Genomic DNA, 57,671 nt, shown 5'->3' on the forward strand with positions numbered 1-57,671 from the left:
TCGCTTCGTTTCGTTTCCGGCGACGCCAGGGGAGACCGTTTCCGGGCCCGCTACTACCGCGATGCGGAGAAACACCTGCACGCCCGCTTCTGGCTAGGCCCCGAAGCGGAGGGACCGCCGGGACACGCCCACGGCGGTGCGGTCGCCGCCATCATGGACGAGGCACTGGGGCTTGCCGCATGGGCGGCCGGGTACCCGATCGTCGTTGGGAACCTGAACGTGAGTTTCCGCAACATGCTCCCGCTGAAAAAGGTGGTGACCGTGGAGAGCCGCGTCGTATCCGTGGAAGGGAGAAAGATCATGGTGCACGGCCGCATCTTTCGCGGCGACACCACCTACGCCGAGGCCCAGTGCCTGTGCATCACCATCCCCGGGAAGTAGCCATCTAAGCGGCGGCGCGAACGCGCCGCCGTCCCTCGTTGCACCGCTGAATCACTCTCAGCGTTTCTTTGTCTGCCACTACTCCTATACCTGCCGCGCAACGGATGCTCACAGCTTCTACCCTCCTCCGTCACAACCGCACAGAACGATCATTCTACCTTCCTTTTCGCAGATCTCCATATTGTTTCTCCTATTCAATTCCCCCACAGATAACCGATGAATTGTCCATGGATGTCCCGTCTATGACAATGCGTGTTCCACAGCCAGTTTCACCGTTAGGCTTTTAAGGGAGAGATGACATGAAGATCAAAAGTTTCAAAGATTGGAGTATCGCGGCCAAGGTTCTGAGCATATCGCTCGCCACCGTCGTGATAATAGCTGCGGTCAACTTCTTCTACCTGTTACCCGCACTGGACCAAAGGATCCTGGCCGAAAGGGAGGATACGTTGCGGTCGGTTGTGGACATCCCGGTCGAAATCATAGCGGAGTACGACCAGAGGGTGCAAAAGGGCGAATTCACACTGGAGGAAGGGCAAAAGCGGGCGAAGGACCGCATCAGGCAGATGCGCTATGCTGACAACGAGTACTTCTGGATCAACGATCTGAACGCGGCCATGATCATGCACCCGATCAAGCCGGAGCTCGACGGCAAGGACCAAAGCGGCTCGAAGGATTCGAGCGGGAAGGCGATCTTCGTAGAGATGGCGAACGTAGCTAAGAGCAAGGGGGCCGGCATCGTCGAGTACCTCTGGCCCAAACCCGGCTCGACGATCCCGGTGCAGAAGCTCTCCTACGTGAAACTTTACAAGCCCTGGGGATGGGTCGTCGGCAGCGGCCTCTACATGGACGACCTGCAACAGGTGATCAACGACATGCGCTGGAAAATGACGATCATCACCCTGGCGATCGCGGCCGCGGTGCTGCTCCTCGGTTACCTGGTCGCTTCGAGGATCAGCAAGAACATCAGACAGGTGATCGCGGCAGCAAACGACCTCGCCCAAGGGGACGTGGAAGCGTCCATAGCGGTCAACAGCAAGGACGAAACCGGCGAGCTTGCCGAAGCGTTTAAAAAGATGGTCGGCAACATAGCCGAGGCGGCCAGGGCTGCCGAGAGCATCGCCGCAGGTGATCTTTCCATTCAGTTACAGGCCAAGTCCGAAAAGGACATTCTGGCGAAAAACCTTAACGTCACCATCGCAGCGGTCCAGGCGATGGCCGTCGACGCGAACATGCTCGCAAAAGCGGCCGTCGACGGCAGGCTCCTCGAGCGCGCCGACGCAAGCAAACACCGCGGTGAGTATCGCAGGATCATCGAAGGTGTGAACGCCACCATAGCACGTCTCGTCGGTCTTCTGGACACCATGCCCGCCCCGGCCATGATCATCGATCGTGACTTCACCGTCATGTACATGAACGAGGTGGGTGCGAAGGTCGGCGGTAAGACCCAGGCACAGGTGGTCGGCACCAAATGTCACGACCACTTCAAGACCGGTGACTGCAAGACGGACCAATGCGCGTGCGGACGTGCGATGCAGGGTGGCAATGCGGCGAGCAGCGAGACCGACGCACACCCGTCTGCCGGTCTCGATCTCGACATCGCGTACACCGGGCTGCCGCTGCACGGCGAGGACGGCAAGATCATCGGCGCCTTCGAGGTGGTGACCGACCAGACCGCCGTGAAGCAGGCTGCGCGTCTGGCTAAGAAGATCAGCGATTACCAGGAGGAGGAAACGAGGAAACTGGTGCACGGCCTGGAGAAGCTCTCGAAGGGTGAGGTCGACTTCACCATCGCGACCGCACAGGGCGACGCGGATACCGGCGGAGCCAAAGAGATCTTCGATGCGCTGGCCGGTGCGGTGAACCACTGTGCCGAAGTCATCAAGACCCTTAACGGCGACACGGTCGATCTGGCACAGGCCGCGACCGAGGGGAGGCTCACCGCCCGCGCCGATGCCGGTAAGCATCAGGGTGCCTACCGCGAGATCATCCAGGGGGTGAACGATTCCCTGACCACAATGGTCGGCTTTATGGACAACATGCCGGCTCCCGCCATGATCATCGACAAGGACTTCAACGTACTTTACATGAACCAGCTGGGCGCCAAGGTAGGAGGGAAAACCCAGGAGCAGGTACTAGGCACCAAGTGCTACGACCACTTCAAAACCTCTGACTGTAAGAGCGCTAACTGTGCCTGCGCGCAGGCCATGACTACCGCGCTCGATGCGACCCGCGAGACCGACGCCCACCCCGGCGGGTTAGATCTCGACATAAGCTACACAGGCGTTCCGATCAAGGACAAGGAAGGGAAGGTGATCGGGGCGTTCGAGGTGGTGACCGACCTCACCTCGGTGAAACAGGCGGCGCGCCAGGCGAAAAAGATCGCCGATTACCAGGACAAGGAGACGCAGAAACTAGTCGACGGGCTGGCAAAACTCGCCAAGGGTGACGTGAACGTCGCCCTCACCACCGAGCCCGCCGACAGCGACACCTCAGAGGTAAAGCACACCTTCGATACCATCGCGGCCGCGGTGAACAGCTCGGCCAAGGCGAACCGCGACATCGCCGAGGTGGCGCAAAAAATCGCCGCCGGCGACCTCACGCTGAAGCTCACCGAGCGCTCGCCCGAGGACGAACTGCTGATCGCCCTGAAGGCGATGTTGGACAAGCTGAACCTCGTGGTTACCGACGTGAAGGGAGCCGCCGACAACGTCGCATCCGGCAGCCAGGAACTCTCCTCCAGCTCGGAACAGATGTCACAGGGGGCGAGCGAGCAGGCCGCCGCCGCGGAGGAGGTCTCCTCCTCCATGGAAGAGATGACCTCCAACATAAGACAGAACGCGGACAACGCGCTGCAGACCGAGAAGATAGCCTCCAAGTCGGCCAAAGACGCCAAGGAGGGGGGCGAAGCGGTAACCCATACCGTGAGCGCCATGAAGGAGATCGCAGGGAAGATCTCCATCATCGAGGAGATCGCGCGGCAGACGAACCTTCTCGCGCTGAATGCCGCCATCGAGGCGGCGCGCGCCGGCGAGCACGGCAAAGGGTTCGCCGTTGTGGCGAGCGAGGTGAGAAAACTCGCCGAACGGAGTCAGAAGGCGGCGGCGGAGATCTCCGACCTCTCCTCGAGCAGCGTTGAGATCGCGGAGCGCGCAGGAGACATGTTGAACCGGATGGTGCCCGACATCCAGAAGACCGCGGAGCTGGTCATGGAGATCTCGGCGGCATGCCGTGAGCAGGACACCGGCGCAGAACAGATCAACAAGGCGATCCAGCAGCTCGACCAGGTCATCCAGCAAAACGCCTCGGCCGCCGAAGAGATGTCCTCCACCGCGGAGGAACTTTCCAGCCAGGCCGAGCAGTTGCAGGACGTCATCGGCTTCTTCAAGGTGGAAGGTGGTGAGCATGCAGCACCCAAGGCGCCCAAGCCGAAGGTGAAGCAGGTGCAAACGAAGAAATCGCTTACCCAGTCGGCCAAGATCCTCCCCGCCGCAGCAAGGCGCAAGGCAGCCGGCGCCGGGCTCTCCCTCGAGATGGAACATGAGGACCCGGACTTCGAAAGGTTCTAGGTGAAGCTCAGCTTCGCCCAACAAGGGCAGCACCGGGAACTATTCCGATGCTGCCCTTATTTTTTGCTTTAGAAGCCCCCCCCTGTGCCGATACAAATCAAACCGGCCAGACACTTCCGAAAGGAGCCCTGCAGCAGGGGCATTGAGAGTTCAATGGAAAAGACCCCCTTCTTGCTCTTCCTCTGTATCGCAATAATCGCCCTATTTGCAGCAAACCCAGGCTTCAGAAAGGATAAAGAAGCAAACAGCTGTGAGATCTCCTGTTACCAGTATGGTCAACTGCACTCGGCGTTGAGCCTCTTCCCGGAGATTGCAGACACAGCCAGACGCGATCTGACTGGGGAGTACGTCAGCATCTCGCAATACAACGAGATCATGCGCAAGGTGGACCTCGCCAAACTGAAGCAGGCAAGAAGGATGTCTGCTCAGACAGAGTTGGCATTGACTGAGAAACGCCTCGCAAAAAATTGATAGTTTTTTATTGAATATTTTTAACTATACGTTATTATTTTGTCTGAGTGCGTCCCCCAAAGACCGTACTTCATGCAGTGCCGCTTACTTCGACCTTCGAGGTCCTAAATCCACACACCCAAAGGAGACGTCATGAGCATCAAGATCCGCAGCATCATCCTCGCAGCAACGGCGATAGCCGCGTTCGCAGCCCCGGTACTGGCAGAAAGCACCAACTGCACGGTGACCGCGCCCGAAATCCGCCTGCGCAAGAGCCCCAGCAAGAAGGCAAAAGTGGTGGCGGTCCTCAAGAAGGAAACCAAGGTAAGCGCAGAGAAGTGCTCAGGAGGCTGGGTAAAGGTTTCCTCCGAGGACGGCAAGTTGGCAGGCTACGTCGGAGGCTGGGCCCTTGCCGCGGCTCCCGTCATGGTGGCGTCCCTCGAACCGGTCGCGGTCTCCGCACCCGCCCCGGCCGCCGAACCGGTAAAGGAAGTCCCTTCCAACGAAAAGCTCGCCATGCAGATCACCGACCTGCGCCTGAAGATGCTCACCGTTGAGAGGGACGTGGCGATGATGCGCAAGGACATCAAAAAGATCAAGGTAGCCATGAAGCACAAAAAGTAAGGCAGCGGGGGACCGGGTACGGTCCCCCTTCCTCCCCCGGCTCCATCCCTTTCTCCCCCTCACTTTCCCCGACTGAATAACTAAAGATTGATCTCCCGCGGCCGATAAGGTGGCAATCGACCACTCAAGGCACAGGAGATAGCATGAAACGTTTCACCTCGAAGCGGTTATCCACCAAGTTTTTCGGCGCCATGATCGTCCTCAATCTCCTCACCACGACGGCCTTCACGGTACACACCTATTATGCGGAGAAGAAGGAGATCCTGGGGGACATCGACCGGGAACTGCGCACCTGCGTCGAAGGCGTGCGCATGGTCGCGGATGGATACCACGCCAGGATGGCAACCACCCCACCTACCCCCGCCGAGTTCCAGGCACTGAGCGACCGTCTCACCACCTACGCAAACGGGGCCGGCCTCAACTACATCTACACGATGGTGAAAAAGGACGGCAAGATCGTGTTCTCCTCCTCCAGTTACACGCGCGAGGAAAAGGAAAAGGGAGAACAGAGCAAGCTCTTTGATACCTATGAGGACGCAAGCGCGGGACTAAAGGCGGCATTTGACGACGGCAAGCCGCACTACGACCAGTATTCCGACAAGTGGGGCGTCTTCCGTTCCCTGTTCGTCCCGGCGCGCGGTGCGGACGGCACCGAGTACGTGATGGGGGCGGACATCTCGATGAAGCGCATCGATTCGGCCCTGCGCGGTGTGCTGGTGAACTGCCTGGTGATCGCGCTCATCGTGTTCGTGATAGGCGGGGCGGTCATGCTGGTATTGGTGCGGTCGGTGCAGCGGACCGTCGGCGAGTTGGCCCGCGGCGTCAACCTGATCGCGAAGGGAAACCTCGGGACGTACATCGACCACGAAGGTGACGACGAGCTCGGCATGCTGGCCCACGACATGAACCGCATGGCAGCCCAACTAAAGGACGTGGTAGCCGAGGTGAGAAATTCGGCCGAGGAGGTGGCGATGGCCTCGAGCCGGCTATCGGACACCGCGGCGGTGATGGCGGACGGCGCGGACAAGGTGCATGGACAGATCGGCTCGGTCGCCACGGCAGGCGAGGAGATGGCAACGACCTCCGGCGAGATCGCGTACAACTGCGCCGGGGCCGCGGAGCTCGCACGCCGGGCGAACACGACCGCCTCGTCGGGTGCGGGGGTTGTCGCCGGCGCCATCGAGGCGATGCAGCATATCGCGGAGCGTGTAAAGGAATCTGCGCAGACGGTTGGCGGGCTCGGGGTGCGCTCGGAGCAGATCGGCGAGATCCTCGGAACCATCGAGGACATCGCCGACCAGACGAACCTCCTGGCGCTGAACGCCGCCATCGAGGCGGCGCGTGCCGGCGAACAGGGACGCGGCTTCGCAGTGGTTGCCGACGAGGTGCGCGCTCTTGCCGAGCGCACCACCCGCGCCACGAAGGAAATCGCGGAGATGATCAAGGTGATCCAGCAGGAAACGAGGACCGCGGTGAGCTCGATGGAGGCCGGGGTGGCCGAGGTGGAGAAAGGAAGCGCCGAGGCCGGGAAGTCGCAGCAGGCCTTGCGCGAGATCATGGAGTGCATCGGTGAGGTGACCCAGCAGATCAACCAGGTGGCCACCGCGGCGGAAGAGCAAACTGCGACCACGCGCGAGATATCCGGCAACATGCAGCAGATCACCTACGTGGTGCAGCAGACGACCCAGGCAGCCCACGACTCGGCGGAAGCGGCGGAACAACTGAGCCAGAATGCCACGCAACTGCAGTCGAGGGTCCGGCAGTTCCAGACCGACTGACCCCTAATCTCACCCTATCCGCCCCATCTGCCGACCTTCTTTCCCGGCCGGCGTTCAGCGCCGCGTCGGGCGGAGGTCGGCAGCAGCGCGAGGTAGATGGTCACGCAGGCGGCGACGGATAGGAGCACGATTCTCAGCCAGATTCGGTCCACGAACAGGAAGGTGGTAACGGGAAACGAGATCCAGATCGCGCCGATGGCGAGGCACTTGGCGCGCAGCGGGATCGAGCCGTGCAGCAGGTACTCCTTTAGCATCGGCCCGAAGTGCTTGTGTTCCACAAGCCAGGTATGGAATCGTTCGGAACTGCGTGAAAAGCATATGACCGCGACCAGCAGGAAGGGGATACTCGGGACCAGTGGAAGAAAAAGCCCGACAACGCCACCGGCGAGGGAGAGAAGCCCGGTGCCGATGAGCAGGTAACGCAGCCACTCGCTCTTGACCAGCCTGATCTTCAGATGACGGTGTTTCATCCGACGTGCGTGCCCCCCGCTCCAAGCTTTGCATTTCATCCAGACTAATTGTAAGCGATCCCATCTCGTTTTAACATCCGGAATCCCCGATCGGCGGCCGCAACTTATCCTGGAGCCCCAGCCGTACCGCCGCAGGGGGCGCAGCGCGCAGGTCTCCCCCACCATTTCCGCCAAAGCTACCCGCCGCATCCACCTTCCGCCCGCCATAATGAAAACTGCGGAGTTGACTCCTCATGGGACGTTCTGCGAGAATCACCAGATGGACGTTTTCGCGATCATAGCAGAGAGAAGGATCAGGGAAGCCATGGAGCGCGGCGAGTTCAACAACCTCGCGGGGCACGGTAAGCCTTTGGTGATGGAGGACCTCTCCGCCGTCCCGGAGGAGCTGCGCATGGCTTACAAGGTGCTGAAGAACGCCGGTTGCGTCCCTCCGGAAGTCGAACTCAGCAACGAGGTCGCTTCACTTAGAAGACTCGTCCTGGAAATGGAGGAGAGCGAGGAACGGATGAAGAAGGTGCGGGAGCTGAACTTCAAGCTCATGAAGCTCGAGATGACCCGTAAGCGTCCGCTTTCGCTCGATCTCTTGCCGGAGTACCAGGGTAAGCTCCTCGACCGGCTCGGGGATGGCTGAACCATCGAAGTATCCATATAATCCTTGAAATGATGCATCCCATCCGGTATGGTGCCCGTGACCAACCAACCACAACCGATACGCAAAGGAAATTGCATGGAAAAACTTGACGAGGCGCTGGTCAACCTGCGCCAGAACTTAAGGGACGGCAAGAAGCAGTCCGAGTTTTACGACCTCTTCCTGAACTCTGCTTTTTTCGTCCCCATCCTCAAAGATAATGAACAGGCGGAAAAGGCCGGCGGGGTACTGCCGCTTATCACCGAGGCGGACGGCAAGGACTACCTGATGCTTTTCAGCACCCTGGAGCGCCTCCAGGCCTGGGACGCCGAGACGCCGCACATAGAGGTCCCCGGCCACCTGCTCGCACTGAGCACCACCCCTCCACTGCACTGGGCCCTGAACGTCGGCACCGAATATTCCAAGGAGTTCCACCCCGAGGAGATCGCCTGGCTCAGGGACTCCGTCGAACGCTGCAACACCGAGGCCGCCGAGGCTGCCGGGGTACGCCAATCCTGATGAAAGTTAAGGGCGGGGTCCCGTCCTTAGAAGAAGATCACATGAACCAGACCATCCATCTCATATATTTCTCCCCGACCGGGACCACGCGCAAAACGGTGACCTCAATCGCGCAAGGGCTCGGTACGGGGAAGGTCGTCCATCACGATCTCACCCGGGTACGGGAAGGGATCGAACTCGCCCTGGACGAAGGAATCGCCGTCATCGGCTTCCCGGTCTACGCCGGGAGGGTGCCCGAGCTCTTCCTGCAGCGCATCGAGCGGCTGCAGGGCGCGGGCGTGCCCGTCATCATCGCCGCCGTTTACGGCAACCGGGCCTTCGAGGATGCCCTCCTCGAGATGGCCGACGTCTGCCGCGCCAAGGGCTTCAGCGTATCAGCCGCAGGAGCATTCATCGGCGAACACTCCTATGCAACCAACTCCCAACCGGTCGCCTTGGGGCGCCCGGACCGCGACGACCTTGACCGGGCCGTCGAGTTCGGCACCCTTGCCTCACGCGCCGCGGCCGATCCCTCACGGCATGAACCGCAAGTCCCCGGAGCTTTTCCGTACAAGGAAAGACCGCCGCTAGGCGGTGCTGCTCCCGATACCGATGAAGGTCTCTGCACCCTCTGCGGCGCCTGCGCCGAGGTTTGCCCGACCTTCGTCATAGAGGTAGGCGATGCCGTCAGGACCAACGCGGCCGCCTGCATCAAGTGCTGCGCCTGCACAAGGGTCTGTCCCGCCGGTGCACGGACCATGAACCACCCGTCGGTTGCGGAGAGGCGACAGATGCTTGTCGACAATTGTTCGCGCCGCAAGGAACCGGAATTTTTCCTGTAACCACAAGCAAGGGGACAGGCACTTCGGAGCCAGTCCCCTTATGATCCCATCCCTTACGCCTTCCACCTCGCCCGCTTTGCTCATCACCCGCCCATCTGTTTGATTTACTCCCAACTGGTGCGATAATCATCCCTTGCTGCCCACTCTGCACCAGAGCCAGATACAGAGACACCGGCATCCAGGCCGCACTGTCTCGACACATCTGCGGCGGGGATTTCTTTGAAACAGCGCGGATACTCATACAGCATTCCTCTCGCGTTGATCGTTGCCATTGCAGCGGTGTGGCTATTGGTAAACGTATCAAGTGATGACTCACTCGCTCGACTGCGCCATGCCGGGACCATCCGGATCGGTTATGCAGTGGAAGCTCCCTACGCCTTCGTCACCCAAGACGGCACGGTGACCGGGGAATCACCAGAAATTGCGAGACACATCGCCAAGGCCATCGGTATTGACCAGATTACCTGGCGCCAGGCCGAGTTCGGGTCCCTTATTGCCGAGTTGGAAGCCGGCCGCATCGACGTCGTGGCAGCAGGCATGTTCATCACGCCGGAAAGAAAAATGCAGGTTGCCTTTTCCACGCCAACCTTCCAGGTAAGGCCGGGGCTTTTGGTTCCTGCCGGCAATCCCCTCCGACTCCACTCCTACAAGGAGCTTGCAACACATGACGTAACCGTCGCCGTCCTCAGCGGTTCGGTTGAAGAAAACACCTTGCGCCGCCTTGGCGTTTCCGCAGGAAGGCTCCTTGCCGTTCCCGATACACGCACCGGTCTTGCCGCAGTTACGTCGGGCCTCGCCGCAGGGATGGCAATTTCATCTCCTACGGCACGGTGGCTCGCCATGCACTCCAAGGAGCAGGTCGAAGCGGCAGAGGCGCCCGCAACGGTGGATAGCGAATCGCTTGGCCTTGGCGCCTTCGCCTTCAGGAAAGAGGACCGGGAGTTGCTGGAGGCCTGGAACAGGGCGCTTGACGGTTATATCGGCACCAAAGAACATCTCGCCCTGGTCTCACGCTTTGGTTTCACCGCGGATGAACTCCCCACCACGACAAAGGGAAAATCGGAGCCGAGGCCATGACGGCCGCACCTCTGCATCAGCGCATCCGCTCCCATTCTTGGCTGTCGGTCGGGAGCGCCGTCCTCCTCTCCATCCTCGTCTGCACCACCGTGTACTGGCTCGACCTTCAACAACGACACACCCTGCGCGCCGCCCTGACCGAGGTGGAAGACCTGCGCGAGGCCCGCATCGACCTCTGCAAGGGGTTTCTGCACCTGACGCTCGCCGGTCAGCCCGGTTCCTCCTTCGGTCAAGCAGAGGGGCTTGCCCTGCTGCGCCAGTCCATCTCGTCCCTCGACCGCGCCGCCATGCGGCTCGGCGCCGACCAGAATGATGCCGCCGCTTCTTTCAACGACAGCGTCAGCAGGTTTGAGACCCTCCTGGCAAGGTGGCAAAAAGGAGGAACGGCACGTGCCGCCGATGAGGTGGCGCTGCGGGTCTCGTTCCAGCAACTGGAGCTGCAGGCAAACGAAATAGATACCCTTTCGCAGAAAAGGCTTAGGAGGATATCGCAGCAACTGGACCGCCGCTTCGGCTGGACGATTTTTGCCGCGGCGCTTTTTTTGTCCGCCCTTTGCGGCGTGGTGTACCAAGCTGGACGGGCGCGGGATCGTCTCTACGCCTCCTCGCGCGAGAGCGAGAACCGCTTCCGCACGATCTTCGAGAGGACGACGTCGGGTTACTCGTTGTCGACGACTGACGAGGTGCTGCTGATGGTGAATGACGCGTTCGCCCAGATGCTCGGCTACGAGCCGGAGGAACTGCCGGGACACCCGCTGTCGAGCTTCATGCATGCGGACGACTTCGCACAGTTCCTGGAACAGAGACGGCTGACCGTGAACGGTAAACAGGAGTCATTCCGGTTTGAAGCCCGCTACCTGCATCGAGACGGTGCGGTCGTCTGGGGCATCGGAAGTTCCAGCTTGCTCAGGGACGCCGCCGGTGCGCCGCTCTATTTCATCACAAGCGTCATGGACATGACTGAACGCAGAAAAGCCGAGCTCGCCCTCAGGGAAAGCGAGAGCAGACTGCGCTTCGCCTTGGAGGGGACCAACGACGGGCTGTGGGACATCGATATGGTGACCGGCGCAACGTACCTGAGCCCCAGAGGGTGGGAGATCCTGGGTTACGCCCCCGGAGAGGGAGAGCTTTTACGACCGGTGTGGACCGACCTGCTGCACCCCGACGATCTCCCACGCACCCGTGAGCTCTTGCAGGCGCATATGGAAGGCGAAACCGAGATCTTCGAAATGGAGCAGCGCCTTCTCACGAAGTCAGGCGACTGGAAATGGGTGCTCACCAGGGGGAAGGTGGTGTTGCGTAACGAGATGAACGCCGCGCTGCGGATGACCGGAACCCACACCGACCTTACCATCCAGAAGAAGCTGGAAGAGCAAATCCTGCAGGCACAGAAAATGGAGGCAATCGGCCGGCTGGCGGGCGGCATCGCCCATGATTTCAACAATATGCTGCTTGTCATCATGGGGTTTGCAGAAATGTCGTTGCACGAACTGGGCGACGACAAGCATACGGTATCGGGCATGCTGAACGAGATAGTCAAGGCAGCCGAGCGTTCGGCGAACCTGACCCAGCAACTCCTGGCGTTTGCCCGGCGGCAGAAAGTTTCCCCGAAGGTGGTCGACCTCAACGATCAGATAGGCGACACCATCGCGATGCTAAAGCGCCTGATCGGCGAAGAGACCGAACTGGTGTGGCTCCCGCAAAAAGAAGTATGGCCGGTGCTCATGGACCCGTCGCAGTTGAACCAGCTCCTTGCCAACCTCTGTGTCAACGCGAGGGATGCTATAGCGGGCTCGGGCAAAGTGGTCATAGAAACCGCCAACATCTCCCTCGACCGGACCTACTGCCAGGAACACCCTGACTTTCATCCCGGCGATTACGTGAGTCTCACGGTTACCGACAACGGGTGTGGAATGGAAAAGGAGACGGTCGAGAAGATCTTTGAACCGTTCTTCACGACGAAGGGGCCGGGTATGGGAACGGGGCTTGGGCTCTCCACCGTCTACGGCATAGTCAAGCAGAACCAGGGGACCATCCACGTGTACAGCGAACCGGGCCAAGGTACAAGTTTCGCCATTTATCTGCCGCGCCATGGCGGAGAAAATATGCCGGTCGAAGCAGAAGCAAGCGAGGAGCCCCAGCAGGGGAACGAGGAGACGATTCTCGTAGTGGAAGATGAGCCAGAGATCCTGCGGATGACAACCGACATGCTCAAACTGCAGGGATACCGCACTCTCGCAGCTTCATCCCCTGAGGAGGCGCTCAAGGCCGCCGAGCAGCACCCGGGAGAGATCGACCTTCTGTTAACCGACGTCATCATGCCAGGTATGAACGGCCGGGCCCTTGCCGACCGGTTGCTCACCGCGCGGCCCGGTTTGAAATGCCTTTACATGTCCGGATACACCGCCGATGCGATCTCTCAGCACGGCGTTCTCGACCCCGATGTGAAGTACATCCAGAAACCGTTCAATATGAAGGCGCTGGCCCGCAAGGTAAGAGAAGTCCTGAGCCAACCGTAGCCTTACCAACGAAAAAAGGCAGCCTCATCGGCTGCCTCTCCTCGATCCTAACTCAAGTCGCACTTATCGCGGCCGCGGCACCACGACCGCTTTAACCCCTGCCCTCTCCAGTTCACCTGCACTTCTCGCAGCGGCTTCCTCGCTTTCGAAAGAACCGGCGCTAAGTTGCAAGGTCGGGACCTGAACCGACAGCTGCCTCAGCTCCGTGGTGATGCCGAAGCGGGCCAGGCGCACCTGTTCCTCGATGGCGCTCGACTTGTCGAAGTAAGAGCCCGCGTAGAGGTTGAATTTCCCCCGGCGATCCTGAAGGATGAAACAGTCCCCCTTCGCCTTGCGCAGCTTCTGTATCATATGGTCCGCCGCCTTCTTCTCGGTGTACTCGGCGACGTGGATCCGGCTCATGTGTTCTTTTTTCTTGGGACCAGGCACTACAACCGGCACCATCCCTGCTTTCCTGATCTTCTTCTTTATCTCGATCATGTCCCTTTTGAGGACGAAAGAGCCGAAATCGAGGGTGTATGCCGCAACAGCCGACTCGGGCCCAGCAACAGCCACAGGTGCGGCCACGGCAACAGGAGGTGCTGTAGGAGGCTCGGGAATTGCTGCCAAGACAGGGTCCTCCATGGGAACTGCAGGGGGTGCAGCCTTTGCTGCTTCCGCCTGAGCCATGGCCTCAGCCTTCGCCTTCTCAGCTTTTGCCTGCTCTATCCTTGCCTGCTCTGCCTTTGCTACCGCCTCGGCTTTTGCTGCCGCTTCGGCTTTCTCTTTTTCGATTCTCGCCTGTTCAGCCTTAGCAGCCGCTTCAGCCTTGGCAGCCGCTTCAGCCTTGGCAGCCGCTTCAGCCTTGGCAGCCGCTTCAGCCTTGGCAGCCGCTTCAGCCTTGGCCGTCGCTTCAGCCTTAGCCTTCTCGGCTTTTTCCTGCTCGATTCTTGCCTGTTCAGCTTTTGCGGCTGACTCAGCCTTCGCTGCAGCTTCGGCTTTCTCTTTCTCGATTCTCGCCTGTTCAGCCTTGGCCGCTGCTTCAGCCTTAGTCGCAGCCTCAGCCTTAGCTTTCTCCGCTTTGGCCTGTTCGATCCTTGCCTGCTCTGCCTTTGCAGTCGCCTCAGCTTTTGCTGCAGCTTCGGTTTTCTCTTTCTCTACTCTCGCCTGTTCAGCCTTGGCCGCTGCGTCAGCCTTAGCGGCAGCCTCGGCCTTAGCCATCTCAGCTTTAGCCTGCTCGATCCTTGCATGTTCTGCCTTTGCAGTCGCCTCAGCTTTAGCCGCCGCTTCGGCTTTCTCTTTCTCTACTCTCGCCTGTTCAGCCTTGGCCGCTGCGTCAGCCTTAGCGGCAGCCTCGGCCTTAGCCATCTCAGCTTTAGCCTGCTCGATCCTTGCCTGTTCCGCCTTTGCGGCAGCCTCTGCTTTAGCCGCCGCTTCGGCTTTCTCTTTCTCTATTCTCGCCTGCTCAGCCTTGGCCGCTGCTTCAGCATTGGCCGCAGCCTCGGCCTTAGCCTGCTCAGCTTTGGCTTGTTCGATCCTTGCCTTTTCTGCCTTTGCGGCAGCCTCTGCTTTAGCCGCCGCTTCGGCTTTCTCTTTCTCTATTCTCGCCTGCTCAGCCTTGGCCGCTGCTTCAGCTTTGGCCGCAGCCTCGGCCTTAGCCTTCTCAGCTTTAGCCTGCTCGATCCTTGCCTGTTCTGCCTTTGCGGCAGCCTCTGCTTTTGGCGCCGCTTCGGCCTTGGATTTCTCAGCCTTTGCCTGCTCCGCCTTGGCAGCCACTTCGGCCCTGGCTTTCTCGTACCTGGCCTGTTCCGCTTTGGCCATCGCGGCTTTTGCGGCGGCCTCAGCTTTGGCTTCAGCCTCAGCCCTTGCGTTATCGTCCCTTCTCTGTTCCGCCGACACAAGACCGCCAACTCCCAGAAGTGCCCCCTCGACTGGTGCTTTCAAGGAAGAAACGGCAACGGCTTCGGGAACAGCCGGAACAGCTAATTTAGCCGCGCCGGCAGCCGATGGCTGTACTTTGGCCACAGGCTTCGGAGCTTCCTGCGGTTCCGCAAGCCTGGGCGGCTCCTGCTGCGCCCTCTCTTGAACGATCTTCAAGACGTCAGGATCGAGTTTTTCGGCAGCCTTCGGGTAATCCTTCAGCAGCGTGTTAACGGTGCGGACGGCCTTCTCTTCGCGTGAAGTCGCCGTGTAGCATTTCACCAGCATTAGGAGTACCTCCTCGCGCTGGGGCGTCTTCGGGTATTTCTTCAGGATCCTTTCCAGCCAGGTCGAGGCGTAGTAGTACCCCTTTTCCTGATAGTGGTTCTTCGCCTGGGCAAACATCGCCGCTTCATCTGTTTCAGAAAAGGCAGCGGAAGGGAAAGTCAAACATGCCAGCACAACAGCCATTAAAAGAATGCGAACAACGCTCATTCAAGACCTCACCTTGCAATAAATTCTCTGGATATGCCCGAGTCTTAGACTGAAACCGGAAACCGCCATGAATTGGCGAAAGATTAATTTAGCGAAGAAATAAAGTCAAAGAATATTTATAAGGATTCTATGACAGAAGAGGTGTGGCGCCTCCAGCCTGCACCATGAAATTTCTCAAGGTGACACCTCGGTTTCTTCCTGTAGAATCATCCGGTATGAGAGATATCGACTGCTGGCATGAAGAGGAGTTTCGCCGCCTGGTGACGGAGAAGGTGGTGCGGCTACTGGATGGCACTCCGACAGAAGCCTCCCTGGCTGCCGCCGTTTCGTGCTGCGCCGAGGGCGCCGAAGCGATCTGCAGCGACCGCCCCATGGCCTGCACCGCGGGCTGTCCCTACTGCTGCGTCTTGAACGTCGCCGTGTTGCTTCCGGAGGCGATGCGCATCGCACAAAGACTGGCAGAACAGACTGCTCCGAGGGAACTGGACGAACTGCGCAAACGGCTTGCACAGCACCGCTCATGGACGCGATGGATGGACGACGAAGAGCGGATACTGAAGAGGATGTCCTGCCCGCTGCTGGATCAGTACGGCGCCTGCAGCGTTCACCCGGTACGCCCGCTCGCCTGCCGCGCCATAACGTCTCTGGACAGCGAAAGCTGTCGCGAAGCATTCGCCCCGGTGGTAAGTGACGAAGACCGCCTGGTGCCTACCGACTTATTACGCAAGGCGGCTTATGATGCCGCCTTCACCTCGCTTGCCGCGGGACTTCTTTCATGCGGTCTTGACGACCGCAGCATCGAGCTTGGAACCGGGGTCATTGCCTTTCTCGAACACCCGGAGTACCGGGAGCTGTTTCTAGGCGGAGGAAAGCTCCCGGAAGACCTGTGGCGATAAAAAAAGGGATCAGCCTTTCCGGCTGATCCCTTCTCGTTTCCTTGCATATCCTGACGGCTAACCGCGCGGGTCCTTAGGGTACCCGAGTCCCTTCCAGTCGATGCGTCCGTTCTCGCCGTGGCAGTGCCGGCACCTGATCGCCTTTTCCTTCGGCACCACCATGTGGTTCAGCGACCAGACCGTGGTTGTTTCCACCCAGCCGTACTTCCCGCTGTAGGGAAGCCCGGCCGCCTTCATCCCCGCCTCGATCGCCTTGTTCCAGTCGAAAGTAGCGGAATATGCCGTCTCGCTGTCGGCAGGGCCGAAGATGTTGGGGACGGCTATGATACGGTTTTCCAGGTCATAAGGCTGTTTCGCCTTCAGCACCTTGAACGGGAAGATCTTCGACTGCGGATCGGAGCGGTCGCCGCGAGGGGCGGAAAGCCGCACCACCTTGCCGGGATCGATCTTGTCACCCATGAAGACCCGCTCCACCGTCCCGTTGTACCACATGTAGGTCGGCACGAGGTCCTTGCCGAGCACCAGCTCGCCGCGCGCCTTGTCGTAGATCTTGAGCGGGTCTGCCCCCTCGGCGGCGCTCTTACCCGCGGCCGACCAGTCCCACGACAACACCGTCGGGCTTCCCTTGGCGTAGGTCGGGATGTGGCAGGTCTGGCAGGCGACGCGCCTCATGTGTATGTTCAGGATCCTGATGGCGTGGACGTCACCCTTGTGACAGTCGGTGCACCCCATGGCGCGGGGACCGGAGCCGGGCGAAACGGAAATTGCCTCCCCCTTAACGTCGTGGTCAGGCGCTTTGTGGCAGGACTCGCAGGTGAGCCCCTTTGCCCCCATGTGCACGTCGTAGTCGCCGCTCGGATTGGCAAGGGTCGAGTCGAGGTCGCCGTGCTTGTAGTTGTCACCGCCGCCGCTGTAGAAGTGGCAGGCGCCGCAAGCCGCACGCGAGGGGCGCTCTATGGAACGCGCCGCGGCGAGGAGGTCGACAGGCTCCCACACCTTTCCCGGCGGGAATTCCTTTTTCTCTCCCTGGTAGACCGGGTGTCCCGATCCCAGCGGGAACTTCTTGTAGGCGCCGTTCGTCTCGTGACAGACGAGACAATCTATATTGTCGGTGTTGCCGAAATCGAAGGTGTTGTCCTTCCACCCGTAACCGGCGTGGCAACTGGTGCATGCGGAAAGGTTGGACGGGACGGCGAGACAGAAGGAATTGCCCAGGGCGTTCTTCTTGCCGAAGTCGACGGTCTTGCCGTTGATCGTCTGCTTCTTGCCCCAGTTCCAGTGCACCGTCTGCATGATCTGTTTGGTCAGCTTGTCATGGCAACCGGCGCAGGTCTTGGTCACCTCGGGGCCGCTTTTGAAAGGTTCGGAGAAGAACCGATGCGTCCCTTTCAACGAGGCATCCGAGGTGGAAGCACAGACCAGCACCAGAAGCAGCAGCAGGTATTTCCTCATGATGTATTGGACCCCGCGATCAGTATGATTGGCGACCCGCCCGCCCGAGGCATGCGGACGGTAAAGAACCGGGAACACATTATATTTGATGCCGGACGTAGTCAATGACAAATTGCGCCACAACGGTCATAAGCCGCAGAAGTGCCTTCCCTTGTGACTGGCTTGCCGGTCCGGCATCTGACAACGCATAAGGCCTTCCCCCTCTTTAAGCTGCACATCGCGCCGAAGATGTTAAAATGTTCAACTTGTCGGACAACGGCACCTTGTTACCAGTCATAGACAGATAATAGGAGAAACAAGTTATGGCGGTGCTTGCTACAGTGTTAGGTCACCCGAGAATAGGCATAGCGCGGGATCTGAAAAAGGCGCTCGAGGCGTACTGGAGCGGCGCCACTCCGGCGGAGTCGCTCCTGGCAACGTCCCAGGAGATCCGCAGCCGTCACTGGCACTACATGAAGGAAGCGGGGCTCGACCAGATTCCGTGCAACGACTTCTCCCTTTACGACCACATGCTGGACATGGCGGTAACGGTCGGAGCGGTCCCGCCGCGCTTTGCCGGAATCGCCACGCCACTGAACCGCTACTTTGCCATGGCGCGCGGCATCCAGGACCGCGGCGCCGGGATCGACCTTTCCCCCCTCGAGATGACCAAGTGGTTCGACACGAACTACCATTACATCGTCCCGGAACTGGAACCGAACCAGGCATTCAGGCTGGATCCCACCAAGATCATGGCGGAGCTCGCCGAGGCGCAGGCGCTCGGCATCGCGGTACGCCCCGTCATCCCTGGACCGGTTACCTTCCTGAAGCTCTCCAAGTTCGCGGGAGACGCCCCCGCCGGAAGCGACACGCTCGACCTTCTGGAGCGCCTCCTGCCTGTGTACGAGGAGCTCTTCGCGCTGCTTGCCGGTCACGGGGTCTCTTGGCTTCAGTTGGACGAGCCCGGCCTCTGCTTCGACCTGGACGGCAAAAGCCGGGAAGCCTATCGTTCCGCCCTCACCCGGTTCGGCGCCTGCCCGAAACGACCGGTGCTGCTGATCGCCACCTACTTCGGCTCGATCGGTGACAACCTCTCACTGGTCACGGCATCGGGATGCGAGGCGCTGCACATCGATCTCGTCCGCGCCCCGGCCGAACTCGATGCCGTGCTTGCCGCGCTCCCTACGCAGATGAAACTCTCCCTTGGCGTGGTGGACGGCCGCAACGTCTGGCGCTGCGACCTGGAGCAGGCGCACCGGACGGTCCGGCAGGCCGTAACGAAGCTTGGAAGCGAGCGCGTCATGGTCGCCACCTCATGCTCGCTCCTTCACGTTCCGGTCGATCTGGACGCGGAAATGAAGCTCGACCCGGAGCTCAAGAGCTGGATGGCCTTCGCGGCGCAGAAGGTGGCCGAGGTCAGGGCCCTGGCCGACGCGGCGGAAGGCGAAAAACCGGATGACGCTTTCTGGGGACAGGCCTCGTCGGCGCTGGCAAGAAGGCGCGCGGCCGCGGCGACCTCCAACCCGGAAGTCAGGCGCCGGGCCGAACAGCTGACCCAGGGGATGCTGCGGCGCACTTCTTCGTTCCCCGCTAGAATCGCCCGTCAGAAGGAACATTTCGGCCTGCCGCTTCTCCCCACCACCACCATAGGCTCCTTCCCGCAGTCAAAGCAGGTGCGTGAAGCGCGGTCCAAGTGGCGCAGCGGCTCACTCGACGGTGAAGGGTACGACGCCTTCATGAAGGAAGAGATCAGGCTTTGCGTCGAGAAGCAGGAAAAGCTCGGCCTCGACGTGCTGGTACACGGTGAGTTCGAACGCACCGACATGGTGGAATACTTCGGAGAGCAGTTGGAAGGTTTCGCCTTCACACAAAACGGCTGGGTGCAGAGCTACGGCTCGCGCTGCGTGAAGCCGCCGGTGCTCTTCGGAGACGTGGCGCGCCCCCGCCCGATGACCGTCGACTGGAGCCGCTACGCCCAATCACTGAGCGAGCGACCGGTGAAAGGGATGCTCACCGGCCCGGTCACCATACTGCAGTGGTCCTTCGTGCGCAACGACCAGCCCCGCTCGGAAACCTGCCGGCAGATCGCTTTGGCGCTGCGCGACGAGGTGGCCGACCTGGAACAGGCGGGGATCGCGATGATCCAGGTGGACGAGCCTGCCATCCGGGAAGGGCTGCCGCTTAGGCGCGGTGAGTGGTCCGCATACCTTGGGTGGGCTGTGGAGGCGTTCCGTCTCGCCACCTCCGGGGTGAGGGACGAGACCCAGATCCACACCCACATGTGCTACTCGGAGTTCGGCGACATCCTCGCCTCCATCGTGGCCATGGATGCCGACGTCCTATCCATCGAGTCATCCCGCTCCCGCATGGAGCTTCTGGGGAATTTCCGGCAGCAGGGGTATCCCAACGACGTGGGCCCCGGCATCTACGACATCCACTCCCCGCGCGTCCCGTCCATCGAGGAGATGGTCGCGCTGCTGGAGCTCGCCTGCGAGGTCCTTCCCGTGGAACGGCTCTGGGTAAACCCGGATTGCGGCCTGAAGACCCGAGGCTGGCCAGAGATCGAGGCGTCACTTGCCAACATGGTGGATGCCGCACGGCAGGTGCGCTTGCGGCACGCGACCGGCTAGCAGCGTAACCACGCCCGCACCTTTAACGCAAAGAGGGATCGCCGTCATGGCTGATCCCTCTCGTTTTTCCGCTTTAGTCAAAGCCGCCCTTGCGGCTTCTCACCTGGCGCTTATCAGGCAGCCTTGCGCCCCGCACGTTTTTTCACCTTGCCGACAGCCTCAACGGCGACTTTGGGCGCAACCGACGGAACCGGTTTGAATGAGCCCGCCTCCGCCGGCGTCAATTTCTCGTAATGGGAGCATGCGATCTTTCTGACCACCCCGTCGTTGAAATGAATGGAGACCCACTTCGCCGTGACCTCGACTACCTTGCCAGAGCCCCACTCGACAGCGACACAATGATTCACGACATCCCCGCGCTTGATCGACATCTCTTCCCCCTTTTTGTCTGCAGCATGAAAGGCAACTTACGGCCACGGGGCAGCACCCAATCAACGATTACCCGACTGCATGGTCCCCCCCCATTCCCCACGGACATTTCGGGAGGCATCGTACCACTTGAGTTGTGACGGCAGACGGATACGCCAGGTTCAGGAGTGGCCAGGAAAGTCGAATCGGCGGTTGAGCCGGGAGGGCGGTGCGGAGAGGCTTGTAACAAAAGTGGCCCCTGGCTTTAACCATTGGGGCCACTTCCTTTGTGCATAGGCTTGATCGTGCTGTTAAACCCTTTGCACGTTGGCGGCCTGAAGACCTTTCGGCCCCTTCACGACGTCGAACGTCACGCTATCGCCTTCAGCCAGGGATTTGAACCCGTCGCCGCTGATCGCGGAGAAGTGACAGAAAACATCGTCACCGTTCTCCTGCTCCAGAAAACCAAACCCCTTGCTGTCGTTAAACCATTTTACAGTACCGTTTGCCATGTGATTCTTTCTCCAAGTGTTGCTGATTGTGTTCGGCAACGTGCCGAATTTAACGGTCACCGTAACAGCTATGGGTAAGTTAAGCAAGCTATTTAATACATGTGTTTCAGAAATAAATTCGTCAACGGTAGCTTATTTTAAGCTTTTGCACACAAAATCACAAAGAGTAATATGGACTTAACCATGCATAATGTCCTATGCAAACGGCAACTTGTGAGACAAATAAATGATCCGAATCTGAAAAAATTGAAACTGCTTGCTATTTGAATGACGGTAATTCAGTATGACCGGACGGCTTAATTCAAAAGCCGTGCGGGAAAAAACGTTATCCGCACGGCACGAAACGCATCTTTTTTGTGAAGGAGCGCCCATGGCACATACTAATTTCAAGTTTCAGAAGCGTCAAAAAGAATTGGACCGGAAAAAGAAACAGGACGAAAAGGCGCTGCGCAAGCAGCAAAAGGACACCGATCCTGAGGCCGAGGCTGAAGCTGAAGATTCGCCCATGGCGGACACCGAGATCACGGCGTAACGAAGCACCTTCTGGAGATGTCAATGGGTGAACTGTTTTGGAAGGTTCAGGCGGCAGTCTTTTACTGTCTCACCTTGGTCGGCGCGCTGATACCGGTTGCGGCAACCGAACGTGGGGGAGCCGTGGTCGGGTCGGTCATCTGGCGAATTTTACCCAAGCGCCGGGACATCGTTCAGGACAACCTGAAAGAGGCACTTGGTTACCTCGGTGCCCACCCTCTCTGGTGCGTTCCCGGCAGCGGGACAGCCCCACTCGCCGCGCAGACTTACGGCAACCTCGGCACGTCGCTTATCGAGGTCTGCAAGCTCTACCACGGTCGCGGCGAGCACCTCATCGCCGACATCGAACTTAGGGGGCTTGAGCACTACGAAGCGGCGAGGGCGAGAAACAAAGGGGTCATCTGCTTCAGCGGACACTGCGGGAACTGGGAGTTGATGGCCCTCGCTTTGGGGCGCCTATTGGGCGACGGCGCCGTAGTGGCAAAGCGCCAGAACAACCCTCACTTCAACCGCATGGTAGAACGGATGCGCATGAGCTACAACAGCCGCGTGATCTACAAGAAGGGGGCCTTCCGGGGCATCCTTTCCGCTTTGCGTTCCGGCGATATGGTGGGGATCCTCGCGGATCAGGCTGCCTCGCACGAAGACGGCGTGCTGGTGAGCGTGATGGGGCGCAAGGCCTGGGCCTCCAAGGCTCCGGTGTTACTGGCCCGCAAAAGCGGCGCCCCGCTGCTCCCCGTCTTCATACACCGAGAGGGAGACCACCACGTGATCACCTTTTACCCTGAGCACACCTTCAGCGGAGACATGAGCGACTGCGGCATCCAGAAGGAAACGCAGGCGCTGTCGCACTACGTGGAGAATTTCGTGGCCGCGCACCCGGCGCAATGGTATTGGATGCACCGGCGCTGGAAGCGGGCCGGACAGGCTTGGGTCTGATCCGAACGCAAAGAAGGGACCAACCCGCAGGCTGGTCCCTTCTTCGTTCATGCCTCCATGGAGGTTATATCCTCTTCTACTGTCCGCCCTTCACCGTGTACAGCGTCCATGGCCCGCGCGTTGAGATCTGCACAACGGTCTCCTCGTCGACCCAGGCGTTGTGGACCGTCTTCGGTTTGATTGAGAAGTAACTCCCCGCCGGGAGCAGGACCGGGTTTTCCTGCGTCGTGCCCATGGCCAGCTTGATGTTCCCGGAAATCACCGTCACCCTCTCGACGTTGTCATGGAAATGCGGTGCTATCCGCGTCCCCGCCGGCAGCTTGATCCTCGCCACGAAGAATCCCCGTTTGGAGAGGTCCCCCTCCAGCACGGCCATCTGCGCGCCCGGAATGGCCGGGGGACCTGCCTGCCACTGTATGTCGTTCGGTACCACGATGATCGTTTTTACCGCCGACTGCGCCATCTTCTTCTCGTGCGCGGCACCGCTTCCGGCCAGCGAAAAGAAGATCACCATCATAAGTAACATCATCCTTTTCATGTTGTCCTCCTATTGCCTCCTAAACAGCCTTATACCGCTGATTTTTCTCCTACATGCCACCATTTTACCTACCGCGGCTCCCATCACGCCACACAAAACGACATGAGCAAGGCTTGCGGGCGGCTCCGTCCGAAAAAAATTCTTTACACGACCCACAAATATGAATAAAATTCGTCAGGAAAGGTGTAAACAAGAATGTTCGACGAAATAGACATCCACATACTGGAAATCCTTCAGGAGAAGGCGAGGATTCCCAACGCCGAAGTCGCAAGGCAGGTCGGCATGGCGCCATCGGCGGTGCTGGAGCGCATCCGCAAGCTGGAGGAGCGCGGCATCATCGAGGGGTACGAGGTGCGGCTGAACCCGGCCTGCTTCCACCAGGGGCTCTCCGCTTTCGTGCAGGTGGAAAGCGACGGCGCGGCGACGGCACAGGCACTCGCCGAGATCACCTCGGTCCAGGAGGTGCACCAGGTGGTAGGTCCGGACGGGTTCCTCGTCAAGCTGAGAACCGCCGATCACACCACCCTCGCCAGGATACTCGGGGAGATCAGAGCCCTCGAGGGGGTCAGGTCGATCAGAACACAGGTGGTCCTGGAAACGGTGAAGGAGACCAGGCGGGTGGATCTTACCGAACACAACGGCAACGGCCGTCACTGATATATCGAACGCAACAGAAACCATCTAAAAACTGCGAAGGAGAATCCCGATCATGCCGATGTCCGCTTCTTTCAAAGACCGCCTGTTTCCCAGGCTCCCCGAGATCGACAAGCACTTCAACACCCCGTTCCACATCTACGATGAAAAAGGTATCAGGGAAACCGGCGCAGGCCTCGTCAAGGCCTTCTCCAGCATCCCCGGTTTCCGCGAGTTCTTCGCGGTCAAGGCGCTCCCGAACCGCGAGATCCTGAAGCTCATGAAAGAAATGGGCTTCGGCTTCGACTGCAGTTCGATCCCGGAAGTGATCCTCGCTCGTGAACTGGGCGCAAAGCCCGAGGACATCATGTTCACCTCCAACAACACGAGCCGTGAGGAGTTCGACTTCGCGGCCAAGGACGGCGGCTGCATCCTGAACCTCGACGACATCTCCCTCGTGGACAAGGTGCCGGTCTTCCCCGAGCTCATCTGCTTCCGCTACAACCCGGGCCCGCGCCGCACCGGCAACGTCATCATCGGCAACCCCGAGGAGGCGAAATACGGCGTCTCCCACGAGCAGGTGGTCGAGGCGTACCGTAAGGCCAAAGAGCGCGGCGCCACCCGTTTCGGCCTGCACACCATGGTCGCCTCCAACGAACTCGACTACACCTATATCGTCGAGACGGCGCGTATGGTGCTCGAGGTGGCAGAAGAGGTCGAGGCGGCCCTCGGCATCACCTTCGAGTTCGTGAACATCGGCGGCGGCTTCGGCATCCCCTACCGCCCGGACCAGAAGGCGCTCGACCTGAACACCATGTCCGGCGAGATCACCGCGCTCTTCAACGCATTCCGCGAGCGCCACGGCCACGCACCCGCGATGTTCATGGAGAGCGGCCGTTTCATGACCGGCCCGCACGGCGTCCTGGTCTCCACCGCCATCAACAGCAAGGACACCTACAGAAAGTACATCGGCCTCGACGCCTGCATGTCCTCGCTCATGCGCCCGGCGCTCTACGGCTCCTACCACCACATCGACGTCCTCGGCAAAGACGGCGTTGAGCGCAGCGAGGTCTACGACGTGGTCGGCTCGCTGTGCGAGAACAACGACAAGTTCGCCATCCAGCGCGAGCTTCCCCCGATCGAGGACGGCGACCTGGTGGTGATCCACGACTCCGGCGCCCACGGTCACGCCATGGGCTTCCAGTACAACGGTCGTCTCCGCCCGAAGGAGCTCATGCTGCGCGCCGACGGCAGCGTCGAGCTGATCCGCCGCGCCGAGACCCTGGAGGACTACTTCGCCACCTATAACTTCGAGCCGAGCGTGCTGAAGCCGTAGGCTTCCTGATGCGCTGACAGAAGGGGTCCATCTCCGGAAACAACAAAGGCACCCGCCATCGTGGGTGCCTTTTTCATTGCTGCTCGTAAATAACATCCGTCTCTTGCGCCGGGGCATTTGCGAGCCTGGAGGATCCCACTCCCCCTTGCAGCTCCCCCCAAAGCCCCTTCCATCAAGCGAGGGAGCCGTATTAAGAGATTGACCGATCCGCCGCCCGCAGGAACGCCTCGGCCTCCGCCGCGGGCATCGGTCTTGCGTACAGGTACCCCTGCACCTCGTCGCAGCGGCACGCGCGGAGCTTCGCTTCCTCCTCCTTCGACTCGACCCCTTCAGCGATCACGGTGACCCCCATGCTGTGACCTATGGCGACGATGGCCTTCACGATGCCGGCGGCGTCGTCGCGGATGGTGATGTCGCGGACGAAGGACTGGTCGATCTTGATGCGATCCACGGAGAAGTTCTTCAGGTAGCTCAAGGAGGAATACCCCGTCCCGAAGTCGTCGATGGATATCTTCACCCCCAGCGACTTGAACATGCGCAGAAGCGCCACCGATTCCGCGGCGTTGTCCATCAGCATGCTCTCGGTCAGCTCCAGGTCGAGGAACTTGGGCTCCAGCCCGGTCTCGAGCAGGGTATCCACCACCATCTCCGAAAAATCCTCCTGCATGACCTGCTTTATCGAGACGTTGACGCTGATGGCGATGGGGTGCCCGTTCAGGTGCCATTGCTTGCATTGCGCGCATGCGCTCTTCAGCACCCACGCCCCCAGCTCCCTGATGAGACCGGTCTGCTCCGCCACCGGGATGAATCGAGCCGGGGCCACGGCGCCCAGGTTCTCATCGTACCAGCGGGCGAGTGCCTCCATGGCGACCACCCTCCCCGTTTGCAATTGAATCTGCGGCTGGTAATGCACGGAGATCTGTTCCTTCTCGAGCGCCTCGCGCAACGCCCGCTCGATGGTGGCCCGCTCCTGCGCCTTCAGGTTCAGCGTCTCGGAGAAGAACTGGTACTGGTTTCCCCCTGCCCCCTTGGCCGCATACATGGCGAGGTCGGCGTTTTTAAGGAGCGTGGCGATGTCGGAGCCGTCCTCCGGGAAGAGCACTATGCCGATACTCGCCCCGGTGTAGATCTGACGGCCGTCGACCTCGAAGGGGTCCTTCACGAGCGCGAGGAGTTTCTCCGCGAGGGTTGCCGCCCCTTCGGGTCCTGCTACCGAGGAACAGAGGATGGCGAACTCGTCGCCACCAAGCCTCGCGAAGGTGTCGCTTGCGCGCACAATGCCGCTTATGCGTTGCACCACGAGCTGGAGCAGAACGTCCCCCGCGTGGTGTCCCATAGTGTCGTTCACGTCCTTGAAGTGATCCAGGTCGAAGAAGAGGATGGCGAAGAATTCACCGTAGCGCCGACAGCGCGCAAGGGCCTGCGCGCTGCGGTCGTAGAACAGGGTCCGGTTGGCGAGTCCGGTCAACTGATCGAAATAGGCTAGGTTGTGCACCTCCTGCTCCGCCTGCTTGCGCTTCGTGACGTCGTGGCTCAGGCAGAGGAAGCGCTCCTTCGCCCCGTTGTGGTCGAGCATGGTCGCGCTGAGGCTCACGTGCAGGTCCCGGCCGTCGCTTGAAGAAAGCATCGCCTCCTCCTCGACCAGCCCCGCACTCGCCGTCACCGTGGCGACCAGGGCTTCGCCCCTGTGCCGCTCCAGGAACAGGTCCGCAAACGGACGTCCGACCAGTACCTCCCGCGGGTAACCGAACATCAGCTCCGTTGCGCGGTTTACGTCGAGGATCACGCCATCTGCGGAAACGACGGTCAGGGCCTCCGGCATGGTGGCGATGACGCTGTCGAGGTAGCTGTTGGCGGCATCAAGCTCCGAGTCGTACACCCTGAGCCTCTCCACCATCGCATTGAAGCACATGGAGACCGAGGTGATCTCGTCGTGCGCCGTCACCGGGAGCACGATGTCGCGTCGCCCCGCGGCGACCTGGAGCGCAGCCTCCTTGAGAAGGCGCATCCTTCGGGAGATGGAGAGGGAGATGGCGAGTCCCGATGCAAGGGCGCCGATGATGGCGACAGCCGACAGGACCGCCAACAACTTGAGCGCGCTCGTGAGGCTCTCGAAGGTGCCGGCCACGTGGCGGCCGAGGCTCGCCATCTCTTGGTCGTGCGCGGAGTTCACCTCCTTCAGGAACTCCTGTTCCGCGTTTTCGAAACGCTCCTTCGCTTCGAGCAAGCGCCGCGCCGAAGGACGCGCATCGACGACGGCGAGGTAGTCCCGGGACGCCGCGAGCAGGGCCTTTCCGGTCCGCTCTATTGGGTGCGGCTCGCTACCCTGCACTAGGATGCTCCTGCAGGCGGCGAGGCTCACCAGGAAGTGCTCGCGCCCCTCTTCGATCAGCCGGACCTCCTCCTGACGTGCGTCACCGTGGCGCTCCCCGTGCTTCTCCTCCGTCACCGTGGTAAGAAAGGCGTACTCCATCGAGGAGGAGACAATGCGCAGCCCGGCGTAACGCAGATCCTTCAAGGCGAGCAGATGCGGGATCACCTCTCGGTTCACCTTATTGAAGCTGTCTTTGACATGCTGGGCGCCGCTTATGCCTCCAACGGCGAGGATGAGGGTGGCGCAGATGATGGCCAAGTAGCTAAGCAGCAGTTTCAGCCAGAGTTGCATAGGGAAGTCTCTCGCGGAACAGGATCAGACACCCCTATCGTATCGGTCGGTGAGGATAAAATGTTAATGATAATCGACCTGCCGCACTAAAAAGGCGCCCGGGGATGCCGGACGCCTTTCTCCGTCTTTATTTTCGCCTCATCATTGCGCCAGTGCATGCCTCAAATCCTCATCCGGCGTCGTGATCGGGCCAAGGTCGTAATTTTGCACCAGGACGTCGAGCACTGCCGGCGAAACGTAGGCCGGCAGCGTGGGGCCGAGTCGGATCCCCTTTATGCCGAGATGTAGCAGGGTGAGCAGGATCACGTGGGCCTTCTGCTCGTACCAGGAGAGGATCATGGAGAGCGGAAGGTCATTCACCTCGCACTGAAAGGCGTCCGCCAGCGCGACGGCGATGCGGATCGCAGAGTAGGCGTCGTTGCACTGCCCGACGTCCAGCAGGCGGGGGATGCCGCCGATATCACCGAACTCGAGCCGATTGAAGCGGTTCTTGCCGCAGGCGAGGGTAAGGATCACGCAGTCCTTGGGTACCTTCTCGGCCAGCTCCGTGTAGTAGTTTCTCCCCGCCTTTGCCCCGTCGCAGCCGCCGATCAGGAAGAAGCGCTTCACCAGGCCGTTTTTCACCGCGTCCACCACGGCACCCGCGACCTTGAACACCGCCTCGTGCCCGAACCCCACCAGGATCTCCTGCCCCGGGTTTTCCGGGAGATCGGGGAGCGAGAGGGCCTTGTCGATCACCGGGGTGAAATCGTGCCCTTCAAGGTGCGGGATGCCGGGCCAGGCCACCTCGCCCCAGGTGAAGAGACGGTCGGTGTAGGAGGGGTCCGGTTTCTGGATGCAGTTGGTGTTGAAGACGATGGCCCCCTTGAAGTCTGGGAGTTCACGGACCTGGTTCTGCCAGGCGGTGCCGAAGTGCCCGGCGAAATGGGGATACTTCCTGAGGCCGGGATAACCGTTGGCGGGAAGCATCTCGCCGTGGGTGTAGACGTAGATCCCCTTCCCCTCGCTCTGCTTCAGGATCTCCTCCAGCATCGGCAGGTCGTGCCCGGAGACGACGATGCCCTTCCCGCCGCGCGTCCCGAGGTTCACCTTCATCGGCTCGGGAGCCTGAAAGTTCTCGGCATGGCCGTCGTAAAGCAGCTCCATGGTGCGCAGGTTCCACTTGCCGCACTCAAGGGAGAGGTTGACGAACTCCTCGAGCGTCGCCGCTTCGTTCGTCGTCGCGGCGAGGGAGCGGTGGATGAATTCGTAGATGCCGTCGTCCTCCTTCCCCATCTCGACGGCGTGCCACGCGAAGGCCCCCATCCCCAAGAGCCCGTAGATGAGAATCTCGATGGTTGAGAGGAGATTCGGGTCCTGATGCCAGGTGAGGACGCCGTGGTGCTTCCCCTGATCGATGAGCGCCTGAGTCCCCGCGGCGGGCTGCCAAAGTGCAGCCTCTTCGGTCAATTGCGGCGCCTCTCCCCCCTTTTGCTGCCGGTAGGTCTGTTCGTAGAGGGACTTCGCCTTCTCCTTCATCTGGTAACACTTCTGCAGGCGCCGGGCGATGTCTTCGGGGTCGAAGTTCACGTTGGTGACCCTGGTGAAGAGTCCGTCCAGCATGAAACGATCGACCTCCTGGTCTTTCGCCCCCAGCTCCCTCGCCCGGCTCGCGTAGAGCGCCACCCCCTGCAGCCCGTGGATCATCAGGTCCAACAAGGCCGAAACCTGCGGGTCCTTGCCGCAGTTCCCCATCACGTCGCACCCCACCCCGCGGGCCGCCTGCTCACATTGCCGACAAAACATCGCGCTAGCCATTTACGCCTCCCTTGAGTGATTGGAATTTTCCAATCACAGAGTTTTCCAGAAGCGTTTCTTTTTTCAACTACAAAAAGGGAGGGAGCGAAGATCAGGCGAAAAGAAAGAGAGGAGTGCGACGTGGCAATTGGTGCGGCATGCGCGGGGCAGGAGCTTGGTGTGGCGTGAATCAGTGAGGCATAGACGGTGTGAGAAGGTCGGCCAACACCGCGGAGACTTCCGAGGCGCGGTAGGGTTTCGCCATGGTCGCCTTAAAGCCGAAAGCGGTGTAATCGGACATGATCGGGTCGTTGGAGTAGCCGCTTGAGACGATGAGGCAGGCATTCTTGTCGATCTCCAGGATGTGCCCGGCCGCCTCCTTCCCCCCCATTCCACCAGGTATGGTCAGATCCATGATCACCGCATCAAAGGGTGCTGCGTCCTCAATGGCGGCGGCGTACAGTTCCACAGCCTCGCTGCCGTTGCAGCAGGTACTGACCGTGCATCCCAATGCAGCAAGGATCTCGGCCATGAGATCGCGGATCATCTGCTCGTCATCCATCACCAGGACCTTGCGTGCCGCGTGCTGCAGCGTGGCCTTCTGCGCCTGTGTCGCTTCCGTCTTTGCCGCGGCCTCCATCCTGGCGGCCGGCAGCAGTATCTCCAGGGTGGTCCCCTGGTCCGGCTGCGAGTGCACCGTGATGTAACCACCATGCCTCGTAATTACCGAGTGGGCCGAGGAGAGCCCCAACCCCTTTCCTCCCGACTTCGTGGTGAAATAGGGATCGAAGATCCTCTTCTGGTCCTCAGCCGAGATGCCGCACCCGGTGTCGGTGAACAGAAGCTTGACGTAAGCCCCTGATGGAAGGGCGAAACGGTTTTCGTCGGCCAGGGAGATGTTCATGGCGCTCACGGTAAAGGTCCCCCCCCGCGGCATCGCCTGCACCGCGTTGATCGCGATGTTGTTGAAGACCTGGTGCATCTGCCCCTCGTCGACCTCTATCAGGTGCAGGTTGCCCGGAATATCCAGGACGCTCAGCACGCTCGTTCCACGCAGCGCGAGCGACACCGCCTCCTCGATCAGGTGCCTTGCGGCAACACACTTTTTGATCGGTTTCCCACCCTTGGCGAAGGTGAGTAGCTGGGTGGACAGTTCCGAGGCGCGCTGGCAAGCCTTCTCGGCCTGCTGGAGGAGCTTTTTCCCGCGCTCCGGCTCCTCGAGGGTCATCTGGGCGAGGGTGATGTTCCCCATGATGCCGGTCAGGATGTTGTTGAAGTCGTGGGCGATACCGCCAGCCAGCACCCCCAGCGATTCCAGCTTTTGCATCTTCAGGAGTTCCTGCTGCGACCTCTCCCGCTCCGTGATGTCGCTGTTGATCTCCATGATGCGCCACGGGCGGTTTTCCCTGTCGACCTGCAGGACCCATCTGCTATTGACGATGATACCGGCGCCCGCAGCCGTAGTGTGGGTGAGCCTTCCCTCCCAGCGCCCGTTGCGGCGCAGTTCCTCGTAGATCTCCTCCTGCGCTTTCGGGAAGCGGGTCGCCAAAAGCGGGTGGATCACCTTCCCGATCGCCTCTTCCGGCGCGTATCCGTAGATGGCCGCCGCTCTCTGGTTCCAGTACAGGATGGTTCCTTCCATATCGAGCAGAACGATGGCGTCGTGGGCAAGATCGAGCAGGTCGGACTTCTCCCGCAGCACATCTTCCTTCTTCATCCTTTCCTGCAGCTCGAAGCAAAGCGCCTCGGCCATCTCGTCGAAGCAAAGCCCAAGCCTCCCGAGTTCCCCCCCCCCTGCCTCCTGACCGACCCTGACCTCCAGGTCCCCGCCGGCCAGGGCGCGCGAGGCGTGCTCCAATGCGCTGATCCGGTTCACGATGAGCCGTTTGCTGAGCCAGATGTTGAGCACGAACACGGAGACGAGTATCAGGAACATGACCCCCAGGTTGAGGATGAGCTCCCGGTTCGCCCCCTCGAGCATGATGTCGACCGGCGTCCCCCCCCTGATGTAGGCGTAGGGGGGTAGCTCCGGTCTGAGCCGGATTTTGCGGTAGGCGGACAGACGATGGATGCCGTCGTTTGAGACGATGTCGATGATCCCCGTCTCCGGCCCGTTCTTCATCTTCTCGAAGTGGTTGGTCCGGTCCGGCTTGCCGACGAACTTCTCGGGATCGATGGTGCGGTAGAGAAAGGTACCTTTGTGGTCGAAGATGCCGAACGAGGTGCCTGCTGGCATTTTGGCCGCCTCCAGCAGGTTTCCGATGATGGTGAGGTCGATGCCGAAGAGGATCGCCCCATCAAAGGCGCCGGTCGCACCCTTGAGCGGGTAGGCGAAGTTGATGATAGGTTTTTTGCTGGCCCTCCCCACGGTGTACTCCCCGGGAGAGAAGCGGCCGCTGTCCCTGGCGTCCTTGAAGGCCTTCCTGTCCGCGAGGGAGACCGGTCTACCGCTCGGCAGCGCTGTCGCCCAGGTCACCCCCTGGCGATCCACGATCATTATGTTCGCGTACATCGGGAATTTTTTCTGCAGCCCGGCAAGCAGTTGGTCAACCGCGGCAGCATCTTTTGCGCGCACCTGCGGCATGAGGGACAGGAGCTCCATCATCTGCTCCGCCGCCTCGACCTTGCTGTTGAGCTCGGAGGCTATGTTGTCAAGGAGATAGGTGGTCGCACGGGTGGAGAGGCGCAGGTCGTCGGCGCGCCCCTGCAGCCCGGCATGGATGATCAGGGCGACCGAGGGGAGCGCCATGATCATCAACATGCACACAATCAGAAGATGAATCGGTAGTGATTTCAACCAATGCATTACAAGAATCCCACTATCAGAGGGCACAGATACACATCATATCCAGAATTAACGGATAAAAATAATAAGTGACCATGAGTTCAAAGTCAAAATTACTTTTCGGGATCTTTCGAATGCTCAGTGTCGAATTGGAACTCAGCCCACTGCGTAATGCCCTACGCGGGGGGGCAGGGTTGCCTAAGCCGGGCCTGTGCCTATACTTGCCGTGACCCGCTACGGCACAGCTGCCAAGGGAGGTATCGCATGCACCGCACCGCACGGAGCGCGCTTCTAACCGTCATCGTACTCTCGGCATTCGCCGCGAACGGATATGCACTGACCGGGCTCAACCAGTGCGGTCCCGGCATCGCCCCGCCACTCGGGCTGCGCTGCAGCCGGAACCAACTGCTGTTAGGGTACCGAAACGCAGCCGGGGCCTGCCTCTGGGTCTGCTGCACGCCCAACAGCGACGGCGGGACGTACGACTGCTCAGGCGACCCCGCCCCTTCCAACTACAAGATGGACCTACGCAAGGTTCAGCCCCGTCCCTGGAAGAATATCTTTAACGTCCCGCCTGTTTTTGAAAAAGAGGAGTGAGCTTCAGCTAAAATGGGTGCAGTAACATCCACATATAGGTCTGTATCTTCATGGTTGTTCCGTGATAAAATTTCCTTGTAGCAAAAGCGAATAGCGACGCAAACAAGCACCATGAACGGCGTAAGCCCGGAGGTGGATCATGAGATCCAGTACAAAAGACACAACAAAGGGTGCCTTGCACGAAGCAAAGGGTAAAGTAAAGGAAAGTATCGGCAGCACCTTCCGGAACGTTTCTCTGGAAGCCGAAGGCAAGGGCGAAAAAGTAGCCGGTAAAGTGCAGAAAAACATCGGCAAGGCAGAAAAGAACATAGAGGATGATCTGGACGTGGAAAGAAGCCGTAAAGGCAGGATCTAAGGCTTCTTGTTCAAGTCGGACGAAGAAAAGGGGACGCCGGGCGGCGCCCCCTTTTTTGTTAAGTCATTACGGGTTGGTAGACATCACGTTGCGGCGTTAGAGGCCGGGGAGCGGGGTTCCGCAGTAGGGGCAGACCGTACAGGAGGCGTCGACGTAACGCAGGCAGGGTTGGAAAACGCACTGTTTCGGCTGCCTCCCCGCTGGCGCTAAGGGCGCTAAGGGCGCTACGGGCGCTACGGAGGTAACGGGGACGACATGGACCGGCTCGCTCTGGGCGGCCTCTTTGAGGGGGATGCACTCCATCGCTTCTTCCATCTGGAGCCTGCGTTTCTCTACCTTCTTCGCTTTCTTCAACTTGCCGTTTTTCGACATTCTTCACTTCCATGGAGCGGACAGTAAAAAGGGGGTACCCAACGCGGGTAGCCCCTTTGCCGCTTGTAGCTGCAGGATTTCGGGAATCGGAGCTATATCAGACCCCGGAGCCGAATGCAAGCGTTACGTCCGAGATGAGGCGGTAGCCATTGCAGCAGACTACAGAAGCGTTGTCGCCGCCCGTTGAGGCTCCCGGTTCGCTATGCGGAACCGGCACACTGAAAGAACTTGCACCCGCCGCTGGGCCTGGTACTACGCGACGGCGCGGCGTTCCCACATGACTGGTCAATATCCCCCTGCATCCGGACCGTGAGTTACTGTAGCGGGGTGTGGCATGCCACAAAAGTGTTGCAAGCATGCTGTGGCATGCCACAGTTTCTCCTACATCATTAAAGAGCCCCCTTGCCGTGCGGGCACCTGAGTCCCGCACTGTAGTCCTATCAAGCTACCCCGCCCCGCGCGTCTCCCTGATGATGGAGCCGTCGCGCACCTCGAAGATCCGGTCGAACCCCTCCACCATGCGATGATCATGGGTCACCACGAGAATCGCGGAATGATTCTCAACCGCCAGGGACTTGAGCAGCGCCATGACGTTCTTCCCGTTCTCGGTATCGAGAGCGGCGGTAGGTTCGTCCGCGAGAATGACCCTCGGCTTGTTCGCCAGGGCTCTTGCGATGGCAACACGCTGGGCCTCGCCGCCTGAAAGCGCCATCGGGTAACTGCCGAGACGGTGCCCGAGGTTCAGGGACTTCAAAAGCTGCTCCGCCCTACCCTTCGCTTCGCCGCTCGGAAACTTGTTGATCTCGAGCGCTACCATGACGTTTTCCAGCGCGGTCAGGAATGGGATCAGGTTGTGCGCCTGGAAAATGAACCCGAGCTTTTCCCGGCGAATGCGCTTCAAGTCCAGCCCCGGCACCCAGCCGCCATCGGCAACGGTCACCCCGTCGACGATGATCCTGCCGTGCGTCGGCTCGTTGATGAGGCCGATGGCGGTCAAAAGGGTGGTCTTTCCCGAACCTGAAGGCCCGAGAATCGCCACAAGCTCCCCGGGACGGACCTGGAAGGAGGCCTGGGATATCGCGGTAACCGCGGTATCGCCCTTGCCGTAGATCTTCGTAACGTTGTCGACTTCGATTGCGTACATGCTCACCCACCAAGCGCTTCCGCAGGCTCGACCTTGAGCGCCTTGCGGATGCCGACGAAACTGGAAACCGTGCAGATAACCACGACGATGGCAAACAACACCTGCAGGTCGAACGCCTCAAGGACGATGCGTCGCGGGAATTTTTCGTAAGTAAGGGAGATCAGACCGTAGCCGACCGCGTAGGCGATCACGCCCATGAGAAGCGACTGCTGCAGGATCATCCCGACGATGATCCGGTTTTGCGATCCGATAAGTTTCAAGGTTGCGATGACCCTGATCTTGTCGAGGGTCGACGTGTAGATGATGAGCGAGATGATTACCGCCGAGATCACCAGCAGGATGACGCGGAAAAGCCCCAGCTGCATCCGGGCCTTCTCGATCATCCCCTTGGTGAGGATCTTGGTCTGTCCCTCCTCGGAGATGGCACGGAAGTGATTCCAACGCTCTATCCGCTGTTGCACCTCGTGCAGGCTAGCCCCTGGAGCGAGCCGGGCGACCACGGTGTTCACGGTATGGGTGGATTCGGTGAGCTCGCTTACGTTCTTCTGGACGAATTGCGCCTGGGCCTGAGTCAGGTTCTGCAACCTGTCCAGATCGGCCGCCACACGTTCTCTGTTGTTTCTTATGGCGTCGTTGTCCTTTTTGAACTGGATCTCCTGGGCATCGGCGAGGCTCACGTACGCAGCCGGATCGCCGCTTGAGGAGACAACTTTGCCGGTGATGCCCACCACGGTGTATTCATGGAGGCCGAGGCGGATCTTCTCGCCGAGCGCCATCTTCATCGCCTTGGCGACGACCATCTCGTAATGCTTCTGACGGATGTTGCGCCCGGCAAGGATCGCGGGGGGGCCGCCGATGCCGCCCAGATCGTAGCCGATCAGGAAAAAGCGGAAAGGATTCCCGGCCCGTTCGATCTGGATGGTCTGAAAGGAAAGCGGCGAGGCCTCCGCCACGCCGGGGACGGATTTGATGCGGTACTTTATGTCCTCGGGGATGCGGGAGCTCTCGGCGAAGGGACCGTTGGTGTCCTTCTGCACCACCCACAGGTCGGCCTTGGTGAAATGGAGCACGGCGAGGGCATCGGCGAAGAGACCGCGGTAAATCCCTCCCATGCTCATCACGACCCCGAGCAGCAGCCCGAGACCGATCGAGGTCAGGATGAAACGCCCCCGGTGAAAGCGTATGTCCCGGATCGCCAGGTTCATTGCGGCGTCACCTTCTGACCGTTGGCGAACTGCGCCATCTCCGGGGGAGGCGCCAAGGCGACCAGTTCGCGCCCGTCGAGCCCCGACACAATTTCAGAGAATCCCTTGCGGTCCTCGATACCCACCTTGACCGGTTTGAAGACGAGTCTGCCGTTGGCTATCACCCAGACGCCCCGCTTCTGTTCCCTGGAGACCAAGGTCGCGGAAGGGAGCGATACAGCGCCCTTCTTGTTTCCCGTGACGATGTAGACCTCGGATTGCTCGCCGAGACGGAAGCTCCGCCGCGCTTCGCAGAATGCCACGTCGACCTCGAGTTCTTCGGTCACGCGGTCGCTTTCCCGCCCAAGGCGCGCCACCTTCCCCTCACAGGGGTGACCGGCACTGGAGCGAAGCGTAATGAGGGCGCTGTTGCCGACGGCGATACCCTTCAGCAGCGCTTCGTCCACGTTCGCCTTCACCCAGACGGTCCCGGGATCGGCTATGGTGAAGATGGCCATCCCCGGGGTCACCGTGGCTCCTTTCTCGAGGTCCCTGGTGATGATGACGCCGTCTTGCGGAGCGTAGATCATGGTGTCGCCCACCTTGCTCCTGGCAAATCCGAGACCCGCCCGGTTTACCGACTGCTCCATCCGCGCCGATTCGAGTGCGGCGGTACTGCGGGCCACCTCCTCCCTGGCAACGAGGAAGGCATTCTCGTACTGTTCGGCCTCGAGCCTGGAAACCAGGTTCTTTTCGGCCAGCGCCTTGTAGCGTTGGGCATTCTTTTCCGCGAGGACCAGGTTTGCCTTCGCCTTCTTCAGCGTGGCCTGCTCCACGTCCAGGTTGGCCGCCGCCCGTTTAACGCCCGCCTCGGACTGGTTCTGCTGCTGCATGAAGTCACCGTCCTCAAGCCTCGCCAGCAGTTGTCCGCGCCGGACATGGTCGCCCTGGTCGACGAAGACCTCGACGATCCGGCCGGTAATCTTGCTGGAAACGGGGATGACGACCTTGGCCTCGACCGTGCCGTTGCCGTAGACCTCCTCCGTCAGATCACGCCTTTCAAGTTTCACGGCATGCACCTTACGAGGGGCGAGCAGCGTCAGTTTCAGCAGCACCACCGCTCCGGCCAGGAAGCCGACCCAGAGGAGGTACTTTTTCCTCGCGGCCAGTGTTTTCATCAGCGCCATATACCACTCCTTCTCGAAATTCTTCTCAGTCTTTACCTACCGCCCTGTCCAGACGCGCAAGGGCTATCTGATAATCGTAAAGGGCCTGGATCTGCGCCGTCCTCGCCTCGAGTGCCTGCGATTGCGCATCGGTCACCTCGATGATGTTCCCGACGCCTTCCTGATATCTCCCTTCAGCCAATGCTTTGCTCTCATCGGCCGCGGCAACCTCTTTTCCCGTCGATACCATGCGGGCACCGGCCTCCTTGACCCCGAGCCAAGCCGCTTCCACCTCCTTGGCGACCTGCAGCCGTTCGCCCTCCTGCTGGGCCGCGACGGCGCTTCTTAGCGCTACAGCCTCCTTGACCTGCTCCACGGTAGCGAATCCTGAGAAGAGCGGAACGGTCAGGTTTACGCCAACGCCCCACACGTTGCTGGAGGGTGGAAGGTCCCGATCCGCGTAGCCAAAACTTGCCGTCGCGGAGAGAACGGGAAGAAATCCGCTTTTCGCCGTTTTGAGGGAGGCCTGGGCGGAGTTTTCCAGTGCGCCCAAGCGCTTCAACTCGGGACGGTTGGCGAGGGCATCCCTTTGTGCCGCCGCCAGGTCCGGCGTCTCAGCCGTGGCGACCTGCGGAGCGGCCAGTTTGCGCTCTCCCAAGGAAGCAATGCCAAGGGCGTTGGCGAGTTCGACCTTGGCCAGGTCGCGGTTATTCTGTGCCCGAATCAGAGAGGTCTTCGCGGCGTAGAAGTTGGCCTCGGCCCGCGCCACATCCACCTTGGCCTTTAGCCCCTCTTTGAAAAATTCCTGTGCCTGCCTGAAGACCGCCTCGCGCGCGAGAACCGTTTCGTTCACCGCGTCAACCTGTTTCCCCGCCGCGAGCAGCAGGTAAAAACCGTTTCTTACCCGGAACAAGACATCCTGCCGCGTCACGGCAAGCGCATCGGAGGCGGCGGAGCGATTCCATCTGCCGGCCTCTACCGCCCCGGCCGTCCTGCCGAAATCGTAGATGGTCTGGCTGGCGGAGAGCGTGGCGGTGGTGACGTCCGACTCCAGGGTGCTTTGCTTCACCGGAAAATAGGACCGTCCCTTGCTCCAGTCCGAAGAAATCCTCACCTGGGGGTAATAGCCGACAAGGGCCTGGCCGGATCGTGCATCGGCACCGGCAAGGTTCGCCTTCGCCTCGAGGATTTGCGGGTGGTTTTTCAGTGCGGTGGCTACCGCCTCATCCAGGGAGAGCGGTTCTTCGGCATGGGCATGGGCCGTAAGGAAAAGCGCCGCCATAACGACTTGAAGGGAGAGAACTTTGAAACGCCGGCCTGGAGTGCGGCAGGCACTTGTTACCGCTATGGGAAAATCGAGGTGCATCCGGGCTGCCTTCCTTTTCCTACTGGTATTTGGTCAGCGAAGATATCGCCTGGTATGGAGGTGGGGAGCTACGAGGCGCAAGAGACATGCAAATATTCTGATATCAGCAAGTAAGGGAAGATTCAACAGAAATGTGGACGTCTGCTACCACAAGAAGCCTAAATGGGCGAAACGCTGATTAAAAAAAATGAAACGCGGCCGCACTTCAGTCCGGACGCGTTTCCAGGGGAATCCAGAACCGAGCCGCTGCCGGCCCGAGCCGCTATCCCGACAACGGCAGGCGAATCCGGATCTGGAAACCTTCCGGCACGTTGCAGGCCAGCACATCCCCGTGGTGCAGCTCTATGATCTTGCGCACTATCGACAGACCGAGACCGCTTCCCTCGCTGGTCGCATTGCGACCGCGGTAAAAGGGGGTGAAGATGGCTTCGAGATCATCCGGCTCCAGCGGGTCCGAGGTGTTCGTGACGATGATTTCGAGTTTCCCCGCTGCCCCTTGCGCCGCAACCTCCACGACGCCGCCTTGCGGGGTATAGCGCAAGGCATTTTCCATCACGTTGTTGAAGACGGAACGGAGCCCTTCGGCGTCACCGGCGGTCCGAAGCTTCTCGTCCAAATCCAGCCTGAGTTCAATCCCTTTGGCACGGGCCAAGGGGCCCAAAGCTGCGGCAACGCGTTTCATCAGCTCGGCGGGCATCACTTCATCCGAGGTGTTTGCGTGCTCCACGAGGTCGATCTTCGAGTATTCCAGTATCCGGCCGATCATCCGGTCCGCCTCCTCGATATCATCCCACATGGCGCCCAGCATCTGCCGCGCCTCCTCGGTGTCGCCGCGCTCCAACGCACCGCTCAGGCATTCACCGGCGATACGGATGCGAGTGAGCGGGCTGCGCAGCTCATGGGACATGTTGGCGGTCAGCTCCTTCCCCCCGCGGACCATCCGTTCCACCTTCTCGGCCATCAGGTTGAACGCCTCAGCCAGCCGCCTGCCGATGATGTGCTTTCCGGCCAGATGCGCCCGGGCCGAAAGATCTCCCCCGGCCATCCTCAGTGCGGCTGTTTCGAGCCGGTCGAGGGGCCTCGTTATCTTCAGCGAAATCGGAATGCCGAGCAGCGCCATGGAGACACCGATAAGGGCGAGCCCGACGCTGAACAGAGTATGATCGCCGTTGCCGCCAACCAGTAGATAGAGGGCGTACACCAGCGTCTCCGCGATGAGTATCGCGACGACCCAGTGGAGAATGACGAGTCCCCGTATCATTTTTCCACCTCGAACATGTAGCCTGAGCCCCAGACCGTTTTGATGCAACGTTTACCACCACTTAACGCTTCCGTCTTGACGCGCAGCCTGCTGATGTGGACGTCGATGCTGCGGTCGAATGGTCCGAAGTCCTTACCGCGGGCGTAATCGAGCAATTGGTCTCGCGTGAGGACCGTGCCCGCACGGGTCATGAGCGCTTCCAGCAGCTTGAACTCGGTGAGGGAAAGCTCCTGCTCCTTTCCTCCGGCACAGACGGTACGCCTTCTGCGGTCGAGGAGAAAACCTGCCACCTCGACCGTTTCCGCCGGGGGTGCGGATGTGACTGCATCGGTTCCGGAAGCGGTGCGGCGCAGCACGGCGTTTATCCTGGCGAGGAGCTCCCGCGGGTTGAAGGGCTTCGGTAGGTAGTCGTCAGCCCCTGCCTCAAGCCCCGAGATCCGGTCTTCATCCTCACCTCTGGCCGTAAGCATAACGACGGGGACCGCCGACTCCCTGCGTATCCTATCAAGCACCTGCAATCCGTTTTCACCCGGCATCATTACATCGAGAATTACCGCTGCAGGGGGAGCACTGACGATGGCCTCGACGACGTGGCTGCCATCGGGGAACTCGCGCACCTCGAAGCCGTTGTCGCGGAGAAACTTGGTCAGCAACAGCCGAAGTTTCGCGTCGTCGTCGACCAGGTAAAGCATCTTGTCGGATGACTTCATACGACCTCCTCCCTCTATATAAATAGTTGTAGCAGCCTCGAGAAGGCTTCCGTACAGCTATTTACATTTATTTTACATCTTCGAAAAAGTTTCCTTACATTTCCCGCCTATCTTGAGACAGCGAGGGGAAAGGGAAACCCTTTGCGTCGGCGGCACCAGCCCGGAAGAGTCCGTCACGGCACGGCAATATTAAAGAGCAACAAAACCTGAGAAAGAAAGGGAGGAATGGGTGATGAGTATCGAAGTGAGCGACGAGATCCGCAGGAACTTTCATCTGTTTTGGGACAATTTCCCGACTGCGGTAATCCTGGCTTATAAGGACAGAACCATAATCGAAGTGAACAGGACAGCCGAAGAACGCGGCTATCCGGTAGGAATTCGCTGCATCAGCATGGGAGAGGCGAAGCACCACGCCGGGTGCAAGCTGCACATCGCCCTGCGCGACAAGACGGCGGTGCGCGATGTCGCCTATTATGACTTTTTGGGCCAGGTAGCCGACAGCTACTGGATCCCGCTCGCCGGCGCCGAAGACTTCTACGTCCATTTCGCGACCGACATCACCGACTACGCAGCGGAACGCCTTTTCCCCGGAACCTGCACATCGGACTGCTCTTCCTGCTCCGGCGCTTAAGGGCGCGACTTACAGGATAGCCTCACGGCGGCCGTTCCCTCAAAGCTGAACCTCTCACTGACAGAAGCGTACCAATCGCAATATCTCCCGCCGTCTCCTTGCCGCAGCAAAAGCAGGGGACGGCGGGACGTTCCAACCGAAGATGAGTGGGCTCAACGGTCCAAGGAGCGCATCGCGATATCGACCAGGCGTTTGAATTCCGCGACTTCCACCTCCGACATATCGCGGGTCATCAGATCCACCACTTCGTCACTTTTTCTTTGCAGCAATTCCACGGTCGGAAGTGTCTTCTCGCTCAGAAAGATCTTTGACTGCCGCCGGTCCTGATCGCATGCCACGCGGTAGATGAGCCCGTCGCGCTCCATGCGGCTCAGCGTATTCGCCATGGTGGGCTGCTCGACCTGGATGTTTTTGCACAACTCGGCCTGTGTCTGCCCGCCTTCATCGTCCAGACAACAAAGCACCGGGAGTTGTCCCTGCGTAACGCCATGCGGCTTTGTCTGCTCGTTGACTTTCGCCATGAGCATCCTTGCCAGCCGGTTGATCTTGTAACAGAGATTTTTATCCACTACAGTCATTCTCCTTCAACCAGTCGCCCAATCGTCGTGAAAGCAGCGACGTGAGAGCAGCCGCCCAGTTCATCAAGTCTGACCGGGAAAAAGGCGTGCCGAAATCCTGCGCAAAACAAGGCCTGCGCCTCTTCTAACATGTCCCCGAACGTTTTCATAGACGATTTTTCACGTACCTGCCGACACTCATCGCTCCGGAGCTCTTGCCCTCGAAACAGGGGTGCGCTACGCATCGAACAGTCACCCCAAACTACAAAAGCGCTCCCGGTCCATACCGGGAGCGCTTCTGAAAGGTATGGTCAAGCGTCTCACACGCAGCCGTGAATGGCCTGCAGGATGTTCTTAGAGTGGGTCGGATGGACGTGGACCGTTGCGCCTACCTGCTGCAGGGTCAGGCCGTTTTCTACCGCCAGTGCCATTTCGTGGATCATTTCCGTCGCAGCCTCTCCGATGATGACCGCTCCGGCGATCTCCGAGGTATCCTCTTTGACGAAAAACTTCACGAACGCAGGGGCGACCTTGTCCACCACCGAGCGTCCATTAGGCACCTGCGGGAACGTGTAGGCTTTCACCCCGTTCCCTTCGCGCGAGGCCCCAACCGCGGCCACCTCGGGATGAGTGAAGGCAACCCGGGGCACAGCCTGCTGGTTCAGGGCGCGACGGCCTCCCTTTAAGAGGTTCTGAACCAACAGTTGTGCTTCCTTTTCTGCGGCATGGGCCAAGGTCAGTCCACCGGCCACATCGCCGACGGCGTAGATACCGGGGACCTCGGTTTCCATCAGCTCGTTGACCTTTATGGTGCCACCTTCCGTCAGGACTCCGGCAGCTTCAAAGTTCAGCCCCTCGATGTTGGCGCTGCGCCCGATGCCTACCAGTACCTTGTCGATGTCGTCGATGACCTCGCCGTTTTTAAATGCCACGCTGACCTTGCCGTCCTTGACGGTGATCCGCTCTATGGCCGTCCCCGTCTTTACCTTGATCCCTTGAGTTTCAAACGCAGTCTGCAGAGCCTTGCCGGCCTCAGCATCCTCCCTTGGCAGCAGCGATTCCATCGCCTCGACGATAATGACGTCACTTCCGAAAGTGTGGTAAAGAGTGGCGAACTCGCACCCGATTGCGCCACCTCCAACGATAAGGAGCTTGCCAGGCAGTTCCGTGTTGACCAGCATTTGGTCGCTGGAGAGGATGTGCTTCCCGTCGAATGGCGCGATGGAGAGTTCCTTAGGCCTGGAGCCGGTGGCGATGATGATAGTTTCACCACGAAGCGTTTTCCTGCTGCCGTCATTGCGGGTAACGGCGATCACGCGGTCCGATTCGAAAGCCCCCTTGCCGCGGAAACCGGTTATTCCGGCCTGGTCAAGCATCCCCTGCACCGCGCCGCGCAACATGGCAAGATCCCCATCGGTGACGGCGCGAATTTTTACCAGGTCGACCGGCCCCACCAGCAGGTCCAGTCCATACTTCGCAGCATCTTTGGCATATCGGTAGGCGGTAGCGGCCTTCAGCAGCGACTTGGTCGGCATGCAGCCGCGGTTCAGACAGGTGCCGCCGAAAGATTCCGGTTCCTCCTGAATCATCGCAACACTTTTTCCGGCCTTGCTCAACATGATCCCCGCGTTTATGCCGCCGGGCCCTCCGCCGATAATGACAACATCAAAGTCTTGCACGCATCCTCCCTTTTGGTTCGTTCTGGTAGCCTTCCGATCCGGACGGCTGCAAATACATAGCGGGCTATAGAAATATATAGCCTGCTATATTTTGTCAAGCAAAACCGGAAAGCGGACAGCGACGATCACACAGCGGCTCCGCGCTACCCTTCGAAACTATGGACGTCGAAAGCGGAAGATCATGTCCGTCTGGAACCGAAATCACGTTGTTTCTGCTTGCGCAGACGCGCCGGTTGATAGTACGCTCGTCTGCGACTCTATCTTTTCATGACAAACTGTTTGCTCCAGCTCACTCAGGAGAACCAGCTCTACTTGATTCGTTCCCGGTACACGATGGCTTACCTCCTATCTTATATGCGACGCTTCCTGCCGGTCCTTCTTCTGCCGGCCCTGCTACTGCTCGTGCCGTGCTCCGGATGGGCTGCGGCGGGCGAAACCATCGTCGTCGGCGGCGATCACAACTACCCCCCTTACGAGTTCATCGACAAGGACGGCCGCCCGGCAGGCTTCAACGTCGACCTCACCCGCGCCATCGCCGAGGTGATGGGGATGACGGTGGAGATCCGCCTGGGCCGCTGGGAGGAGATGCGCCGGGCGCTGCAGACGGGCGAGGTGGACATCCTCCAGGGGATGGTCCAGGCGGATGTGCGCGCCAAGGATTACGAGTTCTCGCCACCCCACTCCATCATCAACCAATCGGTATTCGCCCGCCGCGGCACAAAGCCGGTCCGCGACCTGAACGACTTGAAGGGAAAGGATGTCCTCGTACAAAACGGCGGCATGATGCACGACTACCTCCTGGAAAAGAACATCGGCGCCAGGATCTTCCCGGTCGACACCCACGTGGACGCCCTGCGCCAGTTAGCCGCCGGGAAGCACGACTACGCCCTGGTCGGAAACCTTCCCGGGCTATACCTGAGCCGCGAGTTCGGCCTCTCCAATATCGTCCCGGTGGGGAGGCTCTTCGCCGGTCAGCCGTATGCCTATGCGGTCAAAAGGGGTAACGACCAGATCCTTTCGCAGTTCAGCGAAGGGCTCACCATCCTGAAAAACACAGGACGCTACGAAAAGATCCACGACAAGTGGCTCGGCGCGCTGGAGCCAAGCCCCGTCTCCTGGCGCAAAATCGTCACATACGCCGCCATCACGGCGCTGCCGCTTTTACTTCTATTGAGCGCCATCGGTTACATCAACCGCACGCTCAAAAAGGAGATCGCACACCGCACCCGCGAGATGCAGTTGCAGCAGCAGCAACTGATCCAGGCGGACAAGATGGCGTCGCTCGGCATCCTCGTGTCCGGGATAGCGCACGAGATCAACAACCCCACCGGGCTTTTGCTCTACAACCTCCCGGTACTGAAGAAGATCTTCCGTTCGGCCGAAGAGCACCTTGAGGAAAGGTTCCGGCAGGAAGGGGATTTCATGATCGGCGGGCTACGCTATTCACAGTTCCGCGAGGACATCCCGCTGCTCATCGAGGAGATGCAGGACGGGGCGACGCGGATCAAGCGGATCGTGGAGGACTTGAAGGACTTCGCCCGCAAGGACACCTCGGAGATGGACCAGTCCGTGCTCCTAAACGACGTAGTCAGGGCGGCGCTAAGGCTCGTGGACAACTCGATCCGCAAGACCACCGGCAAAGTCGTCACCAATCTCGCCGACGGACTTCCGGCCGTCCGGGGCAACGCCCAGCGCATCGAACAGGTGTTGGTGAACCTCATTCTCAACGCCTGCCAGGCGCTCCCCGATCCGGCAAAGGGGATCTTCCTCACCACCGGTTATGATCCCGAAAGAAAAGAGGTCCTTTTGCTGGTCCGGGACGAGGGAGTCGGCATCCCCAAGGAAGACCTCTCCCGCATCGCCGACCCGTTCTTCACCACAAAACGTGAGACGGGAGGAACCGGGCTCGGCCTCTCGGTTTCGGCATCCATCATCAAGGAGCACGAGGGGACCATGACCTTCGAATCGCGGCCTGGCGAAGGGACCACGGTGCGGGTGGCGCTTCCCGCCCTGCAAGGAGCATGAGCATGATCGAGTCACTCACCCCATCCTTCGAGATCCTTCTCGTGGACGACGAAGAAGCGTGGCTGCGCAGCATCAGCATGACGCTCGCCATGTCGGGAGGCATCAACAACGTGGTGCGCTGCTCGGACAGCAGGAAGGTCCTGGAGCTGCTCCGGTCACGCCCCATCGGCCTCGTGCTTCTCGACCTGAACATGCCGCACCTCACAGGACAGGATCTGCTCCCTGCCATCATCGAACAGCATCCGGACGTCCCGGTCATCGTGCTGAGCGGACTGAACCAGGTCTCCGTCGCCGTGGAGTGCATGCAGAAGGGGGCGTTCGACTTCTTCGTGAAGACCGTGGAGGAGGAACGCCTGATCCAGGGGATCCACCGCGCCATCCGCATGATCGACCTGCAGCGGGAAAACTCCGAGATGAAGTCACGGATCCTGAGCGACCGGTTGGAGCACGCCGAGGCCTTCGCCGATATCCTCACCGCGGATCGCGCCATGCTCTCCATCTTCCGCTACATCGAGGCGGTGGCCGGGAGCAGCCAGCCGATCCTGATCACGGGGGAAAGCGGCGTGGGGAAGGAACTCGTCGCACGGGCGGTCCACAAGGTAAGCAGGCGCCCCGGGCAACTGGTCTCGGTGAACGTGGCGGGGCTCGACGACCAGATTTTCAGCGACACGCTCTTCGGCCACACAAGGGGTGCTTTCACCGGGGCTGAACTTCCGCGCAGCGGGATGATCGAGCGCGCGGCCGACGGAACCCTGTTCCTGGATGAAATCGGGGACCTCGCCATCACCTCGCAGGTCAAACTGCTGCGTCTGCTGCAGGAAGGCGAATACTTCTCCCTCGGCAGCGATGTGCCGAAGCGGATGAACGCGCGGGTGGTCGTGGCGACGCATCACGACCTGGCCGCCAAGCAGGCCGCCGGAGAGTTCCGCAAGGACTTCTACTACCGTCTGTGCGGTCACCACATACACATCCCGGCCTTGAGGGAGCGCCCGGATGACATCCCTCTTCTCTTCGACCACTTCCTGGACGAGGCGGCCCGGGAGCTCAACAAGAAGAAACCCACCGTCCCGAAGGAACTCCCCGTTTTGCTGACCAACTACTCCTTCCCGGGCAACGTGCGCGAGTTGCGGGCGCTGGTGTACGACGCGATGAGCCGCCACGAGGCGCACATGCTCTCCATGGAGACCTTCAAAAGGGTGCTGGGTAAAGACCGGAACCCGCCGGTGCGCCTTGACGCGCATGGACAACGGAGCGTCTTCGTCCCTACCGAACCGCTGCCGCCCCTGCACGAGGTGAGCGATCTTCTGGTTGCCGAAGCGATGCGCCGGGCTGAGGGAAACCAGTCCATCGCCTGCCGGCTCATCGGCATCTCACAGCCCGCACTGAGCAAACGCCTCAAAAAGACTGGAGATTCCACACCGTAATCATCATCACCCAACGTGGTTCTACCCTCTCGCGCCGCATCAGCGGCCGCGAGGGAGTCCGCGGCCACTCCCCCCCCGAAAACCCCTATAACCTGCGCCTTTCCTATAACCTTCGAAAATCCGCTTCAACCTCCTGTAATCGAAAAGAAAACCGACCGAGAAAGCCACCGTGCCGCGCACAGGTTATACCCCCCTGTACACCTCCTACCGTGCCCGTGTTCCCGAGAAGTCCCGCAATTACGGCAAATTACCTTTTAGACGCCATATTGGCAGTTCTCTTGCTATCAGTGGGGTACTGCAGGATCTAGAAAAGTATTTTATGAAAAGCTGTGACATGGGGACAAACAATGCAATTCAACCTGAAGGAGACCGCGGTATGAAAAAGAACAAACTGACCCTGTACATCATGGTGGCGATGATCCTCGGTATCGTCGTCGGCTACTTCTGTAACCTTTACGCGCCCGACGCCAAGGCCGCCAAAACCATTGCAGGGTACTTCGACATCATCTCGTCGGTCTTTCTGCGTCTGATCAAGATGATCATTGCGCCGCTGGTCTTCGGGACCATCGTCTCCGGCATCGCAGGCAACGGCGACTCGAAAGCCATCGGTCGGATCGGTGTGCGCGCCATGGGCTGGTTCCTGTGTGCCTCGGTGATCTCCCTCGTGCTGGGCATGACGTTCGTCAACCTGTTCCAGCCCGGCGTCGGCACGTCCCTCCCTGCCCCGGCCGCCGGTGCCGCCACCAATCTCAACGTTGCCGCGCTCAACTTCAAGGATTTCGTCACCAATATCTTCCCGACCAGTTTCCTCGATGCCATGGCGAAGAACTCGATCCTGCAGATCCTGATCTTCTCGGTTTTCTTCGGGTTTGCCATTGCTTCGTTCAAGGACGACGCCACCAAGACCGTCGTCGCCTTCGTGAAAGAGCTGGTTCACATCATGCTCAAAGTGACCGACTACGTCATGCGCTTCGCACCGCTTGGTGTTTTTGCCGCAATGGCATCCTGCATCACGGTGCAGGGGCTTGGCGTGCTGACCACCTACGGCAAATTCATCGGGTGCTTCTACATCGGGCTCATCGTGCTTTGGGCTGTGCTGATCGGTGCGGGCTACCTGTTCCTGCGCAACTCCACCTGGACGCTGCTCAAGCTGATCCGCGAGCCGATGATGATCGCCTTCTCCACCGCGAGCAGCGAGGCGGCCTATCCCCAGACACTGGAATCTCTGGAGCGTTTCGGCGTGAAGGAAAAAGTGTCCGGTTTCGTGCTGCCGCTCGGCTACTCCTTCAACCTGGACGGTTCCATGATGTACCAGGCCTTCGCGGTCATCTTCATCGCCCAGGTTTACAACATCGAGCTTTCCATCTCGAAGCAGATCGCCCTGCTCCTCGTCATGATGCTTACCAGCAAGGGGATGGCGGGTGTTGCGCGTGCCTCCCTGGTCGTCGTTGCCGCGACGCTCCCCATGTTCAACCTGCCGGAGGCGGGCCTGCTGCTCATCATGGGGATCGACCAGTTCCTCGACATGGGGCGCACCGCCACCAACGTTATCGGCAACAGCATCGCCACCGCCGTCGTCGCGAAGTGGGAGGGAGACCTGGTAGCGGAGCCGGAAACGGCGGAAGAAGACGACGCACTGCTCGTCGCGGTGCCGGTGCAGGATTAGTAAAGACAGTGCACGGGCCATGGGGGCGTGATGTTTCCAGTAGCCGACATGAAAGAGCAAATGGTTGAATAATTTAAAGGCGCCTGGTGAGAATCAGGCGCCTTTTTTAATTGCAGGGATATTGCATCTGCAACGGCTCGCCCCAAAAGAAGAAAAGTTTAATCCTACCAATATTTGACATCCTGACTCTTAGATATAAAAAAGTTTAAGACCTCTGCACACGTCGGCTGGCTTAAGACAGTCGACACTTACGTCTCCTTGTCTCCCTTGCTCCCATTCAGGTCTGCACGATCCTAGTTCACTGCCTTTTCAAGGTGCGTTTGAGCCTCCGACTCAGTCGTACCGCACATCTCTACTGCACAGCACAGGCAGATCGAGGGAGGGTGAACCTATGAGACTCGTATTCGTCAATGTCATGCAAGAGTTGCAGAAGTTTGACTCCACCGCTTACATCACGCAGCCCCCCGTTCCACTGGCCATCCTGAACTCGGCAACCCCTGCCGGCATTGAAACCGCTCTCATGGACGAACAGACGGAGCAGATCCGCTATACCGGCGACGCTTTCGCCTTTTCCGTTTCCACGCAGAACTCCGCAGCGGTCTATGACCACGCCGATGCGCTGCGCTCCGCAGGTAAAAAGGTGCTACTTGGGGGGATCCACGTGACGGTCTGCCCGGACGAGGCGTTGCAGCATGCCGACGCCATCGTCACCGGCGAGGCCGAAGGGGTATGGCCCGAGGTATGTGCCGACCTGCTGGCCGGGGCCCTCAAGGGGAGGTATGACGGTGCTCCCACTCCTTCAGAGCGGATGTCCCCTGTCGATTACCGCTTTTTCGGATCACGCCGTTACCTCACCCCGGCCTCCCTGTTTGCCACCCGCGGGTGCAACCGTCGCTGTTCCTTCTGCGTGAGCTCCAACCACATGGGCCCTTACCGGATGAAGCCACTCGACGTACTGGAACAGGAGATCGACCAACTCTCAGAGCTTTATCCCGGCATCTTCCTGCAGTTCACCGACGACAACCTTCTCGCTGACAAGAACTACCGCGGCGAACTGCTCCCTCTGCTTCGCCGCAAAGGGGTGAAGTTCATCACCATGGTTACCGTGGACCAGTACTGTGATGCATCACTCGTTGAAGAGATGGCCGCATCCGGTTGCATTGGGGTGGCGGTAGGGGTTGAGTCGGTCGACGACGACAACTGCGCCTCGATGAACAAGTACCAAAACCTGTCACAGCCGTTTCGCGATGCCGTCCGCCACGCAAACGGCTGCGGCATCCAGACCGCTGCCCTTATCATGCTCGGACTCCCGCACGACACGCCGGCACGGCTCGAGCACACCCTGCGCGAGCTGCAGGATGTCCCCTGTTCCCTGTACGACATCCGCATCCTGCGCATCTACCCCAGTACATCCCTTTACAGCGAGATGCTCACTACCGGCGAGGTCACCGAAAACTGGTGGTTGCAAAAGGAGCCACACGGTGACTGCAATCACCTGCTGCCCAGTTGCCTCAGCGTCCACTTCCGGCACCGCAACTTCGGGGCCATGGAACTGCAACGCATGGCCCTGCGGTACACCTCGGAGCTGAACCGGATGAACCGGGCCTCGATCATGGACATCACCCGCATCGGCAGCCGGGGCAACGGTTTCAAGCTTGCCGCCACCGTGCTCTACGCCCGCCGCCGCGCGGCCGGCCAGGCGCGCCGTCTGCAGCAGCAGGTGGAGGGCGCCATAGCGGCGCAACAGGCGCTGACGTCATGCGCGGCGCAGTAGGACTCTGCCTCGGGGCAACCACCATCACCATGGCCCAGCGCCGGGGTCACGGGGTAAGGATCGACTCCTTTCCGCACGAGGGGAAGGTCGCGGCACGACTCCTGCCGCTACTGCGTGCCGTCGGTGATGCGCCGGTCGGGCTCACCGGGCGCAAGTTCTGCCGGCAACTTCCGCTGCCGACGGTCTCCGAGCCCGAGGCGGTGGAGCTTGCCTTCGCCCACCTGCGCCACCGGTTCCCCGATGCGGACTGCATCGTCTCGGTCGGAGGCGAGACCTTCATGCTGTACCTCCTGAATGACGAGGGCAAGATCCGGGACGTTCACGCGGGGAACAAGTGCGCTGCAGGAACCGGAGAATTCTTCACGCAGCAGGCCCGCCGTATGGGGCTTACCCTTGAAGAAGCCCTGGAGCTGGCTAGCTGGGAGACGCCGCACCGCGTGGCAGGGCGCTGCTCGGTGTTTTGCAAGAGCGACTGCACCCACGCGATGAACAAGGGGGTCCCCAAGGGGCAGGTCGTAGCAGGCATTTGCGCCATGATGGCCGGCAAGGTCGCCGAGCTTTTGAAGAAGGCGCGAGCCCGACGGGCGCTTATCGTCGGCGGTTGCAGCCTAAACCACGTGATGATCGATTTGCTGCGTCAGGGGTACCCCGAACTGGCAGTCCCGGAGGAGGCGGTGGGGTTCGAGGCGCTTGGGGCGATGCTTTGGGCAGAGCAGCATGGCTTGCCCGCCGGCACAGTGGAGGCCGCCTTGGCCTGTCGGAAGCGAACGTTTGCGCCCCTCCCACCGCTTGGTGACGGGCTCGCACGGGTCACCTTCCACACCCTCGCGCCTGGCACCTTTGCACCAGGGGAATACCTCTGCGGCCTCGATGCCGGAAGCACAACGACCAAAGCGGTCCTCATGCGGCGCGACAACAAAAGCATCGTCGCCAGTGCCTACCTGCGCACCAACGGGGATCCGATCGCCGCCAGCCGGGCGTGCTACCAAAGCCTGCTCGCACAGCTTCCCTCCGGCTCGACACCTGACATCGTGGGACTCGGCGTCACCGGGAGCGGTCGGCTGATCGTGGGCCTACATGGCATGACCGACGGCGTTGTGAACGAGATAGTAGCTCATGCCACCGCGGCCGTAGCGTTCGATCCCGAGGTGGAGACCATCTTCGAGATCGGCGGTCAGGACGCCAAGTACACCTTCATTTCCCAGCGGGTCGCAAGCGACTATGCCATGAATGAGGCTTGCTCCGCCGGGACCGGTTCCTTTCTGGAGGAGGCCTGCCGGGAGACCCTGGGGGTTGGAACCGAAGAAATCGCCCCGTTAGCGCTCCGGGCAACGCACCCGCCCAACTTCTCCGACCAGTGCGCCGCCTTTATCGGCAGTGACGTCAACAGCGCCGTGCAGGAGGGAGTAAGTACCGAGGACGTGGCGGGGGGGCTCGTCTACTCGATCTGCCAGAATTACCTGAACAGGGTCAAGGGGAACCGCCCGGTCGGAGGCAAAATCTTCATGCAGGGTGGGGTCTGCTACAACCGGGCGGTCCCCGCGGCGATGGCTTCGCTCTGCGGACAGCCCATCGTGGTTCCGCCGGAGCCAGGGCTGATGGGCGCCTACGGCGCCGCTCTGGAGGTGCTAAGCCGTCTCGAGAACAAACTTTTGGAGCGCGCTCCCTTCGATCTTGAGGTTCTTGCCGGCCGCGAAGTACGTTATCTCGAGCCTTTCACCTGCCCGGGCCGGGAAGGATGCGATCGAAAGTGCAGCATCTCCCGTATCGTTCTTGACGGGTGCACCTTCCCTTTCGGAGGCGCCTGCAGCAGATACGAGGGGCGACGGGCCGCCGCGAAGCAGGGGGAAGATCTGGTCGCCCTGCGCGAGGAGATGGTCTTTAAAAAACACGTCCCCACCTCCTGCGCCACCGGCGCCACGGTAGGGGTCCTCCCCGCTCTATTTTCCGGCACCTTCTACCCTCTTTATGCCCACTTCTTCGCAGCGCTCGGCATGCGGGTGGTCACCCCCGAACGCCCCGCCCCGGAAGGGATCGAAGCCGCCACGGCACCCTTTTGCCATCCGGTGCTTTTAAGCCACGGGTATCTGCGCAGCGCGCTCGATGCCGGGATAGACCATGTCTTTCTTCCCCACGTGAAAAATGCGGCGCTCGAGGGGAAACCGGGGGAGGCTAACTGCACCTGCCCTCTGGTTCAGGGGGAACCGTATTATCTTGCCGCCGCCTTTCCCGAAGAGGTGCCGCAACGGCTTTTGACTGCCGTACTCGATTTTCAGGACCGGCAGAAACTGCAGGGTGCGTTCACCGCCATCGGCAAGCGGCTCGGCTTCTCCACCGCACGATCCAACCACGCCTTTTCCGTCGCCTGGGAGAGTTTTCTCACTCTGCATCGGGAGATGGAGGAACGGGGACGACGCTTCCTGGACGAGCTCGATCCCGCAGCGACAGCCATCGTCCTATTCGGGCGCCCTTACCAGGCCTTCAGCCGTCTCGCCAACCTCTCCATTCCCCTGAAGCTGTCGGACCGTGGTTGCACCGTGATCCCCCATGATCTTCTTTTTCACGGGGAGAGCGCGGCGCGGGACGAGCTCATGTACTGGAGTACCGGACGGCAGATGCTGCAGGTGGCCGATCTTGTGAAACGACACCCAAACCTCTTCGGGGTGTTCGTGACAAGCTTCGGGTGCGGGCCGGACTCCTTCCTGCTTGGGTACTTCAGGGACCGCATGGGACGAAAACCTTCACTCACCCTGGAACTCGACGCCCATACCGCCGATGCCGGCATCGACACGAGGATCGAGGCGTTCCTCGACGTAATACGCAACTACCGGGAGTCCCTCGCCTCCCCGCGCGTCGTCACCCGCGCCGCGGTGAAGGAAGGCGCGCGGCAGGACATGCCCCGCCCGGGCAAAGGCAACGCAAGCGGCTGCCGCCTTGACGCCCCCGCCGTGAAGGTTCTGGTCCCGACCATGGGGGTGTCCGGGTCGAGGGGTGTCGTCTGCGCCTTCCGGTATGCAGGCGTTGATGCCGTTCTGGCCCCCCCTCCGGGGCTGGAGGAGTTGAACCTCGGCAAGGCGGTCGCGACCTGCAAGGAGTGCCTTCCACTGCTACTGACCGTCGGGACGCTGCGCAGGTATCTGCAGCAGGAAAAGCGCCCCGGGGAATCCCTGCTCTTCTTCATGCCCGGCTCCGACGGTCCCTGCCGCTTCGGCCAATATCGGGTGTTCCTGGAAAATTACCTTGTTAAGAACGATATACGTGACGTCGCCGTATTAAGCCTTAGCTGCGAGAACGGTTACGCCGGGTTACCGTACCGGTTCACGCGCCGAGCCTGGCAGGCGGTCTGTGTCGGAGACGGGATGGATGAGATTGAAGCGACGCTCAGGGCGCAGGCGATGGATGTCCCGGCAGCCCTTGCCCGGCTCGAATTGATGAAGGAGCGCATCTTCGCGAGCATCGCCAGGGATGACAGCAACCGACTGCTGCGGGTGATCGGGGGGGAAGCCGCTGCCCTCTCAGCTTTCCCGCGCAAGAAGGAGACGAAGCCGCTCATAATCAGGCTCCTTGGCGAAATCTACGTGCGCCACGACGGTTTTTCACGTCAGGGGCTGGTCGAGCGCCTTACCGAGCGGGGCATAGTGGTTCGCACCGCGCCTGTAGCGGAGTGGCTTCAGTACAGTGACTACTGCATGTCTCACGGGCTCGCCTCGAAAAGCTTTCAGGCCAGGGAGCGGATCAAGTCGGTTCTGACCCAGAAGGTAAAGGCAGGCGACCGGTCGGCGGTAGAAAAGGAACTGTCGCGCTCCGGCTACTACGAGGGGGAGGGATATGATGTGGCCGATTTGGTCCGCGCCAGCGCTCCGCTTCTGAACCCGGAACTCGCCACTGAAGCGACTCTTACCGTCGGCACCACACTTTTGGAACTGGGTCGGGGAACGCATGGCGTGATCAGCATCGGTCCATTCGGATGCATGCCTAGCAGGGTCGCGGAAGCCGTACTGAGCGGGAGGGGGCGGGCGGCAGGCGCGCCGTTGTCAGACCTCCCCTTCCTCGTCATCGAGGTGGACGGCAATGCCTTCCCCCAACTTGTGGAAGCACGCCTTGAGAGTTTCCTGCTGGCCGCCCAGCGCCTGCGAGACCGGCAGGTGAACGCTCCCTATCGGTTTCAGCAAGGGCCGGATAAAAAAATGCCGGGCGCTAGATGCCTCCTGCAAAGGAAGCTCCGGCAACCCGGCCGATTGTTGGAGTGACCTCGAGATGAGTCCGGTGGTTTTCCGTCCTCCGGTCACCCGAGGTTTGGCTTTGTCTGGAGCTATACTATTACTACCAGATGGAAAGTCAAACTACTAAACATCCTATGTCTTCCGAATGTGGTGCCTCTATGCCATCCCTCAGACAGCACAGTCTGTTCTTTTCGATGTCAGGACACCCTCCTTATTTATGACGATACCGCTTTTTAGCTCTTACATTGCGTGTTACCATGTTGTTGCTGCAAACAAAGACTGTGATCCAGTGGCAAGAAAGGTGGACGCATGAAACAGTATCTTGAAGCTACGGAATATATCGATTGGCATCATCCGGCCATTCTGGAAAAGGCACGGACCTTGTCGGCTGGTGAAACGAACAAGACTGTGACCGCTAAGCGCTGCTTCGAGTTCGTCCGCGACAAGATCAAGCATAGCTGGGACTACAAGTTGGGGCCGGTGACCTGCCGCGCGTCAGAGGTTCTCGAGCATGGCACCGGCTATTGCTATGCCAAGAGTCACCTCTTGGCCGCTCTGCTGCGCGCGAACCAGATTCCTGCAGGTCTTTGCTATCAGCGCCTCTCCCTGCACGACGGCGGCCCACCTTATTGCCTGCACAGTCTGAACGCTATCTGGCTGCCGGATCACGGCTGGTACCGGGTCGATCCCCGCGGCAACAAGCCGGGCATCGAGGCCCGGTTCTCTCCCCCGGATGAGCAGCTCGCCTTCCCTATCAACGAGCGCCTGGAGGCCGACCTCCCCGAGATCTGGCCCGAGCCGTTGCCTGTTGTGGTCAGGGTGCTCACCACGCACGAGACCATCGCCCAGGTGTACCAGAACCTACCCGACATCGAACTCTTCCGCAGCTTCGGTTCCGAGACTCATACTTTCTGAAAAGGATGTCGCACATACATAGGCGTTTGCTCTGGGAGCCTGACTTGGCACCACAAAAACAGACAGGGGATTAGCCCGCATCGAGCCAATCCCAGAAGATGAAAAGGCGCATAGTTAGAACTATGCGCCTTTTTTGATATCGGTTGCGCGGATAGGATTTGAACCTATGACCTCCCAGGAGCAGTCCCAGGGGCTGCTGCAAGACCGTGTTAGCAACTATTTCAGAATATTAGTAAAACCTTAAACCTACAAAACCCCTCTGCCATTGTTTGTTCCAAAGAGTTGAAAAAGATATTGTTTAAAGTATAGAATCAAACTGGAACTGTATCTGCGTATTGCAAGGCTGACATACAATGTAATTTTATCAACCAGATGGAGGGCACCTGTGATCGAGCCACATTCAATTGTGGCAGTGAGATAATCCATGCGCCTCTTGATCGTAGAAGACGAGTTAAAAACAGCGACATTCCTGAAAAAAGGACTCACCGAAAACGGCTTTGTCGTCGACACCGCGCATAACGGTGAGGACGGCCTGCATCTGGTCCTCACGGGAACCTACGACCTCGTCATCCTGGACGTCGGGCTCCCCGAGCGCTCAGGCTGGTCCGTTGTGACGGAGATACGCCAGCACGGCAAGGGACTCCCGGTGCTGTTTTTGACTGCGCGAGATACCGTCACCGACCGCATCAAAGGCCTGGAACTGGGTGCCGACGACTACCTGGTGAAGCCGTTTTCCTTTGCCGAACTGCTGGTCAGGGTGCGCACTATCCTGCGTCGCGGCCCCCTACGCAACGAGGATACCCTCCAGATCGCCGATCTGACCATCGACCTGAACCGGCACCGGGCCTTCCGCTCCGGGACCCGCCTCGACCTCGCCCCCAAAGAATTTTCCCTGCTCTCCCTTTTGGCCCGCCGTGCGGGAGAGGTGCTCACCCGAACCGTCATAGCCGATCAGCTATGGGACATGAACTTCGACAGCGGCACCAACGTGGTGGATGTGGCAATCCGGCGCTTGCGCACCAAGGTGGACGATCCGTTCCCGCAAAAGTTGATTCACACCATCCGTGGAGTCGGTTATGTCCTGGAAGAGCACTAGCAGCCCCTGCAGTTTCTTCAAAAAGTTATCCATCACCGGCAGGCTCACCCTTCTCTACATCCTGTCCGCGGTGATAACCCTACTGGGCGGCATCACCTACATCACCTGGTCCATGTACCAGGTGATGGAACAGGCCGACAGTGACTTCGTCCAGGCGCGACTGCAAACCTACCGTGCTCTTTTTTCCGACCGCCCCGGCGATCTGGAAACCATCCGCAAGGACATCGAGTGGGAGGGGACCAACGTCGCCACCCCGGAGTACTACATCCGCATCGAGGACAGCTCCGGACGGCTTCTGGTTGAGACGCCGGGGATGTCGCAGGTGCTCCCGTCGAGCCTCTTCCACTGCGTCCTGACCCACCCCCGCCAAATAACCACCCGCTACCTGCATGCGGCCAACGGGCGGGAATACCTGATCAGCTGCGATTTGGAGCCTGTCGGGCATCCTAAGGGCGGCATCATCCAGATAGGCCTCGACGCCACCCACGAGATAAAGGCCATCCGCAAGAAGCAGGTCCAGTTGGTGATCATCTTCATAAGTGGGATAGTGGCGGCAACCGGCGTCGGAGTCCTCGTCGCACGCAAGGCGCTGTCGCCCCTGCGTGACATCACTGGAGTGGCAAAGCAGATAACGGTAGAACGGATCAGCGAGCGACTCGACCCCCTGCAGTGGCCGGTTGAACTGCGGCACTTTGCATCGGCCTTCAACGAGATGCTGGGGCGGCTCGAGGAGTCGTTCATCAAGCTCTCCCAGAGCTCCTCCAACCTTGCCCACGAACTGCGCACCCCCATAAACAACCTGCTCGGAGTAACCGAGGTCGCCCTTACCCGCGACCGCCCCCCGGAGGAATACCGAAAGACCCTCGAGTCAAACGTCGAGGAGTATCATCGTCTGTCACGCCTGATCGACGACATGCTGTTCCTGGCCCGCGCGGATCACCCCACCCAGCGCTTCAAATTCGTCCTTTTCGATCCGGCCAAAGAGATCGAGAAAGTCTGCGCTTTTTACGAACCGGTCGCCGAAGACAAGGGGATCGCGATCAGTTACAGCGGCAGCGGACTCATGTACGGCGCTCCCCAGATGCTGGAACGGGCCGTCAGCAACCTCGTCGGAAACGCACTGCAGTATTCCCCGCCCGGATGCGTCGTCGAGGTCCGGACGCTGACCACCGGCGACGGCTCTCAGGTGGTCCAGGTGCGCGATTCAGGCCACGGCATGAAGCCCGAGGAAGTGGATCGCGTGTTCGACCGGTTCTACCGCGGGGACCGGCACCGGACC

General features: G+C 60.2%; 44 protein-coding genes and 1 riboswitch (2 of these 45 only partly in view). Of the genes, 27 read left to right on the plus strand and 17 right to left on the minus strand.

Annotation, left to right across the window (positions count from 1 at the left end):
- The 5 genes from E8L22_RS14680 to E8L22_RS14700 form a co-directional block, all read left to right on the plus strand.
- On the plus strand, positions 1-381 hold the 3' portion of the coding sequence (locus tag E8L22_RS14680; RefSeq protein ID WP_136525866.1) for a PaaI family thioesterase. 102 nt of this gene lie to the left of the window's left edge; the window shows 381 of its 483 coding nt (coding positions 103-483); the start codon falls outside the window, past its left edge; its stop codon occupies positions 379-381.
- A 299-nt stretch (positions 382-680) separates the two neighbouring features.
- Positions 681-3,947 carry a cache domain-containing protein gene (locus tag E8L22_RS14685; protein ID WP_136525867.1) on the plus strand — a complete coding sequence of 1,089 codons (3,267 nt, stop codon included), beginning with the start codon at positions 681-683 and terminating at the stop codon, positions 3,945-3,947.
- 153 nt (positions 3,948-4,100) lie between these two features.
- Entirely contained in the window at positions 4,101-4,418 is a 318-nt protein-coding gene (locus E8L22_RS14690) for a hypothetical protein (protein WP_136525868.1), read from the plus strand.
- Positions 4,419-4,550: 132 nt separating this feature from the next.
- Entirely contained in the window at positions 4,551-5,021 is a 471-nt protein-coding gene (locus E8L22_RS14695) for an SH3 domain-containing protein (RefSeq protein WP_136525869.1), read from the plus strand.
- 143 nt (positions 5,022-5,164) lie between these two features.
- The gene (locus E8L22_RS14700) at positions 5,165-6,799 is read left to right on the plus strand and encodes a methyl-accepting chemotaxis protein (protein WP_198420163.1); all 1,635 of its coding nucleotides are present in this window, start codon (positions 5,165-5,167) and stop codon (positions 6,797-6,799) included.
- Between the two features lie 14 nt (positions 6,800-6,813).
- On the opposite strand, the gene E8L22_RS14705 is transcribed toward E8L22_RS14700, so the two are convergent.
- Positions 6,814-7,269: a YbaN family protein gene (locus E8L22_RS14705; RefSeq protein ID WP_136525870.1), complete on the minus strand. Its 456-nt coding sequence runs from the start codon at positions 7,267-7,269 to the stop codon at positions 6,814-6,816.
- Between the two features lie 259 nt (positions 7,270-7,528).
- Between E8L22_RS14705 and E8L22_RS14710 the strand changes: the two genes are divergently transcribed.
- From E8L22_RS14710 to E8L22_RS14730, 5 genes are all read left to right on the plus strand, one after another.
- Positions 7,529-7,900: a DnaJ family domain-containing protein gene (locus E8L22_RS14710; RefSeq protein WP_136525871.1), complete on the plus strand. Its 372-nt coding sequence runs from the start codon at positions 7,529-7,531 to the stop codon at positions 7,898-7,900.
- A gap of 96 nt (positions 7,901-7,996) precedes the next feature.
- Positions 7,997-8,416, plus strand: coding sequence for an SseB family protein (locus E8L22_RS14715; protein ID WP_136525872.1), 420 nt, complete (start codon positions 7,997-7,999; stop codon positions 8,414-8,416).
- A 41-nt stretch (positions 8,417-8,457) separates the two neighbouring features.
- The gene (locus E8L22_RS14720) at positions 8,458-9,237 is read left to right on the plus strand and encodes a 4Fe-4S binding protein (protein WP_136525873.1); all 780 of its coding nucleotides are present in this window, start codon (positions 8,458-8,460) and stop codon (positions 9,235-9,237) included.
- A 219-nt stretch (positions 9,238-9,456) separates the two neighbouring features.
- Complete coding sequence (ehuB, locus tag E8L22_RS14725; protein WP_136525874.1) at positions 9,457-10,314, plus strand: ectoine/hydroxyectoine ABC transporter substrate-binding protein EhuB; 858 nt, start codon at positions 9,457-9,459, stop codon at positions 10,312-10,314.
- Positions 10,311-12,833 carry a hybrid sensor histidine kinase/response regulator gene (locus E8L22_RS14730; protein WP_136525875.1) on the plus strand — a complete coding sequence of 841 codons (2,523 nt, stop codon included), beginning with the start codon at positions 10,311-10,313 and terminating at the stop codon, positions 12,831-12,833. The genes ehuB and E8L22_RS14730 overlap by 4 nt, the downstream gene beginning before the upstream one ends.
- 63 nt (positions 12,834-12,896) lie before the next feature.
- Here E8L22_RS14730 and E8L22_RS14735 read toward each other — a convergent pair whose 3' ends face one another.
- Complete coding sequence (locus tag E8L22_RS14735) at positions 12,897-15,227, minus strand: tetratricopeptide repeat protein (protein WP_136525876.1); 2,331 nt, start codon at positions 15,225-15,227, stop codon at positions 12,897-12,899.
- 215 nt (positions 15,228-15,442) lie between these two features.
- Between E8L22_RS14735 and E8L22_RS14740 the strand changes: the two genes are divergently transcribed.
- A complete protein-coding gene (locus E8L22_RS14740) occupies positions 15,443-16,123 on the plus strand; it encodes a YkgJ family cysteine cluster protein (RefSeq protein WP_136525877.1) in 681 nt (226 codons plus the stop codon).
- Positions 16,124-16,180: 57 nt separating this feature from the next.
- Here E8L22_RS14740 and E8L22_RS14745 read toward each other — a convergent pair whose 3' ends face one another.
- Positions 16,181-17,575, minus strand: a complete 1,395-nt coding sequence (locus tag E8L22_RS14745; protein ID WP_136525878.1) for a tetrathionate reductase family octaheme c-type cytochrome — start codon at positions 17,573-17,575, stop codon at positions 16,181-16,183.
- Positions 17,576-17,877: 302 nt separating this feature from the next.
- Here E8L22_RS14745 and metE point away from each other — a divergent pair, with 302 nt between their 5' ends.
- Positions 17,878-20,184: a 5-methyltetrahydropteroyltriglutamate--homocysteine S-methyltransferase gene (gene metE / locus E8L22_RS14750; protein ID WP_136525879.1), complete on the plus strand. Its 2,307-nt coding sequence runs from the start codon at positions 17,878-17,880 to the stop codon at positions 20,182-20,184.
- Between the two features lie 113 nt (positions 20,185-20,297).
- Here the strand turns inward: metE and E8L22_RS14755 are convergent, their stop codons facing one another.
- A complete protein-coding gene (locus E8L22_RS14755) occupies positions 20,298-20,555 on the minus strand; it encodes a DUF3553 domain-containing protein (protein WP_136525880.1) in 258 nt (85 codons plus the stop codon).
- A gap of 288 nt (positions 20,556-20,843) precedes the next feature.
- On the minus strand, positions 20,844-21,044 hold the full coding sequence (locus E8L22_RS14760) for a cold-shock protein (protein ID WP_135871276.1): 201 nt from the start codon (positions 21,042-21,044) through the stop codon (positions 20,844-20,846).
- A gap of 370 nt (positions 21,045-21,414) precedes the next feature.
- On the opposite strand from E8L22_RS14760, the gene E8L22_RS21565 reads away from it, so the two are divergent.
- Both E8L22_RS21565 and E8L22_RS14765 read left to right on the plus strand, forming a co-directional pair.
- Positions 21,415-21,576, plus strand: coding sequence for a hypothetical protein (locus tag E8L22_RS21565; RefSeq protein WP_198420164.1), 162 nt, complete (start codon positions 21,415-21,417; stop codon positions 21,574-21,576).
- A 23-nt stretch (positions 21,577-21,599) separates the two neighbouring features.
- Positions 21,600-22,514 carry a lysophospholipid acyltransferase family protein gene (locus E8L22_RS14765; RefSeq protein WP_136525881.1) on the plus strand — a complete coding sequence of 305 codons (915 nt, stop codon included), beginning with the start codon at positions 21,600-21,602 and terminating at the stop codon, positions 22,512-22,514.
- Between the two features lie 76 nt (positions 22,515-22,590).
- On the opposite strand, the gene E8L22_RS14770 is transcribed toward E8L22_RS14765, so the two are convergent.
- Complete coding sequence (locus E8L22_RS14770) at positions 22,591-23,052, minus strand: cupin domain-containing protein (protein ID WP_136525882.1); 462 nt, start codon at positions 23,050-23,052, stop codon at positions 22,591-22,593.
- 195 nt (positions 23,053-23,247) lie between these two features.
- Between E8L22_RS14770 and E8L22_RS14775 the strand changes: the two genes are divergently transcribed.
- Both E8L22_RS14775 and E8L22_RS14780 read left to right on the plus strand, forming a co-directional pair.
- Complete coding sequence (locus tag E8L22_RS14775) at positions 23,248-23,709, plus strand: Lrp/AsnC family transcriptional regulator (RefSeq protein ID WP_136525883.1); 462 nt, start codon at positions 23,248-23,250, stop codon at positions 23,707-23,709.
- Between the two features lie 52 nt (positions 23,710-23,761).
- Positions 23,762-25,021: a diaminopimelate decarboxylase gene (locus E8L22_RS14780; protein WP_136525884.1), complete on the plus strand. Its 1,260-nt coding sequence runs from the start codon at positions 23,762-23,764 to the stop codon at positions 25,019-25,021.
- 190 nt (positions 25,022-25,211) lie between these two features.
- On the opposite strand, the gene E8L22_RS14785 is transcribed toward E8L22_RS14780, so the two are convergent.
- From E8L22_RS14785 to E8L22_RS14795, 3 genes are all read right to left on the minus strand, one after another.
- Positions 25,212-27,686: a putative bifunctional diguanylate cyclase/phosphodiesterase gene (locus tag E8L22_RS14785; RefSeq protein ID WP_136525885.1), complete on the minus strand. Its 2,475-nt coding sequence runs from the start codon at positions 27,684-27,686 to the stop codon at positions 25,212-25,214.
- Positions 27,687-27,827: 141 nt separating this feature from the next.
- Positions 27,828-29,483, minus strand: coding sequence for a hydroxylamine reductase (hcp, locus tag E8L22_RS14790; protein ID WP_136525886.1), 1,656 nt, complete (start codon positions 29,481-29,483; stop codon positions 27,828-27,830).
- A gap of 169 nt (positions 29,484-29,652) precedes the next feature.
- Positions 29,653-32,223, minus strand: coding sequence for a hybrid sensor histidine kinase/response regulator (locus E8L22_RS14795; RefSeq protein ID WP_162604839.1), 2,571 nt, complete (start codon positions 32,221-32,223; stop codon positions 29,653-29,655).
- Positions 32,224-32,511: 288 nt separating this feature from the next.
- On the opposite strand from E8L22_RS14795, the gene E8L22_RS14800 reads away from it, so the two are divergent.
- Both E8L22_RS14800 and E8L22_RS14805 read left to right on the plus strand, forming a co-directional pair.
- A complete protein-coding gene (locus E8L22_RS14800) occupies positions 32,512-32,844 on the plus strand; it encodes a hypothetical protein (protein WP_136525888.1) in 333 nt (110 codons plus the stop codon).
- Between the two features lie 139 nt (positions 32,845-32,983).
- A complete protein-coding gene (locus E8L22_RS14805) occupies positions 32,984-33,199 on the plus strand; it encodes a CsbD family protein (RefSeq protein WP_136525889.1) in 216 nt (71 codons plus the stop codon).
- 817 nt (positions 33,200-34,016) lie between these two features.
- On the opposite strand, the gene E8L22_RS14815 is transcribed toward E8L22_RS14805, so the two are convergent.
- From E8L22_RS14815 to E8L22_RS14840, 6 genes are all read right to left on the minus strand, one after another.
- Positions 34,017-34,715: an ABC transporter ATP-binding protein gene (locus E8L22_RS14815; RefSeq protein ID WP_136525891.1), complete on the minus strand. Its 699-nt coding sequence runs from the start codon at positions 34,713-34,715 to the stop codon at positions 34,017-34,019.
- 2 nt (positions 34,716-34,717) lie between these two features.
- Complete coding sequence (locus tag E8L22_RS14820) at positions 34,718-35,920, minus strand: ABC transporter permease (protein WP_136525892.1); 1,203 nt, start codon at positions 35,918-35,920, stop codon at positions 34,718-34,720.
- The gene (locus E8L22_RS14825) at positions 35,917-37,086 is read right to left on the minus strand and encodes an efflux RND transporter periplasmic adaptor subunit (RefSeq protein ID WP_136525893.1); all 1,170 of its coding nucleotides are present in this window, start codon (positions 37,084-37,086) and stop codon (positions 35,917-35,919) included. The genes E8L22_RS14820 and E8L22_RS14825 overlap by 4 nt, the downstream gene beginning before the upstream one ends.
- Positions 37,087-37,111: 25 nt before the next feature.
- Positions 37,112-38,347, minus strand: a complete 1,236-nt coding sequence (locus E8L22_RS14830; RefSeq protein WP_136525894.1) for a TolC family protein — start codon at positions 38,345-38,347, stop codon at positions 37,112-37,114.
- A gap of 346 nt (positions 38,348-38,693) precedes the next feature.
- The gene (locus E8L22_RS14835; protein WP_136525895.1) at positions 38,694-39,692 is read right to left on the minus strand and encodes a sensor histidine kinase; all 999 of its coding nucleotides are present in this window, start codon (positions 39,690-39,692) and stop codon (positions 38,694-38,696) included.
- Entirely contained in the window at positions 39,689-40,402 is a 714-nt protein-coding gene (locus E8L22_RS14840; protein ID WP_136525896.1) for a response regulator, read from the minus strand. Before E8L22_RS14840 ends, E8L22_RS14835 begins: the two co-directional genes overlap by 4 nt.
- 232 nt (positions 40,403-40,634) lie before the next feature.
- Here E8L22_RS14840 and E8L22_RS14845 point away from each other — a divergent pair, with 232 nt between their 5' ends.
- A complete protein-coding gene (locus E8L22_RS14845; protein ID WP_198420165.1) occupies positions 40,635-41,033 on the plus strand; it encodes a hypothetical protein in 399 nt (132 codons plus the stop codon).
- A 152-nt stretch (positions 41,034-41,185) separates the two neighbouring features.
- Here the strand turns inward: E8L22_RS14845 and E8L22_RS14850 are convergent, their stop codons facing one another.
- On the minus strand, positions 41,186-41,602 hold the full coding sequence (locus tag E8L22_RS14850; protein WP_136525898.1) for a MarR family winged helix-turn-helix transcriptional regulator: 417 nt from the start codon (positions 41,600-41,602) through the stop codon (positions 41,186-41,188).
- A 308-nt stretch (positions 41,603-41,910) separates the two neighbouring features.
- A complete protein-coding gene (lpdA, locus tag E8L22_RS14855) occupies positions 41,911-43,269 on the minus strand; it encodes a dihydrolipoyl dehydrogenase (protein WP_136525899.1) in 1,359 nt (452 codons plus the stop codon).
- A gap of 312 nt (positions 43,270-43,581) precedes the next feature.
- On the opposite strand from lpdA, the gene E8L22_RS14860 reads away from it, so the two are divergent.
- The 8 genes from E8L22_RS14860 to E8L22_RS14895 all read left to right on the plus strand — a co-directional run.
- Positions 43,582-45,294 (plus strand): transporter substrate-binding domain-containing protein, encoded by a 1,713-nt coding sequence (locus E8L22_RS14860; protein ID WP_246044659.1) that lies wholly within the window; start codon positions 43,582-43,584, stop codon positions 45,292-45,294.
- Positions 45,295-45,296: 2 nt separating this feature from the next.
- Complete coding sequence (locus E8L22_RS14865; RefSeq protein ID WP_136525901.1) at positions 45,297-46,718, plus strand: sigma-54-dependent transcriptional regulator; 1,422 nt, start codon at positions 45,297-45,299, stop codon at positions 46,716-46,718.
- A gap of 376 nt (positions 46,719-47,094) precedes the next feature.
- Complete coding sequence (locus E8L22_RS14870; RefSeq protein ID WP_136525902.1) at positions 47,095-48,384, plus strand: dicarboxylate/amino acid:cation symporter; 1,290 nt, start codon at positions 47,095-47,097, stop codon at positions 48,382-48,384.
- A gap of 391 nt (positions 48,385-48,775) precedes the next feature.
- Positions 48,776-50,158, plus strand: a complete 1,383-nt coding sequence (locus E8L22_RS14875; protein ID WP_136525903.1) for a B12-binding domain-containing radical SAM protein — start codon at positions 48,776-48,778, stop codon at positions 50,156-50,158.
- Complete coding sequence (locus E8L22_RS14880; RefSeq protein WP_162604841.1) at positions 50,143-54,408, plus strand: acyl-CoA dehydratase activase; 4,266 nt, start codon at positions 50,143-50,145, stop codon at positions 54,406-54,408. The genes E8L22_RS14875 and E8L22_RS14880 overlap by 16 nt, the downstream gene beginning before the upstream one ends.
- Positions 54,380-54,469: riboswitch (cyclic di-GMP riboswitch) on the minus strand. It overlaps the preceding gene by 29 nt.
- A 221-nt stretch (positions 54,470-54,690) precedes the next feature.
- Positions 54,691-55,296 carry a transglutaminase-like domain-containing protein gene (locus tag E8L22_RS14885; RefSeq protein ID WP_136525904.1) on the plus strand — a complete coding sequence of 202 codons (606 nt, stop codon included), beginning with the start codon at positions 54,691-54,693 and terminating at the stop codon, positions 55,294-55,296.
- Between the two features lie 424 nt (positions 55,297-55,720).
- Positions 55,721-56,392: a heavy metal response regulator transcription factor gene (locus E8L22_RS14890; protein WP_136525905.1), complete on the plus strand. Its 672-nt coding sequence runs from the start codon at positions 55,721-55,723 to the stop codon at positions 56,390-56,392.
- Positions 56,373-57,671: the 5' portion of a heavy metal sensor histidine kinase gene (locus tag E8L22_RS14895; RefSeq protein ID WP_136525906.1), read on the plus strand. It continues 144 nt past the right edge of the window; only the first 1,299 of its 1,443 coding nucleotides appear in the window; the start codon lies at positions 56,373-56,375; the stop codon falls past the right edge of the window. Before E8L22_RS14890 ends, E8L22_RS14895 begins: the two co-directional genes overlap by 20 nt.

It is taken from the genome of Geomonas ferrireducens (genome assembly GCF_004917065.1).
GTDB classification, from domain to species: Bacteria; Desulfobacterota; Desulfuromonadia; order Geobacterales; family Geobacteraceae; genus Geomonas; species Geomonas ferrireducens.

Bases quoted from the DNA above. Each gene is read 5' to 3' on its own strand.
- E8L22_RS14685 (WP_136525867.1), top strand. From the start codon at position 681: ATGAAGATCAAAAGTTTCAAAGATTGGAGTATCGCGGCCAAGGTTCTG.
- E8L22_RS14690 (WP_136525868.1), top strand. From the start codon at position 4,101: ATGGAAAAGACCCCCTTCTTGCTCTTCCTCTGTATCGCAATAATCGCC.
- E8L22_RS14695 (WP_136525869.1), top strand. From the start codon at position 4,551: ATGAGCATCAAGATCCGCAGCATCATCCTCGCAGCAACGGCGATAGCC.
- E8L22_RS14700 (WP_198420163.1), top strand. From the start codon at position 5,165: ATGAAACGTTTCACCTCGAAGCGGTTATCCACCAAGTTTTTCGGCGCC.
- E8L22_RS14705 (WP_136525870.1), bottom strand. From the start codon at position 7,269: ATGAAACACCGTCATCTGAAGATCAGGCTGGTCAAGAGCGAGTGGCTG.
- E8L22_RS14710 (WP_136525871.1), top strand. From the start codon at position 7,529: ATGGACGTTTTCGCGATCATAGCAGAGAGAAGGATCAGGGAAGCCATG.
- E8L22_RS14715 (WP_136525872.1), top strand. From the start codon at position 7,997: ATGGAAAAACTTGACGAGGCGCTGGTCAACCTGCGCCAGAACTTAAGG.
- E8L22_RS14720 (WP_136525873.1), top strand. From the start codon at position 8,458: ATGAACCAGACCATCCATCTCATATATTTCTCCCCGACCGGGACCACG.
- E8L22_RS14730 (WP_136525875.1), top strand. From the start codon at position 10,311: ATGACGGCCGCACCTCTGCATCAGCGCATCCGCTCCCATTCTTGGCTG.
- E8L22_RS14735 (WP_136525876.1), bottom strand. From the start codon at position 15,227: ATGAGCGTTGTTCGCATTCTTTTAATGGCTGTTGTGCTGGCATGTTTG.
- E8L22_RS14740 (WP_136525877.1), top strand. From the start codon at position 15,443: ATGAGAGATATCGACTGCTGGCATGAAGAGGAGTTTCGCCGCCTGGTG.
- E8L22_RS14745 (WP_136525878.1), bottom strand. From the start codon at position 17,575: ATGAGGAAATACCTGCTGCTGCTTCTGGTGCTGGTCTGTGCTTCCACC.
- metE (WP_136525879.1), top strand. From the start codon at position 17,878: ATGGCGGTGCTTGCTACAGTGTTAGGTCACCCGAGAATAGGCATAGCG.
- E8L22_RS14755 (WP_136525880.1), bottom strand. From the start codon at position 20,555: ATGTCGATCAAGCGCGGGGATGTCGTGAATCATTGTGTCGCTGTCGAG.
- E8L22_RS14760 (WP_135871276.1), bottom strand. From the start codon at position 21,044: ATGGCAAACGGTACTGTAAAATGGTTTAACGACAGCAAGGGGTTTGGT.
- E8L22_RS21565 (WP_198420164.1), top strand. From the start codon at position 21,415: ATGGCACATACTAATTTCAAGTTTCAGAAGCGTCAAAAAGAATTGGAC.
- E8L22_RS14765 (WP_136525881.1), top strand. From the start codon at position 21,600: ATGGGTGAACTGTTTTGGAAGGTTCAGGCGGCAGTCTTTTACTGTCTC.
- E8L22_RS14770 (WP_136525882.1), bottom strand. From the start codon at position 23,052: ATGAAAAGGATGATGTTACTTATGATGGTGATCTTCTTTTCGCTGGCC.
- E8L22_RS14775 (WP_136525883.1), top strand. From the start codon at position 23,248: ATGTTCGACGAAATAGACATCCACATACTGGAAATCCTTCAGGAGAAG.
- E8L22_RS14780 (WP_136525884.1), top strand. From the start codon at position 23,762: ATGCCGATGTCCGCTTCTTTCAAAGACCGCCTGTTTCCCAGGCTCCCC.
- E8L22_RS14785 (WP_136525885.1), bottom strand. From the start codon at position 27,686: ATGCAACTCTGGCTGAAACTGCTGCTTAGCTACTTGGCCATCATCTGC.
- hcp (WP_136525886.1), bottom strand. From the start codon at position 29,483: ATGGCTAGCGCGATGTTTTGTCGGCAATGTGAGCAGGCGGCCCGCGGG.
- E8L22_RS14795 (WP_162604839.1), bottom strand. From the start codon at position 32,223: ATGTTGATGATCATGGCGCTCCCCTCGGTCGCCCTGATCATCCATGCC.
- E8L22_RS14800 (WP_136525888.1), top strand. From the start codon at position 32,512: ATGCACCGCACCGCACGGAGCGCGCTTCTAACCGTCATCGTACTCTCG.
- E8L22_RS14805 (WP_136525889.1), top strand. From the start codon at position 32,984: ATGAGATCCAGTACAAAAGACACAACAAAGGGTGCCTTGCACGAAGCA.
- E8L22_RS14815 (WP_136525891.1), bottom strand. From the start codon at position 34,715: ATGTACGCAATCGAAGTCGACAACGTTACGAAGATCTACGGCAAGGGC.
- E8L22_RS14820 (WP_136525892.1), bottom strand. From the start codon at position 35,920: ATGAACCTGGCGATCCGGGACATACGCTTTCACCGGGGGCGTTTCATC.
- E8L22_RS14825 (WP_136525893.1), bottom strand. From the start codon at position 37,086: ATGGCGCTGATGAAAACACTGGCCGCGAGGAAAAAGTACCTCCTCTGG.
- E8L22_RS14830 (WP_136525894.1), bottom strand. From the start codon at position 38,347: ATGGCGGCGCTTTTCCTTACGGCCCATGCCCATGCCGAAGAACCGCTC.
- E8L22_RS14835 (WP_136525895.1), bottom strand. From the start codon at position 39,692: ATGATACGGGGACTCGTCATTCTCCACTGGGTCGTCGCGATACTCATC.
- E8L22_RS14840 (WP_136525896.1), bottom strand. From the start codon at position 40,402: ATGAAGTCATCCGACAAGATGCTTTACCTGGTCGACGACGACGCGAAA.
- E8L22_RS14845 (WP_198420165.1), top strand. From the start codon at position 40,635: ATGAGTATCGAAGTGAGCGACGAGATCCGCAGGAACTTTCATCTGTTT.
- E8L22_RS14865 (WP_136525901.1), top strand. From the start codon at position 45,297: ATGATCGAGTCACTCACCCCATCCTTCGAGATCCTTCTCGTGGACGAC.
- E8L22_RS14870 (WP_136525902.1), top strand. From the start codon at position 47,095: ATGAAAAAGAACAAACTGACCCTGTACATCATGGTGGCGATGATCCTC.
- E8L22_RS14875 (WP_136525903.1), top strand. From the start codon at position 48,776: ATGAGACTCGTATTCGTCAATGTCATGCAAGAGTTGCAGAAGTTTGAC.
- E8L22_RS14880 (WP_162604841.1), top strand. From the start codon at position 50,143: ATGCGCGGCGCAGTAGGACTCTGCCTCGGGGCAACCACCATCACCATG.
- E8L22_RS14885 (WP_136525904.1), top strand. From the start codon at position 54,691: ATGAAACAGTATCTTGAAGCTACGGAATATATCGATTGGCATCATCCG.
- E8L22_RS14890 (WP_136525905.1), top strand. From the start codon at position 55,721: ATGCGCCTCTTGATCGTAGAAGACGAGTTAAAAACAGCGACATTCCTG.